Origin of the sequence: Marinobacter alexandrii, assembly GCF_005871205.1 — a bacterium.
In the GTDB taxonomy this organism is placed as follows: domain Bacteria; phylum Pseudomonadota; class Gammaproteobacteria; order Pseudomonadales; family Oleiphilaceae; genus Marinobacter; species Marinobacter alexandrii.
In genome coordinates, this window is sequence record NZ_SWKM01000011.1 from 57092 (window position 1) to 114762 (window position 57671).

At 60.4% G+C, this 57671-nt stretch carries 49 protein-coding genes (2 of these 49 running past the window's edge); 20 read left to right on the forward strand and 29 right to left on the reverse strand.

The genetic code is table 11. The annotated features are described in order from the left end of the window. Nucleotides 1-408 carry the 3' portion of a 23S rRNA (uridine(2552)-2'-O)-methyltransferase RlmE gene (gene rlmE / locus FCS96_RS00500; RefSeq protein ID WP_138438296.1) on the forward strand. 213 nt of this gene lie to the left of the window's left edge, so only the last 408 of its 621 coding nucleotides appear in the window; the start codon falls outside the window, past its left edge; its stop codon occupies nt 406-408. 167 nt (nt 409-575) lie between these two features. Here the strand turns inward: rlmE and FCS96_RS00505 are convergent, their stop codons facing one another. The 3 genes from FCS96_RS00505 to FCS96_RS00515 form a co-directional block, all read right to left on the reverse strand. Then, nucleotides 576-1733 (reverse strand): iron-containing alcohol dehydrogenase, encoded by a 1158-nt coding sequence (locus FCS96_RS00505; RefSeq protein WP_138438297.1) that lies wholly within the window; start codon nt 1731-1733, stop codon nt 576-578. Nucleotides 1734-1803: 70 nt separating this feature from the next. Beyond that, nucleotides 1804-2838, reverse strand: a complete 1035-nt coding sequence (locus tag FCS96_RS00510; protein WP_138438298.1) for a histone deacetylase family protein — start codon at nt 2836-2838, stop codon at nt 1804-1806. 73 nt (nt 2839-2911) lie between these two features. Beyond that, nucleotides 2912-3781, reverse strand: a complete 870-nt coding sequence (locus FCS96_RS00515) for a carbohydrate kinase family protein (RefSeq protein ID WP_138438299.1) — start codon at nt 3779-3781, stop codon at nt 2912-2914. A 255-nt stretch (nt 3782-4036) separates the two neighbouring features. Here FCS96_RS00515 and FCS96_RS00520 point away from each other — a divergent pair, with 255 nt between their 5' ends. The 5 genes from FCS96_RS00520 (at nt 4037) to FCS96_RS00540 (ending at nt 10787) form a co-directional block, all read left to right on the forward strand. Then, nucleotides 4037-5953 carry a CocE/NonD family hydrolase gene (locus FCS96_RS00520; protein ID WP_138438300.1) on the forward strand — a complete coding sequence of 639 codons (1917 nt, stop codon included), beginning with the start codon at nt 4037-4039 and terminating at the stop codon, nt 5951-5953. Nucleotides 5954-6076: 123 nt separating this feature from the next. After that, nucleotides 6077-7603: a flavin-containing monooxygenase gene (locus FCS96_RS00525; RefSeq protein WP_138438301.1), complete on the forward strand. Its 1527-nt coding sequence runs from the start codon at nt 6077-6079 to the stop codon at nt 7601-7603. An 80-nt stretch (nt 7604-7683) separates the two neighbouring features. Continuing rightward, nucleotides 7684-8139: a DUF302 domain-containing protein gene (locus tag FCS96_RS00530; protein WP_138438302.1), complete on the forward strand. Its 456-nt coding sequence runs from the start codon at nt 7684-7686 to the stop codon at nt 8137-8139. A 112-nt stretch (nt 8140-8251) separates the two neighbouring features. Then, a complete protein-coding gene (locus FCS96_RS00535) occupies nt 8252-9172 on the forward strand; it encodes a lysophospholipid acyltransferase family protein (RefSeq protein WP_138438303.1) in 921 nt (306 codons plus the stop codon). A gap of 292 nt (nt 9173-9464) precedes the next feature. Next, on the forward strand, nt 9465-10787 hold the full coding sequence (locus FCS96_RS00540; protein ID WP_138438304.1) for a DEAD/DEAH box helicase: 1323 nt from the start codon (nt 9465-9467) through the stop codon (nt 10785-10787). Nucleotides 10788-10872: 85 nt separating this feature from the next. Here FCS96_RS00540 and FCS96_RS00545 read toward each other — a convergent pair whose 3' ends face one another. Beyond that, on the reverse strand, nt 10873-11619 hold the full coding sequence (locus tag FCS96_RS00545; RefSeq protein WP_138438305.1) for an OmpW/AlkL family protein: 747 nt from the start codon (nt 11617-11619) through the stop codon (nt 10873-10875). Between the two features lie 155 nt (nt 11620-11774). Further along, nucleotides 11775-12257 carry a winged helix-turn-helix transcriptional regulator gene (locus FCS96_RS00550; protein WP_138438306.1) on the reverse strand — a complete coding sequence of 161 codons (483 nt, stop codon included), beginning with the start codon at nt 12255-12257 and terminating at the stop codon, nt 11775-11777. Between the two features lie 138 nt (nt 12258-12395). On the opposite strand from FCS96_RS00550, the gene FCS96_RS00555 reads away from it, so the two are divergent. Beyond that, complete coding sequence (locus tag FCS96_RS00555; RefSeq protein ID WP_138438307.1) at nt 12396-13508, forward strand: NADH:flavin oxidoreductase; 1113 nt, start codon at nt 12396-12398, stop codon at nt 13506-13508. Between the two features lie 149 nt (nt 13509-13657). Next, nucleotides 13658-13966 (forward strand): outer membrane protein assembly factor BamE domain-containing protein, encoded by a 309-nt coding sequence (bamE, locus tag FCS96_RS00560; RefSeq protein ID WP_138438308.1) that lies wholly within the window; start codon nt 13658-13660, stop codon nt 13964-13966. 51 nt (nt 13967-14017) lie between these two features. Here bamE and pntB read toward each other — a convergent pair whose 3' ends face one another. Then, nucleotides 14018-15412, reverse strand: coding sequence for a Re/Si-specific NAD(P)(+) transhydrogenase subunit beta (gene pntB / locus FCS96_RS00565; protein WP_138438309.1), 1395 nt, complete (start codon nt 15410-15412; stop codon nt 14018-14020). Between the two features lie 12 nt (nt 15413-15424). Further along, entirely contained in the window at nt 15425-17002 is a 1578-nt protein-coding gene (locus FCS96_RS00570; protein ID WP_138438310.1) for a Re/Si-specific NAD(P)(+) transhydrogenase subunit alpha, read from the reverse strand. Nucleotides 17003-17346: 344 nt separating this feature from the next. Between FCS96_RS00570 and FCS96_RS00575 the strand changes: the two genes are divergently transcribed. Beyond that, nucleotides 17347-18924: a flavin-containing monooxygenase gene (locus FCS96_RS00575; protein WP_138438311.1), complete on the forward strand. Its 1578-nt coding sequence runs from the start codon at nt 17347-17349 to the stop codon at nt 18922-18924. 44 nt (nt 18925-18968) lie between these two features. On the opposite strand, the gene FCS96_RS00580 is transcribed toward FCS96_RS00575, so the two are convergent. The 5 genes from FCS96_RS00580 to FCS96_RS00600 form a co-directional block, all read right to left on the reverse strand. Next, complete coding sequence (locus FCS96_RS00580; RefSeq protein WP_138438312.1) at nt 18969-19742, reverse strand: SDR family oxidoreductase; 774 nt, start codon at nt 19740-19742, stop codon at nt 18969-18971. Nucleotides 19743-19782: 40 nt separating this feature from the next. Continuing rightward, nucleotides 19783-20931 (reverse strand): acyl-CoA dehydrogenase family protein, encoded by a 1149-nt coding sequence (locus FCS96_RS00585; protein WP_138438313.1) that lies wholly within the window; start codon nt 20929-20931, stop codon nt 19783-19785. A gap of 28 nt (nt 20932-20959) precedes the next feature. After that, a complete protein-coding gene (locus tag FCS96_RS00590) occupies nt 20960-22147 on the reverse strand; it encodes an acyl-CoA dehydrogenase family protein (protein WP_138438314.1) in 1188 nt (395 codons plus the stop codon). Nucleotides 22148-22471: 324 nt separating this feature from the next. Next, the gene (locus tag FCS96_RS00595) at nt 22472-23653 is read right to left on the reverse strand and encodes an acetyl-CoA C-acyltransferase (protein ID WP_138438315.1); all 1182 of its coding nucleotides are present in this window, start codon (nt 23651-23653) and stop codon (nt 22472-22474) included. Between the two features lie 73 nt (nt 23654-23726). Next, on the reverse strand, nt 23727-25823 hold the full coding sequence (locus FCS96_RS00600; RefSeq protein ID WP_138438316.1) for a 3-hydroxyacyl-CoA dehydrogenase NAD-binding domain-containing protein: 2097 nt from the start codon (nt 25821-25823) through the stop codon (nt 23727-23729). Nucleotides 25824-26055: 232 nt separating this feature from the next. On the opposite strand from FCS96_RS00600, the gene FCS96_RS00605 reads away from it, so the two are divergent. The 4 genes from FCS96_RS00605 (at nt 26056) to FCS96_RS00620 (ending at nt 28866) form a co-directional block, all read left to right on the forward strand. Beyond that, entirely contained in the window at nt 26056-26676 is a 621-nt protein-coding gene (locus tag FCS96_RS00605) for a TetR/AcrR family transcriptional regulator (protein ID WP_138438317.1), read from the forward strand. After that, complete coding sequence (locus FCS96_RS00610) at nt 26666-27505, forward strand: hypothetical protein (RefSeq protein WP_228263991.1); 840 nt, start codon at nt 26666-26668, stop codon at nt 27503-27505. The genes FCS96_RS00605 and FCS96_RS00610 overlap by 11 nt, the downstream gene beginning before the upstream one ends. Nucleotides 27506-27623: 118 nt before the next feature. Continuing rightward, nucleotides 27624-28247, forward strand: coding sequence for a MarC family protein (locus FCS96_RS00615; RefSeq protein ID WP_138438318.1), 624 nt, complete (start codon nt 27624-27626; stop codon nt 28245-28247). 40 nt (nt 28248-28287) lie between these two features. Beyond that, entirely contained in the window at nt 28288-28866 is a 579-nt protein-coding gene (locus FCS96_RS00620) for a gamma-glutamylcyclotransferase (RefSeq protein WP_138438319.1), read from the forward strand. A gap of 40 nt (nt 28867-28906) precedes the next feature. Here FCS96_RS00620 and FCS96_RS00625 read toward each other — a convergent pair whose 3' ends face one another. Beyond that, entirely contained in the window at nt 28907-29809 is a 903-nt protein-coding gene (locus FCS96_RS00625; RefSeq protein WP_138438320.1) for a DMT family transporter, read from the reverse strand. Between the two features lie 228 nt (nt 29810-30037). On the opposite strand from FCS96_RS00625, the gene FCS96_RS00630 reads away from it, so the two are divergent. Together FCS96_RS00630 and FCS96_RS00635 are read left to right on the forward strand one after the other, a co-directional pair. Further along, nucleotides 30038-30985, forward strand: coding sequence for a LysR substrate-binding domain-containing protein (locus FCS96_RS00630; protein ID WP_138438321.1), 948 nt, complete (start codon nt 30038-30040; stop codon nt 30983-30985). Nucleotides 30986-31088: 103 nt separating this feature from the next. Further along, nucleotides 31089-31394, forward strand: a complete 306-nt coding sequence (locus FCS96_RS00635; RefSeq protein WP_138438322.1) for a hypothetical protein — start codon at nt 31089-31091, stop codon at nt 31392-31394. Between the two features lie 48 nt (nt 31395-31442). Here FCS96_RS00635 and FCS96_RS00640 read toward each other — a convergent pair whose 3' ends face one another. Next, complete coding sequence (locus FCS96_RS00640) at nt 31443-33944, reverse strand: acyl-CoA dehydrogenase (protein WP_138438323.1); 2502 nt, start codon at nt 33942-33944, stop codon at nt 31443-31445. A gap of 220 nt (nt 33945-34164) precedes the next feature. Between FCS96_RS00640 and FCS96_RS00645 the strand changes: the two genes are divergently transcribed. After that, entirely contained in the window at nt 34165-35808 is a 1644-nt protein-coding gene (locus FCS96_RS00645; protein WP_138438324.1) for a methyl-accepting chemotaxis protein, read from the forward strand. Nucleotides 35809-35822: 14 nt separating this feature from the next. On the opposite strand, the gene FCS96_RS00650 is transcribed toward FCS96_RS00645, so the two are convergent. Then, on the reverse strand, nt 35823-36710 hold the full coding sequence (locus FCS96_RS00650; RefSeq protein ID WP_138438325.1) for an AEC family transporter: 888 nt from the start codon (nt 36708-36710) through the stop codon (nt 35823-35825). A gap of 265 nt (nt 36711-36975) precedes the next feature. Between FCS96_RS00650 and FCS96_RS00655 the strand changes: the two genes are divergently transcribed. After that, nucleotides 36976-38172 (forward strand): MalY/PatB family protein, encoded by a 1197-nt coding sequence (locus FCS96_RS00655; RefSeq protein ID WP_138438326.1) that lies wholly within the window; start codon nt 36976-36978, stop codon nt 38170-38172. A 1-nt stretch (nt 38173) separates the two neighbouring features. On the opposite strand, the gene FCS96_RS00660 is transcribed toward FCS96_RS00655, so the two are convergent. From FCS96_RS00660 to FCS96_RS00690, 7 genes are all read right to left on the reverse strand, one after another. Next, nucleotides 38174-38692, reverse strand: a complete 519-nt coding sequence (locus FCS96_RS00660) for a carbohydrate-binding protein (RefSeq protein WP_138438327.1) — start codon at nt 38690-38692, stop codon at nt 38174-38176. Between the two features lie 15 nt (nt 38693-38707). Further along, nucleotides 38708-39649: a DMT family transporter gene (locus FCS96_RS00665; protein ID WP_138438328.1), complete on the reverse strand. Its 942-nt coding sequence runs from the start codon at nt 39647-39649 to the stop codon at nt 38708-38710. A 46-nt stretch (nt 39650-39695) separates the two neighbouring features. Continuing rightward, nucleotides 39696-41141: a succinylglutamate desuccinylase/aspartoacylase family protein gene (locus FCS96_RS00670; RefSeq protein ID WP_138438329.1), complete on the reverse strand. Its 1446-nt coding sequence runs from the start codon at nt 41139-41141 to the stop codon at nt 39696-39698. A 274-nt stretch (nt 41142-41415) separates the two neighbouring features. Beyond that, nucleotides 41416-43722 carry a xanthine dehydrogenase family protein molybdopterin-binding subunit gene (locus tag FCS96_RS00675; RefSeq protein ID WP_138438330.1) on the reverse strand — a complete coding sequence of 769 codons (2307 nt, stop codon included), beginning with the start codon at nt 43720-43722 and terminating at the stop codon, nt 41416-41418. Then, nucleotides 43715-44233 carry a (2Fe-2S)-binding protein gene (locus FCS96_RS00680; protein ID WP_138438331.1) on the reverse strand — a complete coding sequence of 173 codons (519 nt, stop codon included), beginning with the start codon at nt 44231-44233 and terminating at the stop codon, nt 43715-43717. Before FCS96_RS00680 ends, FCS96_RS00675 begins: the two co-directional genes overlap by 8 nt. 30 nt (nt 44234-44263) lie before the next feature. Then, the gene (locus tag FCS96_RS00685) at nt 44264-45535 is read right to left on the reverse strand and encodes a cytochrome c (RefSeq protein ID WP_138438332.1); all 1272 of its coding nucleotides are present in this window, start codon (nt 45533-45535) and stop codon (nt 44264-44266) included. Between the two features lie 79 nt (nt 45536-45614). After that, the gene (locus tag FCS96_RS00690) at nt 45615-47246 is read right to left on the reverse strand and encodes an MBL fold metallo-hydrolase (protein ID WP_138438333.1); all 1632 of its coding nucleotides are present in this window, start codon (nt 47244-47246) and stop codon (nt 45615-45617) included. Between the two features lie 283 nt (nt 47247-47529). Between FCS96_RS00690 and FCS96_RS00695 the strand changes: the two genes are divergently transcribed. Continuing rightward, entirely contained in the window at nt 47530-47955 is a 426-nt protein-coding gene (locus FCS96_RS00695) for a thioesterase family protein (RefSeq protein ID WP_138438334.1), read from the forward strand. Here the strand turns inward: FCS96_RS00695 and FCS96_RS00700 are convergent. The 4 genes from FCS96_RS00700 to FCS96_RS00715 form a co-directional block, all read right to left on the reverse strand. Further along, on the reverse strand, nt 47941-49230 hold the full coding sequence (locus FCS96_RS00700) for an MATE family efflux transporter (protein ID WP_138439587.1): 1290 nt from the start codon (nt 49228-49230) through the stop codon (nt 47941-47943). The genes FCS96_RS00695 and FCS96_RS00700 overlap by 15 nt on opposite strands. A 268-nt stretch (nt 49231-49498) precedes the next feature. Then, nucleotides 49499-49996 carry a thiol peroxidase gene (gene tpx / locus FCS96_RS00705; RefSeq protein ID WP_138438335.1) on the reverse strand — a complete coding sequence of 166 codons (498 nt, stop codon included), beginning with the start codon at nt 49994-49996 and terminating at the stop codon, nt 49499-49501. 94 nt (nt 49997-50090) lie between these two features. Then, on the reverse strand, nt 50091-51311 hold the full coding sequence (locus FCS96_RS00710; RefSeq protein ID WP_138438336.1) for a multidrug effflux MFS transporter: 1221 nt from the start codon (nt 51309-51311) through the stop codon (nt 50091-50093). A 219-nt stretch (nt 51312-51530) separates the two neighbouring features. Further along, nucleotides 51531-52442 carry a LysR family transcriptional regulator gene (locus tag FCS96_RS00715; RefSeq protein WP_138438337.1) on the reverse strand — a complete coding sequence of 304 codons (912 nt, stop codon included), beginning with the start codon at nt 52440-52442 and terminating at the stop codon, nt 51531-51533. Between the two features lie 116 nt (nt 52443-52558). Between FCS96_RS00715 and FCS96_RS00720 the strand changes: the two genes are divergently transcribed. Then, a complete protein-coding gene (locus FCS96_RS00720) occupies nt 52559-53230 on the forward strand; it encodes a haloacid dehalogenase type II (RefSeq protein ID WP_138438338.1) in 672 nt (223 codons plus the stop codon). 153 nt (nt 53231-53383) lie between these two features. On the opposite strand, the gene FCS96_RS00725 is transcribed toward FCS96_RS00720, so the two are convergent. Then, complete coding sequence (locus FCS96_RS00725; protein WP_138438339.1) at nt 53384-54535, reverse strand: alpha/beta fold hydrolase; 1152 nt, start codon at nt 54533-54535, stop codon at nt 53384-53386. Between the two features lie 196 nt (nt 54536-54731). Between FCS96_RS00725 and FCS96_RS00730 the strand changes: the two genes are divergently transcribed. Beyond that, entirely contained in the window at nt 54732-55622 is an 891-nt protein-coding gene (locus FCS96_RS00730) for an acyltransferase (RefSeq protein WP_138439589.1), read from the forward strand. Nucleotides 55623-55640: 18 nt separating this feature from the next. Here the strand turns inward: FCS96_RS00730 and FCS96_RS00735 are convergent, their stop codons facing one another. Both FCS96_RS00735 and FCS96_RS00740 read right to left on the reverse strand, forming a co-directional pair. Beyond that, the gene (locus tag FCS96_RS00735) at nt 55641-55847 is read right to left on the reverse strand and encodes a hypothetical protein (RefSeq protein ID WP_138438340.1); all 207 of its coding nucleotides are present in this window, start codon (nt 55845-55847) and stop codon (nt 55641-55643) included. Nucleotides 55848-55917: 70 nt separating this feature from the next. Beyond that, a protein-coding gene (locus tag FCS96_RS00740; protein ID WP_138438341.1) for a ribonuclease R family protein crosses the window boundary here: on the reverse strand, nt 55918-57671 show its 3' portion. Its footprint extends 235 nt past the window's final position; 1754 of the gene's 1989 nt are visible here — the last part of the coding sequence; its start codon lies beyond the right edge, outside the window; it ends in the stop codon at nt 55918-55920.

The window sequence follows — 57671 nt, forward strand, 5'->3', positions numbered from 1 at the left end:
CACAAGGGCCGGGTCATTGCCTCGGATATCCTGGACATGGACGCCATTGCCGGGGTCGAGTTCATCCAGGGGGATTTCACCGAGAACGATGTGTTTGAATCCATCATGACCACCCTTGGCGATGCCCCAGTGGATGTGGTGATTTCTGACATGGCCCCGAACATCAGTGGTGTGACTGTGGCCGACCAGGCGTCCTCCATGTATCTGGTGGAACTGGCGCTCGACATGGCCTGTCAGGTGCTCAAGCCGAAAGGCAACTTCCTGACCAAGGTGTTCCAGGGCGAAGGCTATGACGACTACCTGAAATCGGTACGGGCGGTGTTCGATAAGGTGGTGGTGCGCAAGCCGGATTCATCCCGGGCCCGCTCCCGTGAGGTCTATATCCTGGGCAAGGGCTTCAAGGGCTAAGCCGGGCCTGACCGAAAAACAGGCATAAAACAGGCGCAAAAAAAGGGCACCTGAAAACCAGAGCCCCAAAAAGGAAGACGTTGCACGTGTCGCTCGTGCTGGCGGGCGGATGCGGGCGGGTGAAGGAACACTCATCCGCCGCCGAATTATCTGCTAATCCTCAGCGGTTACAGGCTGGCCTGTAGGACGCGGCGGCACACCTCAGGCGTGACATCGCCGTGCTCACCCAGTTTCACCATGCCGTGGCTTTCCAGACTCGCGATCAGCGGTTCAATGTGCTGCTCGCCAAGGTCGTAGTCGCTCAGACGGGTTTTCACCCCCAGTGATTCGAAGAAGGCCTCGGTCTTGGCGATGGCAGCCTCGGCTTTGTCCTCGGCACTGCCGTCGCGAATGTTCCACACCCGCTCACCGTACTGAACCAACTTGTCGAGCTTGGCGGCCTTGCGCTCGCGCAGCATGGCCGGCAGCACGATAGCCAGGGTCTGGGCGTGATCCAGGTTATGCAGGGCAGTCAGCTCGTGGCCGAGCATGTGGGTGGCCCAATCCTGGGGTACACCACTGCCAATCAGGCCGTTCAGGGCCAGGGTAGCGGTCCACATCATGCTTGCTCGAACCTGATAGTTTTCCGGCTCGGCCAGAGTCTGGGGACCAATTTCGACCAGGGTCTGCAACAGGCCTTCGGCAAAGCGGTCCTGTACCGGGGCCTGGGCCGGGTAGGTCAGGTACTGCTCAACCACGTGCACGAACGCGTCGACCACGCCGTTGCCAACCTGGCGCAGGGGCAGGGTGTAGGTCTTGGTCGGGTCCAGTATCGAGAAGGCCGGGAACACGTGATTGCTGTGGAACGGCAGCTTGGCTTTCAGGGATTTGCGGGTAACCACGGCACCCTTGTTCATTTCCGAGCCGGTTGCCGGCAGGGTCAGCACAGAGCCGAACGGCAGCGCCCGTTCAATGTTGCGGCCACCCTGGGTCAGAATCTCCCATTCATCGCCTTCGAGCACAGAGGCGGCGGCGACAAACTTGGTGCCGTCGATGACGGAGCCACCGCCAACGGCCAGCAGGTAATCCACGCGCTGTTCACGCACCTGCGTCACGGCTTCCATCAGGGTCTCGAAACTCGGGTTTGGCTCGATGCCGCCAAACAGCGTGACCTGTCGCTCGCCCAGGGCTGTCGTTACTTCATCCAGGGTGCCGGTCCGACGCGCGCTTTCACCGCCAAACAACACCAGTACCCGCGCTTCCGCCGGTACCAGTTTGTCCAGATCGGCGATCTTGCCTTCACCGAAAGCGATGTGCGTCGGGTTGTAGAAATCGAAACTGTTCATCGGCTTGCTGCCCCTGTGTTGTTACAAAGTGGACAGCATCCTAATTACAATTAGACCGGTCGTCTAGTAGTCATTCCTGCTTATGCTCAAAGCCTTGCAAGACATTGACCGCGTTGACGCCAATGGCTTCGACATCGTAACCGCCCTCCATGGTAAACACCGTGGGCAGGCCCAGTTGGGCGATGCGCTGACCGAGGGTGAGGTAATCGGAGGATTTCAGCTTGAAGAAGGAGATAGGATCGTCCTCAAAGGTATCCACACCCAGGGCGACCACCAGCGCGTCCGGTTGGTACTCGGTTATCCGCCGGCATGCGGTTTCCAGGCCCTGACTCCAGACGCTGTAGGGAGTGCCCGGTGGGTAGACGATATTGAGGTTGTGATCCTCACCTTCACCTTCCCCGGTTTCATCCTCAAAGCCGAGAAAGTGCGGGAAGACCAAATCCGGATCGCCATGCAGGCTCAGGGTCAGCACGTCCCGGCGTTGGTAGAAGATGGCCTGGGTGCCATTGCCGTGATGAAAATCGACATCGAGAATGGCCACTCGCTCGGCGCCCTGATCCCGGAATGCCTGCGCCACGATAGCGGCGTTGTTGAAGAAGCAGTAACCGCCAAACAGATCGGCGTGGGCATGATGTCCGGGTGGCCGGCACAGGGCAAATGCGGCCCGCTCGCCACCGGCGACCAGCTTCTGTGCGGTCAGCGCGACGTTGGCCGAGGTGCAGGCGGCCTCCCAGGTGCCATCGGAGATCGAGGTTTCGGCAGCAAAACTGTAGTACCCGAGTCGACCGTCGATGTCTTTTGGTACTCGGGCCCGCATTCCGCGTCCGCACCAGACCGCCGGGATAGCCTCGCCTGGCTTGCCGGCGGCCAGCCAGTCTTGCCAGCAGCGTGCCAGGAACTCGACGTAATCGGCGCTATGCACCCGTTTCACGGGCTCGAGGCCAAACTCGTCCGGTTCCAGAACGTCGCCGAGCCCCTGGGCCTTTACCCTTGCCAGGATGGTGTTGGCGCGGGATGGCTTTTCATGGGGCTCGATGAGCAGGCCACCGTCCAGCTCGGTTTTGACCGAGCGGCGGCTATGGAGGGGGGAGAAAACGGTTTTCATGGGCCTCGGATTCCACGGTGAATGACCCCCGAGACTTTGGCACAGGGTCGGATCACGCTCAAATCCGGCGCCGCTAGACCAGCTGCTCCGGCTGCAGGTCACTGCTGACCAGGGACTGGCTGGCAACGCACAGGGCACCACAGACGGCAGCCGCCTGTAGGCAGTCCTGCAGCGCTGCGCCCTCTATATAGCGGTATAGGAAACCACTGAAGAAGGCATCGCCGGCGCCGTTGGTGTCGAGCACTTGGCTGGCGGGAACCGCCACTTGCTCCAGCCACTCACCGGCCGCTGTTAGCAGGGTGGCGCCTTCGGCACCGTGGGTACAGACCACTAACTCTTTGCCCTGGTTAACCAGCTGCACCATGGTCTGGCGGTAGTCCGGCAGGTTGTCGCTGGACAGGAAAATAATACTGGCGGCATCTATGAATGGTTGGTGATAGGGGTTGGTGCCGTCGTAATCGTGTAGATCGGTCCAGATGGGCAGGTTGATTGTCTGCAGCCAGGGAAGGGCCGAGCGGGTGTAACTGAGGATGTTCACCACGGCCAACTGACAGCCTTCCGCGAGTTGTTGCAACGGCGCCCAGTCGAGGCCGCTGGGCTCAGCCGGGGGCTGCACGAACAGGGAGATGCGCTTGCCATCGGCTGACATCAGGTTAACGTGCTGCTCGGTCGGCGTAGTGGTCTCGGTGACCAGCAGTTGCAGTTCGGGATGGGCCAGGGCGTCCCGCACCTGCCGGCCTTCGGCATCCTGGCCGAGCAAGGTGTGGAAAATGACCTGATGGCCCAGTGCCGCCAGGTTCAGACTCTTGCCGGCCCCGGTACTGCCCAGGGTTCGATAGCTGGCGTCTGGCCAGATGGTTTGAGGTTCCGGGGCGGGCAGCGTCGGCAAGTGGATGATGGTGTCCCACGACGCGCCGCCGATGACAATAATGGGTTTGGACATGTCGGTTCTCCTGACCGGGGCGATTCACAAAGTCTAACGTTCCCGATGCCAGGGCGGCTCCTCCCTGCAACTACGCCCTCCGGCTGTTTTTCAGGATGAATTAAGTGCTGATTTTCACCAAACATCAGCTTGGCTTTTCGGGCCACGCTGGCTGCCTCAGGGAACTGACGTCGTGGGTTTCCCGTGGAACGATAACAACAATAACCGTCGTTACCCGGAGAAATCTCGTTCATAACGGCGCCCAGGAGAATAATAATGCGTGGTTACCCCTTTCTGTTGTCATTGCTGTTGCTGTTTACATTGAGCGGTTGCATAGGTGGTGGTTCCGGCGGCTCGGACGATGACGCCGCGGCTGAGCAGGATGATCAGAACGACGATTCCGATCGCATCCTGGGGGATTGTGAGATCCCGTTGCCGCCGGAGGTGCGTCAGTACACGTTGGATAGCCCGTTGCCCAACAGTTTCGATCGGGATCGCACAGACGATACCACCGAGGCCGATGTTACCCGGTTCCATGTGGCGGTATTGCTGCCTGAGCGGTGTGCCGAAGATCGCTTCCCGGTTGTTATCGAGAGTCACGGTTACAGTGGCAATCTGGATTCCGAGATTGACGAAGATGGCTCAGTGGCTTCTGACACGCCCCATTTCCCGGCCATTGATGAACTCTTCGCCACGCTGCCACGCCACGGCTATGTCGGGGTCTCGTTCGATGAGCGGGGTCACGGTAATTCGATTCCTGAAAACGGGGGCGGCTATGCCCGCATCATCGCTCCCCGGGCCGAAACCCAGGATGCCCGTTATTTGCTTGACTGGCTCTACGAGCAGGCTCCGAGTCTGCATATCGAGCGGCAAGAGGATAGCGGTGTAGCACGGGATATTAACGCGGGGCTGATCGGCTACAGTTACGGCGGCGGTTACCAGTTTGGCTTGTCGCAGCTTGATGACCGGATCGACACCATCGTACCGAACGGCACCTGGCATAGCCTGATGTACAGTTTGCTACCGGGTGATGCCGTTAAACGTTCGTTCACTGGCCTGCTCTGTTTGCTGGCCGAAACCGGGAACACTGTTAACACCCCGGCGGTGGCTCGGATGTGCGAACTGATGGGCCCGGCCAGTCCTCAAGCCAACCTGATTAGGACCCGGGCTGATCTGATCGGCGCCATGGAAGCCGACGGCTACACCGAAGCGGAGGTGGTCGAACTGTTTGACCGTCATACCCGCCACCTGCAGCGCTCGGCCGAGCAAGGTCAGTCCTGGTGTCAGCCGGGTGAACTTGGTTGTTCGTCCAACGGTGACGCCTTCGTGCCGCGCTCGGTGCCCACCTTGTTGTTGCAGGGCAACCGGGACGTGCTGTTTAACCTGACCGACGCCTATTGGAACTGGGCCTACTTCAAGCAGGCTGCGGATGAGGGTGTACCGGTGTCGATTCTGTCCACCGAGGGCGGACACATGAACCCGCTGGCCAACCAGACCGAGGGCAGTGCCAACTGTGGCGGCCTGATAGGTACTGACCTGATCCTGAGCTGGTTTGATTTCCACCTCAAGGGCGAAGAGTCCAGCGCCTATCAGAGCATTCCATCGGTGTGTATTTCCGTGGCCGACACTCAGAACGCGGATAGCGCTGAACCGGCCGGCCTGGTGCTCCAAGATTTCCCGGTAGGGTCGCAGCCGGGCGCGACCGGCGGCATTCCGGCTCGGCTTGAAACGAGCGAAGTGAGCCGACCCGCACCCGATTCACCACCCACCTTTGTGTCCGTGCATACGGTGACTGGTGAGAACGAGATTCTGGCCGGCATACCGAGAATCGATGAGGTAACGGTGGCCAATACCGCGCTGCCCGGCACCGTCACGCCGGTGGCTTACCTTGGGATCGGGATTCAGCGTGGCAGTGAGCTGATTCTGGTGGATGATCAGGTAACATCGCTGCTGGAAGGAACACACACGTCCAACCCCAATATCGGCGAACAGGGCGTGCTGCTGGCCGGCGTTGGTGAGCAGCTTCAGTTCGGGGATGAGGTTGGCCTGCTGGTCTATTCCAGCCATGTCCAATACTCGGCGGTCAGCAATCCGGGGGCAGTCGACGGTAATAACCGGTTTGATCTGACCATCAATGGCCTGGAGTTGCCTATACTGGATCTGTCCAGCCATCCAACTGCGCGTCTGCAGTAACGGCGTTCGGTGCCCACAACGGCCCGGTAAGACCAGTCGCGCTCATTCCCCAGGCTGATTGCGTGGGGTATCTTGGTTCCATACCTGTCATCACAATAACAAGATGGAATCGAGAGACCGGTCATGAGTGCACACCATTTTGATGTTCTGATCGTTGGCGCCGGGGTATCCGGCATTGGCATGGCCTGTCACATCGGCCAGCAATGCCCGGGCAAATCTTTTGCCATTCTGGAGCGGCGCCAGTCGCTGGGCGGAACCTGGGATCTGTTCCGTTATCCGGGTATCCGGTCCGATTCCGACATGTTCACCTTTGGCTACAACTTCCGGCCATGGGTCGGCGGTAAGGTGCTGGCCGATGGTGCATCCATTAAGAACTACCTACGCGAGACGGCACAGGCGTTCGATGTTGAACGTCACATTCGCTATGGCCTGGCGGTAAAAACCGCGGACTGGTCAAGTGTGAACAAGTGCTGGACCCTGACCGTCGACAACGAAGCGACGGGCGAAACTGAAACCTACACCGCCGGCTTCCTGGTCGGCTGCACCGGCTATTACAACTATGACCACGGTTACCAGCCGGATTTTCCGGGCGAAAGCGACTTTCAGGGCCAGATAGTGCATCCGCAACAGTGGCCCGAGGAGCTGGACTACGCAGGCAAGAACATTGTGGTGATCGGTAGTGGCGCCACTGCCATCACCCTGGTGCCGACCCTGGCGGAACAGGCTGCCCACGTCACCATGCTGCAGCGTTCGCCAAGCTACCTGATGCCGCTGCCGTCCACCGACAAACTCGCCCTTCTCGTGCAACGATTATTACCTGAAAAACTGGCCTACAAGCTGATCCGTGCCCGCAACATTGCCATTTCCCGTTTCCTTTACGTGCGCTCCCGCAAGAGCCCCAAGCTGATGCGCCGTCTGTTTCTGCGCATCATCCGGCGCCGGCTCGGAGACAACGCCGACATGCGTCATTTCACACCGGATTACGCCCCCTGGGATCAGCGCTTGTGTGTGGTCAAGGATGGCGATCTGTTCACCGTCCTGAAAGCGGGCAGGGCGTCCATGGCCACCGATCACATAGAGCGCTTCACCGCTGATGGTATTCGCCTGAAGTCGGGTAAAACCCTGGCAGCGGATATCATCATTCCGGCGACCGGACTGGACATCCAGATGCTCGGCGGCATCCGGCCCCGGGTCGATGGCCAGGATGTGATGTTGAAGGACAAGGTTATCTACAAGAACGTGATGGTGGAGGGGCTGCCCAATGCCGGTATGATTTTCGGCTACACCAATAGCTCCTGGACCCTGAAAGTGGATATTGCTGCGGAGTACCTGTGCCGGCTCATGAATCTGATGGACCAGCGCGGGTATCAAACGGTGGTGGCCCGGGATACCGAGGATAGCCGGAGCGATACCACGGTGCTGGGTTCGCTGGATGCCGGCTACGTCAGACGGGCAGCGGACCGGTTGCCCCGCCAGGGTACCCATGGGCCCTGGAAAGCATCCCAGAATTACCTCGAAGACGTGAAAATCCTGCGCTTCGACCCGATCGAGGACGGCTATTTGGAGTTCGACGGCGTCCGCACCCGCGCCAATGCGGGAGGGGGCCGGGGCTTCCTGCGGCCACTGCGCTCCGGCCTGTTCGGATCCTGATATTAGCCGATCGCTGATCGCCGTCATCCCGGCTTGTGGTCTAGTATGGGGGCTGCACTCGACTGATAAGGATGCTGGTTATGAACTATTTCAGAACGCTCGCCGTGGCCCTAGTGATTCTAGGTCTTGCTGGCGTGGCGCAGGCTGCGGATGGACTCATTGTGGCCAAGAGCAACCACAGCGTGGCAGCAACCGCGGATAAACTGGAGTCGGTGCTGGGCGAAAAGGGTATGACGGTGTTTAACCGCATCGATCATGCAGCCGGAGCTGCATCGGTGGGCGAACAGCTGCGCCCCACCGAACTGGTGATCTTCGGCAACCCGAAAGTCGGCACCCCGCTGATGCACTGCGGCCAGAGTGTCGCGGCCGATCTGCCCCAGAAAGCGCTGATCTGGGAGGATGAAAACGGACAGGTCTGGCTTGGCTACAACGATCCGGCCTACCTGAAGGCCCGTCATGGCCTGGATGGCTGCGATAAGGTACTGACCAAGGTCAACAAGGCGCTGGCGAATTTCGCCGAGGCGGCAACACGCTGACCCCCGGGTGCCTCAAGTTCCTGCGGCAAAAACAGTTACCTTAAACACATATTAAAGGGGCAGCCGGTGTGTCAGGCTGCCTGCCTGTTGTTTTGTTAACGGTAACTGTTGTATGGCTTCTCGCAGAAAGAAAGCAAATCGCCCCCTCTGGCACCCGTCGTTGTGGGGCTCCTGGTCTCTGGTGTTCGTGCTCTGGTTGCTGTCGTTTCTGCCGATGGCCGCCAAGCAACGCTTTGGCAGGTGGCTGGGGCGGTTATTGGCCGGCAAACTGAAATCACGGGCCAAGGTGGTCGACGCCAACCTGATAGCCTGCATGCCGGGGCTGAGCAAAGACGCCCGCGCTGAACTCTTGCAAGATACCTTTGTGGCGTCGGCGCGTGGATTTCTGGAAAGCACCCATGCCTGGTGGCGCGATATGGCACCTTACTGCGCGACGGCGTCGGTATCCGGCACGGAGCATCTGGAGGAAGCCAAGGCGCGCGGCCAAGGTGTGTTACTGATCGGTGGCCACTACAGTATTTTCGATTTCGCCTTGCCCCTGATCGCCTGTCATCTGGACCAACCCGGCTACATGTACCGTCCCAATAACAACCCGGTCATTGACCGGATGATTGAACGAGGTCGCCGCCGCCACTTCAATATCCGGCCGTTCACCAAACGTGAGCTGAGGCCGATGCTTTCGTACCTGAAAGAGGGTGGTCAGGTCTGGTTCGCCTGTGATCAGGATTTTGGCAAGAAATCCGAGCTGTTTGCGCCGTTTTTCGGGGTCAATGCCGGCTGCATCACCTCGCCCAGCTACATTGCCCGGGAGTCTGGCGCGGCGGTTATCTGTGTCAGTCACTTGCGGATGCCGGATGGCCGTTACCGAGTGGTGTTTTCACCGATCCGGCAAGGCTTTGGCGAGGATCCGCAACAGGATGCCGAAACCTGGAATCGCTTTATCGAAACCACCATTCGCGAGCAGCCAGACCAGTACCTGTGGTTGCACAAGCGCTTCAAGACCCGCCCCGAGGGCGCTGTCAGCATCTACTAAATCCGTTGAATCCAGAGGCTACGGGCGTCTGCTCTGGCGCCGGCCTCTGTTGGAAACACTTATGGCTAATTGCCCGGGGCTCTGTTAATGTGCCCGCATCCTGCCTCTAGGGATTCCGCAATTTCCGGCGTAACGCCGCCATGCGAACCATCCATACGACCTGTCAGAGGACGTCACCCCGTTAACGGCGCGTGACCGTAGTCGTCTTTTTCTCCATGCATGTTCATGGTACCTGCCCGCATTCGCCGACAACGGTGTTCGTGGAGGCAGAACAATCAAGAGTTGATCCAATATGAGTTTTTCTTCACTCGGTCTGTCCGAGCAGCTGGTCCGTGCCACGTCCGATCAGGGTTACGATACTCCTTCCCCTATTCAGGCCCAGGCCATTCCAGCAGTACTGTCCGGTAAGGACGTGATGGCTGCTGCCCAGACCGGCACCGGCAAAACGGCCGGCTTTACCCTGCCATTACTGCAGCGGCTGGCAGAAAAGCCCCGCACCGGTAAGGGCCCGCGGGCACTGATCCTGGCCCCGACCCGGGAGCTGGCGGCGCAGGTGCACGACAGCGTGAACCTCTACAGCAAATACATCCCGACCAAGGCCGCCGTGGTCTTCGGTGGTGTGAAAATCAATCCTCAGATGATGAAGCTGCGCAAGGGTCTGGACGTTCTGGTGGCCACCCCTGGTCGCCTGATGGACCTGTACCAGCAGAACGCTGTGCGTTTCGACGAAGTCGAGATTCTGGTGCTGGACGAAGCCGACCGCATGCTCGACATGGGCTTCATCCGCGACATCCGAAAGATCCTGGCGCTGCTGCCAGCCAAGCGTCAGAACCTGCTGTTCTCCGCGACCTTCTCAAACGAGATCCGCACCCTGGCCCAGGGCCTGCTGAACAACCCGGTACAGGTGGAAGTGGCGGCTCGCAACACCACCGCCGAGAAGGTCAAGCAGTCGGTATACCCGGTTGATCAGAGCCAGAAAACGGCGCTTCTGAGCAAGCTGGTTCGGGACAACAGCTGGGAGCAGGTGTTGGTCTTTACCCGCACCAAGCACGGCGCCAACCGCCTGACCCAGAAGCTGGAGCGTGACGGCATCACCGCTGCGGCCATCCATGGCAACAAATCCCAGGGTGCCCGTACCCGCGCCTTGAGTGAGTTCAAGCAGGGCGACATCCGGGTATTGGTAGCCACCGATATCGCGGCCCGTGGCCTGGACATCAAACAGTTGCCGCAGGTAGTGAACTTCGAGCTGCCGAACGTGCCGGAAGACTACGTGCACCGGATCGGCCGGACCGGCCGTGCCGGCGAGAGTGGTCATGCGTTGTCGCTGGTCAGTGCCGACGAAGGCAAGTTGCTGGCGGGCATCGAGAAGCTGATCAAGAAGCAGCTACCACGCAAGCAGGTGGATGGCTTCGAGCCGACCAACAACCTGCCGCTGAAGCCGAAGGCCAAGGCCGACCCGAGCAAGGCTCGTGGCCGCAATGGCAACGGTGGCGGTAATGGCAAGCCGGGCGGCAAGCCGCGCAGTTTCGGCGCGAAGCCGGGTGGCCGTAGTGGCGGTCGCAGCCAGAATGGCGATGGCGGTCAGCGCAGCCGCGGAGCACGTCAGGACGCCTGACAACAGGCGGGGCCCTTGGGCCCCGCCTTCGCTTTCTGGTCGCCGGCAGCCGACAGACCCTTGAGGTTGCCGACGAGCAGGAAGGTTAGAACCGGTAGGAAACACCTACCATGTAAACCCAGGGGTCAATTTCCACATCAAGTTTCCCGGTGGTAATTCTGCTGCCATCCGCAGCGTAGATCCCGATGTCGGCATCGGTGTCGATATCCAACCACCACACGGCCGCGTTCAGGCCGACATTGTCCGTTAACATGTAATCCAGACCCACTTCTGCTGCCACGCCAAAACTGTCGTCTAATGTCAGGTCGGTACGATCCACGGTGCCCGCGGGTGTTCCAAGGGTGGCTTGGGCGACGCCGTCAATGGTGCTCGTTAGCGTCTGAGTGGTCTTCTCCTCGAAGAAATTGGTGTAGTTCACTCCGGCCCCGATGTAGGGCTGGAATTTGCTGCCGCTTGGCATTGGGAAATACTGGAGGGTTAGGGTAGGTGGCAGGTGCTTGGTTTCACCAAGTTTTCCGGCACCATTGAGAATGCCGTCGCCCTTGATGTCATGTTTGAACGGGGTCGCTCCGAGAAGGCCCACAGCAAGGTTGTCGGTGACCATGTAGGTGAATGTCAGTCCCAGTTGGGTATCGGATTCGACTTTGACCCTGGCGCCAGGAACAACCTCAAGGCCGGTCAAACCGGTTCTAAGACTGCTGCTGGATGAATCCGGATCGACCGTTGCGGCACCGGCACGGCCGATGAAATCGCCGGCCTCATACGCATTGGCGAGAGGAACAGTTGCCAGCATCGAGGCAGCCAGAACAGAGAACTTAAAAGGACGGTACATCTCAATCTCCTTAACCTGAAAAGAATGGGCTCAGGTTAATGATCGAGAGAGTCGGAGAATTGATTTGGCTCAAGTATCACCAGCGAGCCGGCCCTGGTCAGACAACGCTTTGATGTAACTCAAAAAGCGCTCAGGTATGAGGTTTGTGCTTATGGTCAGGCAGAGTTCTTTTGCTTCGGCTTTTTGCTGGTGGGCAATGACTCATCGGGCACGAACACATCCCGAACCGTCAGTCCCTTTCCGTCAGCGTCCTTTACTTCCACCGGCTGGATGGGCTGCCCGGTGGCGCGATCCCGAAGATCCAGCGGAACTTCGTCGGGGGCAGGGTTCCATTTGTCACCCCACTGGCGCAGAGCAATAACGACCGGGAACAGATCTCGTCCCTTCTCCGTCAGGCGGTACTCAAACCGCGACCCGTGCTCACCCACATCGACTTTGCTCAATACCTGGTTGTCCACCAGCCGGGCCAGGCGATCACAGAGGATGTTCTTGGCAATGCCAAGCTCTTGTTGGAAATCGACAAAGCGGCGGGTGCCGTACATGGCGTGCAGCACGATTAACAGCGACCACCAGTCACCCACTTCATTGAGGGCGCGGGCGACGGAGCAATTGGAATCATCAAAACGTTTTCTAGCCATGTCCAGGAGTGTACCGAATAGGGTTGCATTTTAAAACCAGATTGAATAGGGTTGCTTTACGAAACCAAATTAATGAGGTCGCGACCGATTTCGTCGCGGCTTCAAACACGTGCGCCCCAGTGCGAGGAGTGTTATCCGATGTCCATGAATCTTGGCCCTCTGTTTCAGCCGTTTGAGCTTCACAATCTGAAGCTGCGCAACCGTGTGGCCATGGCGCCCATGACCCGTAATTTCTCACCGGGCAATGTCCCGAACGAGGATGTGGTCAGTTATTACCGTCGTCGTGCGGAAAACGGCGTGGGTCTGCTGATCACTGAAGGCACTACCGTCAATCACGCCGGAGCCAATGGTTATCCGAACGTGCCGGCCTTTCACGGCGATGCTGCCCTGTCAGGCTGGAAAGATGTTGTTGATGCGGTGCACGAGGCTGGCGGCGCTATCTTCCCGCAACTTTGGCACGTGGGTGCCGTGCGCCAGGAAGGCGTCGAGCCGGTTCCGTCCGTGCCGGGTTTCAGTCCGTCCGGTCTGTTTGCCCCGGGCAAGCCCAATGGCAAGGCCATGACCAAGGACGACATTGACGACGTCATCACCGCCTTTGCCGATGCTGCCCAGGATGCCAAGGCGCTGGGTTTTGACGGAGTTGAGATCCACGGTGCCCATGGTTACCTGCTGGACCAATTCCTGTGGGAAGGTACCAATCAGCGTGACGACGAATACGGCGGCAGCATGGAAAACCGGCTGCGCTTCGTGGTCGAGATTGTTGAAGCGGTGCGTCACCGGGTCGGCCCTGAATACCCGATCATGCTGCGTTTCTCCCAGTGGAAGCAGCAGGATTACGAGGCGCGCCTGGTGAACAGCCCGGAAGAGCTGGATGCCTTCCTGCAGCCGCTGGTTGAAGCCGGTGTGGATATCTTCCACGCCTCCACCCGCCGATTCTGGGAGCCCGAATTCGAGGGTTCTGACCTGAACCTGGCCGGTTGGACCCAGAAGCTGACTGGCAAGCCGACCATGTCCGTGGGCAGCGTTGGCCTGACCGAAGATTTCATCAGCGGCACCTTTGCCAGCAAGAAGGAAGCGGTAGAGCAGTCCGGTATCGACGAACTGGTTGAGCGCATGAACAACAACGAGTTCGACCTGATCGCCGTTGGCCGTGCCCTGCTGCAGGATCCGGAATGGCTGGTGAAAGTGCGGGAAGGCCGGATTGGTGAGGTGGAACCCTTCGCCAAGAAGTCCCTGGCCAAGCTTTACTAAGCGTTGAGGCCCTGAAAGCCCCGGTTGTCCGGGGCTTTTTTGTGTCAGCCTGATAGTAACCTGTCCGATTCGTAATCGCGCTTAGTGATAGATCTTCTATGATGGGAGCGTATCACTCATCGTAAATATTGATAAAAGGGGAATCGAGGATGTTCAGTTCAGCAGTATTGAAGATCACTGCCCTGGTGGCGGTGCTGACTCTGGCCGGTTGTGCCACGGTAGGCCGGGACTTCGCTACCCACAATGTTGAAGACATCACCGTCGGTGAGACCACCCGGTCCGACATCCAGGAATTGTTTGGCGAGCCCTGGCGTACCGGTGTTGAGGACGGCAAGCGCACCTGGACCTACGGTAAATACCGTTGGTCGGCTTTTGGCGACGCAGAAACTACGGATCTGGTGGTGCGTTTCAACGCCGATGGCACCGTGTCCTCGTACGTGTTTAACACCACCGAATAACCCGGTGGTGATCGGGTGCCCGGCCAGCCCAGGCACCCGGATACCTGCCTGCTAACCGCGCAGGCTACTCACCAGCTTGTCGATACTCTCCTTGGCGTCGCCAAACAGCATATTGGTGTTGTCCTTGAAGAATAGCGGGTTTTCCACGCCGGAGTAACCGGTGGCCATGCCCCGTTTCAGCACCACCACCCGGTGCGCTTTCCACACCTCCAGTACCGGCATTCCTGCAATCGGGCTACCAGGGTCTTCCGCCGCTGCCGGATTTACTGTGTCGTTGGCGCCGATCACCAGTACCACATCGGTGTCCGGGAAATCGTCGTTGATCTCGTCCATCTCCAGCACGATGTCATAGGGCACATGGGCCTCGGCCAGCAGGACATTCATGTGGCCGGGCAGGCGTCCGGCCACCGGGTGAATGCCAAACCGCACGTCCACTCCACGCTCGCGCAGCAGTTTGGTCATGTCACTGACCCCGCTCTGGGCCTGGGCCACCGCCATGCCATAACCGGGCACGATGATCACAGAGTCGGCGTTGCGCAGCTCCTCACAGACCTCATCGATCGTTGTTTCATGCACCGCCTGGTCCGGATCGGCGGCGGCCGAGCTGCTGCTGGTCTGGCCAAAGCCGCCGAGAATGACGCTGATGAAGGACCGGTTCATGGCCTTGCACATGATGTAACTCAGGATGGCACCGCTGCTGCCGACCAGGGCCCCGGTCACGATCAGCAGGTCGTTACCGAGCATGAAGCCGATGGAGGCCGCGGCCCAGCCGGAGTAGCTGTTGAGCATCGACACCACCACCGGCATATCGGCGCCGCCAATGGCCATGATCAGGTGAATGCCCAGCACCGAGGCGATGAGGGTCATTAGCACCAGGGCGATCAGGCCCAGGGCCAGGCTGTCGGTGCCCAGGAACCAGGCGCCGAGAAACACCGAGACGATCACCGCTACCAGGTTCATGGCGTGACGGCCGGGCAGGGTCAGGGCCTTGCTGTCGATGCGGCCATCCAGCTTGCCGCAGGCTACGAGGGAGCCGGTGAAGGTAATCGCCCCGATGAAGACGCCGACGAACACCTCCACCAGTTTGATGGTGTGTTCGGTGCCCACGGTTACCTTGAGCGGTTCGACATAGCCGGCGAAGCCGACAAACACTGCGGCAAGACCCACGAAGCTGTGCAGCAACGCCACCAGTTGTGGCATCTGGGTCATTTCCACTTTGTTGGCAATGGCAATGCCGACACTGGCGCCGAGCAGCACCGCGATCACGATGGTGATCAGGCTGCCTTCACTGACACTGGCCATGGTGGCGATCAGCGCAATGATGATACCGGCAACCCCGTAAAGGTTGCCGCGCCGGGCCGATTCCTGATGGCTCAGACCACCGAGGCTGAGGATGAACAACACGCTGGCGACCACGTAGGCCACGCTGACGAGTCCTGTGCCCATGGGGTGCGTCTCCTATTTGCGGAACATTTTGAGCATGCGATGGGTAACCCGAAAGCCACCACCCACGTTGATGCTGGCAATCAGCACCGCGACGAACGCTATGATGCCCACGGCAACGTTTTCAGCCTGGGCCAGATGCAGAATGGCCCCGATCACAATAATGCCGCTGATCGCGTTGGTGACACTCATCAGGGGGGTGTGCAGTGAAGGCGTGACATTCCAGATCACCTGCCAACCAATAAAGCAGGCCAGCACGAAAACCGTGAAGTGGCGCAGAAAACTCTCTGGGGCATGGGCGCCGACGCCGTACAGGGCCGCCACGGTCACTAGCAGTAGCACGCTCTTGCCAATCAGGCTGCGCCGGGCCGAGTCCTTGCGCGCCGCCTCCTTCTGGGCTGCCGAAGGCTCCTCGGTACCAGGAGGCGGCTGGGGGCTGACGGGTGCCTGCGGCTGTGGAGGCGGCCAGGTAACGTCGTTTCCGTGCACCACGGTGAGGCCGCGGATGACGTCGTCGTCCATGTTCACCTGCGGCGTGCCGTCTTTTTCCGGGGTGAGTTCGGTCAGCAGGTGGAATAGGTTGGTGGCGTACAGGTCGCTGGCGACCTTGGCCATTCGGCTGGGCAGGTCGGTGTAACCGATCAGGGTGACGCCGTGTTTCTCCACAATCTGGCCTGGCTCGGTCAGCTCACAGTTGCCGCCGCGCTCGGAGGCCAGGTCGACAATGACACTGCCCGGTTTCATGGATTTGACCATATCGGCAGTAATCAAACGGGGCGCAGGCTTGCCGGGAATCAGGGCAGTGGTGATGATGATGTCCACTTCCTTGGCCTGTTCCGCGAACAGCGCCATTTCCGCCTTGATGAACTCGTCGCTCATCTGCTTGGCATAGCCGCCAGTGCCGCTGCCTTCTTCCTCGCCGAAGTCCAGCTGCAGGAACTCTGCGCCCATACTTTCGATCTGTTCCTTCACCTCCAGCCGGGTATCAAAGGCCCGCACTACTGCGCCAAGACTATTGGCGGCGCCCACGGCGGCCAGACCGGCGACCCCGGCACCAATCACCATCACCTTGGCGGGCGGCACCTTGCCGGCGGCGGTCACCTGGCCGGTAAAGAATCGGCCGAAATTGTTGGCTGCCTCAATGACTGCCCGATAGCCGGCAATGTTGGCCATGGCGCTGAGGGCATCCATCTTCTGGGCACGACTGATTCGGGGAAGACTGTCGATGGCAAATGCGGTGATGTTTCGGGCTGCCAGTTTCTGTAGCAGCTCCGGATTCTGAGCCGGCCAGATGTAACTGACCAGAAAACTGCCTTCCCGCATCAGGTCCACCTCATGAGCCCCCAATGTTGGGTTCTCCATGGGTGCCCGTACCTTCAGGATGAAGTCGGACTCCTGCCACAGGGATTTGGTATCGACGGCAATGCTGGCGCCCACCGCCTCATAGGCTTCGTCCTGGTAGTGGGCCGCTTCACCGGCCCCCGCTTCCACGATGACTTCGTAGCCCAGGTCGATCAGCTTATGCGCCGAGGGTGGAGTGACGGCCACCCGCCGCTCGTCAGTGAAAATTTCTTTGGGTATGCCCAGTTTCATAAAGCTCGCGTCCTCTGGTTGAACCGATGAAGCAAGTGTCTGATATACAGACTAGTTCAAGCTGGAAAACCTGCCTGATTAGATAACGGCAGCGTGAGGAGGCTTATTTTTTGTCGACGGTAAGTGCTTCCAGTGCCGGACGGGACAGGTGCTCGACCATGGCACCCCTGAACTTGGGCAATGGGGACAGTCCTCTGTCGTTCCAGGCCAATACCCCTCAAAACGGTTCCGACCACGTATACGGCTGTCTACGTCTTTGGGTATACCTATGTCTACCCGTCGAAATTCGACGCTAGCGACAATAACAGCCAAGGCTAAAGAGGCCGCAGAGAGACGAGGTTGCCATGAGCCACAACACCAAGATTGCCATCATCGGTACCGGCTTTTCCGGCCTGGGTATGGGCATCAAACTCAAGGAAGCGGGCTACCACGATTTCGTCATCCTGGAGCAGAGCGATGATATCGGCGGCACCTGGCACGAGAACCACTATCCGGGCTGCGCCTGTGATGTGCAGTCGGCCCTGTATTCGTTTTCGTTTGAGCAGAATCCGAACTGGAGTCGGCGCTTTGCCCAGCAGCCGGAGATCAAAGCTTACCTGCGCCACTGTGCAGAGAAGTACGGTCTGACGAAGCACATTCGCCTGAATACCCATGTGGCCGGCGCCCGATACGATGAAGCGCGCGCCAGTTGGACCGTGGAAACCTGTGATAGCCCCCAACTCTGGGCTTACATGCAGGATAGGGGGCTGAAACCCGGGGACGGGCTGAATCGCAGCGACAAGGCGTTGCCCGCGTTACAGAGCTTCAGGGCGGATATCGTGGTTTCCGGCATGGGAGGTCTGAGTACACCTGCCTATCCCGATATCAAGGGGCTGGCGTCCTTCACCGGCAAGAGCTTTCACTCCCAGGGCTGGGACCACAGCTACGATCTGCGTGGCAAACGGGTAGCGGTGATTGGCACAGGTGCCTCCGCCATCCAGTTTGTTCCGGAAGTGGCCAAAGAAGCTGCGCAGCTGGATCTGTACCAGCGCACGCCGCCTTGGATCATGCCTAAACCGGATCGGACCATCCGGTCTCTGGAAAAGCAGCTGTACCGCCGCTTCCCCGAGACCCTGAATGCCTACCGCCAGAGTCTGTATTGGATGTTGGAAGGTCGAGTACTGGGCTTTGTCGGCAACCCGCGTATCCTGAAACTGGGCGAGCTACAGGCCCGGCGCCACATCCGCAGCCAGATCAAGGACAAGGCGCTGCGTAAGAAAGTCACCCCGGACTTTCACTTCGGCTGCAAACGCGTGCTCATCTCGAATAACTATTACCCGGCGCTGGTCCAGGACAACGTTTCGGTCCTGACCGATGGCATTCGCGAAGTACGCGGCCATGTGATTGTGGATAACCAGGGCAGGGAGCGGGAGGTGGACTGCCTCATCTACGGCACCGGCTTTAAGGCCCAGGATCCGATTCCGGCCGGCATGGTTCGGGGTCGAGGCGGCCAGGATCTGCTGGACGCCTGGAAGGACGGCGCGGAAGCCTATAAGGGCAGCGCTATCGCCGGTTTCCCCAATTTTTTCATGCTGATGGGGCCGAACACGGGTCTGGGCCACAGCTCCATGGTGTACATGATCGAAAGCCAGATCCAGTACGTGATGGATGCCCTGAAGAAGATGGATCGGCGCGGTTGGCGCAGTGTGGAAGTGAAACCGGAGGCCCAGAGTCGGTATAACGCCTCGGTGCATGCCAAGCTGGGCGACTCGGTCTGGCACACGGGCTGTAAGAGCTGGTACGTCAATGAAAACGGCAAGAACACCACGCTCTGGCCGGGCTTCACCTGGCAGTTCCGTCAGCAGACCCTGAGGTTTGATTCAGCCCAGTACTGGTGTGAACCGCAAGCCGCGACCGTGGGGGAGGCCGCGGTCGCAGTCTGAGCCAGCGCTAACGCCGCTGATGCCAGGTTGGTCACTTAGGCCATTCAGGCCACAAGGGTCCCGCCGTCCACCGCCAGGCATTGCCCGGTGATGTGGCGACCAGCTTCCGAGGCCATCAGCACCGCCGCGCCCTTGAGGTCTTCATCGCCACCGAAGCGGTTCAGCGGGATGCGTTGCAGCATGCTATCGCCCTGGGCCTCAAGCAGGCCCTGGGACATCTTCGACGGGAAGAAACCGGGGCAAAGGGCGTTAACGTTGATGTTGTAGCGGCCCCATTCCGAGGCCAGGGCGCGGGTGAAATTCACCATGGCACCTTTGCTGGTGTTGTAGGCGATGGTCTGCATGCCTTCCGGGTTGCCGGACAGGCCGGCGATGGAGGCAATGTTGATGATCTTGCCGGTCTTGCGTGGAATCATGCAGCGCTTACCCACGGTCTGGGTCAGGAAAAAACTGGCATTCACGTTCAGGTTCATCACCTTCATCCAGCCTTCGGCCGGGTAGTCCTCGGCCGGTGCGCCCCAGGTAGCGCCGGCGTTGTTGACCAGGATGTCGATGTCACCCAACTGGTCGACTACCTGATCGACCACCCCAGGGATGCCCTCCAGATTGCCCAGATCGGCGGCGATGGTGACCACCTTCACGCCCAGGCCTTCCAGGTGCTCCCTGGCGGCATCGAGTTCGTGCTGCTTGCGGGCACTGATGGCGACGCTGGCGCCCAGTTCGCCCAGGGCTTCGGCCATCTGCAGGCCCAGGCCGCGGGAGCCTCCGGTAATAAAGGCGACCTTGCCGGTCAGGTCCAGTAGCTGTTTTACGCTCATCTTCAGTTCCTTTTCTATCCGTTAAACGATGCTGCCGGAATCAGGCGCTGGCGGCCAGCAGGCCGTCGCTGACCTGGGCCAGATGGTGGTCGGCGTCGCCGAACAGCAGGTTGATCAGGGTCAGGCGCTTGAACAGGTGCGCGGCAAACATCTCGTCGGTCACGCCCATACCGCCGTGCAGCTGCACGCCTTCCTGCCCTACATAGCGAGCGGCCTGGCCGACCAGGGTCTTGGCCATGGACAGGGCTTCGCGGCGTTGCGCGCGCTGGTCCGAGTCGGCTTCGGTGGCGGCCAGGATGGCCATGGATCTGGCCTGTTCGGTCTGGATAAACATATCCGCCATGCGGTGCTGTAGCACCTGGAATTTGCCGATGGCCACGCCGAACTGCTTGCGGGTCTTGATGTAGTCCAGGGTGGTGGCGTTCATGGCTTCCATGGCCCCAACGGCTTCGGCGCACAGGGCGGCAATGCCCAGGTCCACGGCTTTCTCGATGGCCGGGAAGGCGTTATCGAGACGGCCAACCAGCTGGCTGGCGGCAACCGCGACGTTGCTGAACTGGATCTCGGCCGTGCGCTGGCCGTCGTGGGTGGCGAAGTCGTTGATGGTTACGCCTACGGCTGCGGTATCGACCAGGAACAGGGATAGACCTTGCTCGTCGCCACTGGCACCGCTGGTGCGAGCAGAGACAATCAGCTGCTGGGCCTGACCACCGCTGAGGACCGCGGTTTTGGCGCCGCTGATTCGGTATTGGTCGCCGTCCGCCTCGGCCTTGGTGTTGACCTGGCTCAGGTTATAGCGGGCACCGGGTTCGCTGTGGGCGAATGCCAGCAGCCGTTCACCACTGGCGATGGCGGGCAGAATCTCGGCTTTCTGGGCCTCGCTGCCCTGGTCGCGGATCAGGCCGCCGGCCAGCACCACGGTGGCCAGGTAGGGCTCGACCACCAGGCCGCGGCCGAAGTTTTCCATCACCACCATGGTGTCCACGGCGTTGCCGCCGAGGCCGTCGTAGTCCTCGGGAAAGGTAAACCCGAGCAGCCCCATTTCGGCCAGCGCGGCCCAGGTGGCGGGATCGGTGCCTTTGCCCGATGCGATCACTTCAGCGCGTCGTTCGAACCCCAGTTCGTTGCTGACAAAGCGGCGCAGGGAATCGTTCAGCATTTGCTGTTCTTCGGTCAGGTCAAAATTCATAACGTTTCTCTCCAAGCTGCCGTATGGGTCACAGCCCCAGCACGAGCTGGGCGATGATGTTGCGCTGGATCTCGTTGGAGCCGCCAAAGATCGAGAGTTTGCGCATGTTGAAGTAGTCGCCGGCGGGGGGGGTGGCGTCACCGGAGCCGACCCGGGGCCCGGTGTAGTCCAGCTCCAGGGCATCCGGAATATGGGCGATGGCATCCTGTCCGGTGGCTTCCATCAGCATTTCGAACAGGCGCTGGCCAATCTCGGAGCCGCGGATTTTCAGGATCGAGGCCTGTGGTCCCGGCCCGCGTTTGTCGGTCAGCACCCGCAGCACGGTCAGTTCCAGGGCCCGGAGTTCGGTATCCAGCTGGGCCAGGCGGTCGCGGAAGCGGGTGTTTTCGATCAATGGCCGCTGGCCGTCCTGTTCTTCCCGGGCCACTTGTTTCAGGCGCTTCATCAGCGCTTTCCACTGGCCGACGTTGGCCAGGCCGGTGCGCTCGTGCCCGAGCAGGAACTTGGCGTAGGTCCAGCCCTGGTTTTCCTCGCCGATCAGGTTTTCAGCCGGCACTTTGACGTTGTCGAAGTAGACTTCGTTAATCTCGTGCTCACCATCGAGCATGATGATCGGGCGCACTTCGATACCGGGGTTGTTCATGTCGATCAGCAGGAAGGAGATGCCCTGTTGCGGCTTGCCCTCGGTGCTGGTGCGTACCAGGCAGAAAATCCAGTCGGCGTGTTGGCCCAGGGTGGTCCAGGTTTTCTGGCCGTTGACCACGTAATGGTCGCCTTCGAGCTTGGCGCTGGTTCGCAGTGAGGCCAGGTCTGAGCCGGAACCCGGCTCGGAATAGCCCTGGCACCACCAGTCTTCACCACTGAGAATGCCGGGCAGGAAGCGTTCTTTTTGCTCGTCGTTGCCAAAGGTCATGATGACTGGAGCGACCATGCGCAGGCCAAAGTCGAGCTGGCGGGGTGCGCCGGCAAGGGCACATTCTTCTTCGAAGATCAGCTGTTCGATCGGGCTCCAGCCCGGGCCGCCGAATTCTTCCGGCCAGGTGGACGCACCCCAGCCTTTGTCGAACAGGATTTTCTGCCAGCGCTCGGTCATGGCCTTGTCGGGGCGCAGGCTTTTCTGAACCCGCTCGCGGATGTCGTCGGGTAGGTTGTCTTCGAGAAACTGGCGAACATCGGCGCGGAAGGCCTCTTGTTCGGGGGTGTAATTCAGATCCATGTTGCACCTTTCGTCTGGTGTTCAACCTTTTGGGAGGCGTCGGACGGTCACTGCCTTTCAAAACACGCTATAAACACGTCCGTGTGCGCTTGGGCTCCGCCATCCATGGCTCCGCACAGTTTTGAAAGGCAGTGACCGTCCGACGCTTCGACTGTTTTCGTGCCTGCCATTGCACACAACTTTGGGCGGCTGGCAGGTAGGGGTGTCCAAAACCGTGCGGAGCCATGGATGGCGGAGCTCGAGCGTCACATGGACGTGCCGAAGGAGCGAGTTTTGGACACCCCTACCTGACAGGCGCTCGCACCGTACGATTTAGGCTAACAATCAGGCCACCTCAAACAGGCCAGCAGCACCCATACCAGTGCCCACGCACATGGTTACGACAACGTATTTCACACCGCGACGCTTGCCTTCGATCAGGGCGTGGCCAACAAGGCGCGAACCGGTGGTGCCGTAGGGGTGGCCAACCGCAATGGCACCGCCGTTAACGTTCAGGCGGTCCATCGGGATGCCGAGCTTGCGCTGGCAGTAGAGCACCTGCACGGCGAAGGCTTCGTTCAGCTCCCACAGGCCGATGTCGTCGACGGTCAGGCCGGCGCGCTTCAGTAGCTTGGGCACCGCGAACACCGGGCCTATGCCCATTTCGTCCGGCTCACAGCCGGCCACGGCAAAGCCGCGGAAGATGCCCAATGGGGTGGCGCCGCGTTGCTCGGCCACTTTGCTGTCCATCAGCACGCAGGCCGAGGCGCCGTCGGAGAACTGGCTGGCGTTGCCGGCGGTAACTACGCCGCCTTCCATGGCCGAGCGAATCTTGCTCACGCCATCCAGGTTGGTGCCCGGGCGGATGCCTTCGTCCTGGCTGATAGTGACTTCTTGGCTGCTGAGTTGGCCGCTGGCCTTGTCGGCAACGCCCATGGTGGTGGTGATGGGTACGATTTCGTCGTCGAACTTGCCGTCCTGGCGAGCCTGATCGGCCAGGTTCTGACTGCGTACGCCGTACTCGTCCATGTCTTCTTTCTTGATACCGTAACGCTTGGCCACCGTCTCAGCGGTGTCCAGCATGGACCAGTACAGCTCTGGCTTGTGCTTCGCCAGCCAGGGTTCCATGAAGTAGTTCTGGTTCACGTTGGCCTGAACGGTGGAGATGGATTCCACGCCGCCAGCGACCATGACTGGGACTTTATCCACCGCAATGTGGTGCGCGGCCATGGCGATGGCCTGAAGGCCAGATGAACAGAAGCGGTTGATGGTGGCGCCGCCAACGGTCACGGGGAGACCGGCACGGATTGCGCCCATGCGGGCGACATCGTTACCGGTGGAGCCTTCGGGCAGGGCACAGCCCATCAGCACGTCTTCGATTTCGTTCGGGTCGACCTTGGAACGCTCAACCGCGTGCTGGATGGCGTGGCCAGCCAAAGTTGCACCGTGGGTCATGTTCAGGCCGCCGCGCCAGGATTTGGCCAGGGGCGTACGGGCGGTGGATACGATGACAACATCATTGGACATAATAATTCTCCTCAGCTCGGAGCGGCGGCCTTTCGATAAGGGATGCGCCGCCCCGGATCAATTCGTGGACCGGTTACTTGGCGTCAAAACCCTTGCCTTCCTCGGCGCGCTTGGCCAGCAGGGCCGCCGGCTCCCAGAAACCAGGCTGGGTGTGACGGTCTTCGGTGAAGGCCTGCATGGCGCGAACCACGTTCGGCAGTCCCACTTCCTCGGCGTAGTGCATGGGGCCGCCGCGGAAGACCGGGAAGCCGTAACCGGTCAGGTAGACCATGTCGATGTCGGAGGCGCGTTGGGCGATGCCTTCGTCCAGGATCTGGGCGCCTTCGTTGACCAGGGCGTAGACGCAGCGCTCGACGATTTCCTGATTGCTGATCTTGCGCGGGGTAATGCCCAGTTCGGCGCGAACTTCGTCCACCACCTTGTCCACTTCCGGATCGGGCAGGGCGTTGCGGTTGCCCGGTTCGTAACGGTAGAAGCCAGCACCGGTCTTCTGGCCGTAGCGGCCCATTTCACACAGGCGGTCGGCCACGACCATCTTCGCCATGTCCGGGTTTTCCTCATACTGGCGCTTACGGATGGCCCAGCCGATGTCGCCGCCGGCCAGGTCAGCCATTCGCAGCGGGCCCATGGCAAAGCCGAATTTCTCGATGGCCTTGTCGATTTGCTGCACGCTGGCGCCTTCCTCCAGCATCAACAGGGCTTCACGCTGGTACTGGTTGATCATGCGGTTGCCGATGAAACCGTCGCACACGCCGGAGACCACGGCGGTTTTCTTGATGGTCTTTGCCAGTTTCATGGCGGTGGCCAGAACGTCCTTGGCGGTTTTCTCGCCACGCACCACTTCCAGCAGCTTCATGATGTTGGCCGGGCTAAAGAAGTGCAGGCCGATGACGTCTTCCGGGCGTTTGGTGAAGCCGGCGATCTTGTCGAGATCCAGAGTGGAGGTGTTGGAGGCCAGAATGGCGCCTTGCTTGCAGACCTCGTCCAGCTTCTCGAACACGGACTGTTTCACGCCCATTTCCTCGAATACCGCTTCGATCACCAGGTCCACGTTGCTCAGGTCGTCATAGGTCAGCGATGGGGTCAGCAGCGACATCTTGGCCTTAGCGTCGTCTTCGCTCATGCGGCCTTTCTTGACCCGGCCTTCGTAGACTTTCTGAATCGCGGCCACGCCCCGATCCAGGCCTTCCTGTTTCATCTCCACCAGGGTGACCGGGATACCGGCGTTCAGGAAGTTGATGCTGATGCCGGTGCCCATGGTGCCGCCACCGATGACACCCACTGATTTGATGTCACGGATCGGGGTGTCTGATGGCACGTCGGCGATCTTGCTGGTCAGGCGCTCGGAGAAGAACGCGTGACGCAGGGCACGGGATTCCGGCGTCTGCATCAGGTTCAGGAAGGCTTCGCGCTCAACTTGCATGCCCTTGTCGAAGGGCATGGTGATCGCGGCTTTAACCGCATCAACGCACTTCAGCGGAGCCGGGTAGTTCTTGGCCATGGCACCCACGGTGTTGCGGGTGAACATGAAGAAGCCTTCCGGGTTGGGATGCTTGGCTTTCAGATCGCGCACTTTTTTCAGTGGCAGGTTTTCGCTCACCACCTTGGTGGCGTAGGCGACCGCGGCGTCGAACAGTTCGCTGTCGACGATCTCGTCAAACAGCGGGCTGCCTTTGAATTGTTTGGCCGGAACCACACTGCCGGAGACGATCATATTCACGGCGTGCTCGGCGCCGATCAGGCGCGGCAGGCGTTGGGTGCCACCGGCGCCCGGCAACAGGCCGAGCTTCACTTCCGGCAGGGCAATCTGGGCGTCCGGCTTGGCAATGCGGTAGTGACAACCCAGCGTCAGTTCCAGACCACCGCCCATGCAGGCGCCGCTGATGGCGGCGATGACCGGCTTGCGGCTGCTTTCCACATAATTGATGACGGTGTTGAGGTTGGGCTCTGCCGTGGCCTTGTCGGAGCCAAACTCACTGATGTCGGCACCACCGGAGAAGGCGCGGTCGGAACCGATCAACACTACAGCTTTCACGGCGTCGTCGGATTCCGCCTGACGGATGCCGTTCACAATGCCTTGGCGCAGTGCCAGGCCCAGACCGTTTACCGGCGGATTATCGAGTCGGATTACGGCGACATTGCCGTGCACATCATAATGGGCGGTACTCATGTGGCAGCTCCCTGGTACAGACATCGTTGTGATTAAAGGCGATCGAACGTAACTGACGGTGATCGGTGGTGTAGGAAGTGATGTCTTGAAAACTCCATACACTGGTGTATTGTTTTTCCGTACACTAATGTATGTTTTAACATTGGTCAACGGTTTCAGAGCTGACGCTTCCGTTGATGTAGAATGCAGGCGCAGCCCCAATCCGACCGACAGAGCAGGATCCGATTCCGCAATGAGTGAAGCCAGTACCCCCAAACGCCGCAGCCGAAGCGCGTCGGAAAAAAAACAGCTGACTCGCGACAATTGGCTCGACGCGGCGGCCGGAGAAATTGCCGCCGGCGGTTTTGGTCAGCTGCGGGTGCTGACCCTTGCCAAGAAGCTCGGGGTTACCCGGGGCAGCTTCTACTGGCATTTCCGTGACCATGAAGATCTGGTGGTCAGTTTTCTGGACCGTTGGCGCGACCGTCGGTTGCATGAGCTGCAATACTGGGAGCCTAAAGGCGGTGATGTTGAAACCGAGCTCCGGCAGATTCTGGAGCTGTTGCTTACCGATGCTTCTCGAAACATTCGTCGTCTGCAGGTGGAGCTTGCGGTACGGGACTTTGCCCGCCGCAACGAGTATGCCGCCGAGCTGGTAACCCAGGTGGATGCCGCCCGGATCAATCAAAACTGCACTTTGTTCCAACGCCTGAGTAGCGATCCCCAGCACGTCAAGGATCTGTCGCTGCTACTGTACGTCGCTACCATCGGCTCCCAGGTGGTACTGACCGGCAAGAAAGGGGATGAAGCGACCATTCAGCGCATCGAGGACCTGATGGCCCGGGTGGTGTTGGGGCAGCGCGATGAACCCTAAACGAGGGGCGTCGCTGGCGGCACTGATGTTCGCGTTGGCGAGTGGCGTTGCCGTGGCGCAAGAGGCGTGCTCGGCCTCAGCCACCACCGATCTGGAGCGTTTGTATTGCGAAGTGGTGGCCGAGGGCGGCGGTCAGGGGTTGCCCTCCCAAGCGGATTTCCGGCGCAACCAGCCCCAGGTGCAGGCGCTGTTGTTGCGTCGGCCGGCGAAGCGGCTGGGTTTGTCGGTGCCAACGGTGACCGCTGAGCCGGCCCAGTCAAAACCGCCTTCTACGCCCCAGGCTGCGGCTAAGCCACCAAAACCTGAACCTGAGCAGGTGCAAACAGAAACACAGCCCGCGCGGTTCGGTCGTTTGGCGGACTGTGCCCTCAAGGGTGAGCGCATTGTTTGCCCGGACCGTCAGTTTAAGTTGGCGTTGAACCAGCCCAACCGTGCTCTGGCACCGGGAGTGCTGGAGGACCAGAACCGCCTGGGCTTGCGCCCGTTCCAGGGGGGTCGGAGCGATGAACAACAGGTACGGGCTTATCTCTCCAACGCCTACGACCGCTATATCCCGAAGATGCTCGCCATTGGCCTCGGGGCCAACACCATGAGTTTTACCGCCTTTCACAACGCCTTCCACACCCTGGAGGATGGCGGCGTCGATTTCGCCGAGCGCATGGAGCGCACCTATCAGCTCTTGAAAAAGGACAAGCTGAACCTGGCGGTGCAGGCCCGTTATCATGACCGGCTGCCGGAGAAGCTAGCCCTGTGTGAGGCGATCAATTTCGAGATCATCGTGTGTGATAACGTGGCGACTAACTGGGTCTTTGTCAGTCGCAGCCGATGAGGGGCTTTTAACTTTTCGGGTGGCTGTTTTCAGGGCCGGATACGTTCACTTCCTTACGGCAAAAAATACCGAGAGTCTCTAGACTTAGCGCCTTTCATCAACCGTCGGAATGCCCGGAATGCTTGAAACTTTTTTCTCCACCTATATCAGCAGCACGATTCGCTTTTTGTTTCTGCTGGCGCCGTTTTTCGTGGTCACCATGTTTCTTGCCCTTACCCGTGGCCTGCCGGCGACGGAGAAGGCGTCGATCATCCGGCGCGCCTGTATTTCGGCCTTTGTGCTGGGTCTGGTGTTGTTCTTTGCCGGCCCACTGCTGTTCAGCGCCGTCGGCATCACCCTGAACTCGTTCCGGATCGGTGCCGGCAGCCTGCTGTTCCTGACGGCGATCAGCCTGGTCACCAGTGGTACCCGCAACCACGCCACCGGCCTGCCGGAAGAAGACCGCGACGACATCGCGGTGGTGCCGTTAGCGATTCCGGTCATGATCGGCCCGGCCACCATCGGTGCCATCCTGGTTTACGGTGCCGAACTCAAGACCGCGCCGGAAGTGATTGGCGGTTTGCTGGGGCTGGTGTCGAGCCTGTTCATTCTGGGTGTGCTGTTGCGCCTGTCGGGTTATCTGGAAAAAGGCTTGGGGAAAACCGGCCTGAATATCCTGTCCAAGATCAGCGGTCTGATCCTGTCGGCCATGGCGGCAGAAATTGTGCTGACCGGTATTGCCGGTTTCATGGCCTCCACTTAGGATAACCGGGCACTGTCTGCCTCAGGCCCGAGTGAGTTGTATGTCGTTTAACACCATTGAACACAACCGGACACGCCAGAACTTCGACGGCGTGTCGTCCATCTGGCTCTTCGGCTACGGTTCGTTGATCTATAAGGTGGATTTCCCGTTTCTGGAGAAGCGTCCCGCTAGCATCCGTGACTGGGAGCGCCGGTTCTGGCAGGGCTCCCACGATCATCGGGGTACGCCGGGAGCGCCCGGGCGGGTGGTTACCCTGATCGAGAGCCCGGGTGCCCGGTGCAAGGGCATGGCTTACCGGGTCTCGCCCAAGGTATTTGAGCATCTGGATGTGCGCGAGAAGAATGGCTACCTGCGCTTTGCCACCACCATGACCTTTGATGATGGCAGCCATGGTGAGGGCCTGGTGTACATTGCCACCGAAGACAACGACGCCTTTCTGGGCCACGCCCCGGATGCTGACATCGCCCGGCAGATTGCCGGCGCCACTGGCCCCAGCGGCGCTAACTCCGAGTACCTGCTGCGCCTGGCCGACTCCCTGCGCAAACTGGGCGCGGAGTGCCCACACACCTTTGCCATCGAAGACCATCTGCGCTCTGCCACCGAGAATCCTTCCCGATAAGCCCCTGGCGCCGCATTGCCCGCGCCAGGGGTTGTCGTGATTACTGGTTACCTTCAGTTGCCCACTGGACCTTGCCGCCGTTGAAGCCCCGCGGGGGCTCCCGGCGACGGTGCCGCAAGCCGATCAATAGCAGTGGCACCACGATCATTAGGCTGCCGGCCAGGAACCACAGGTCCGGAACCTCACCAAAGCCGACCCAACCAATGCCTATGGCCCAGATCAGGCCGGTGTACTCGGCACTGGTAACCTGGTTGGCGTCCACCTGGCTGTAGGCCAGCAATACCGCAATGTTGTAACCGAGGATGAACAGTGCAGAGCCCATGGCGCTGACCAGGATGCTTGGGTCCCAGGTGGCGCCTTCCCACCAGGCCAAGGCACCGGCCGCCGGCAGGATCAGCAGGTAGTTCAGGAACAGCTTGTGCACAGTGGACTGGGCCTTTGGCAGCTGGCGCACCATGACGGCGTTGATTGCCAGCGCAAATGCGGAGGCCAGGGCGGCGATGACGGCCCAGTTAAAGTCCATTGGGCGCAGGATCACGATAATGCCGGCGAAGCCGCTGAATACTGCGGTTACGCTCAGTGGGGTCAGCCGTTCCCGGAACAGGATCACCGACAGCACCATCACCAGGATAGGCGCGGCGTAGAACACGGCGTTGGCGGTGGCCAGCGGCAGGTTTACCAGGGCAATCACCATGCACATGATGCCTGCCAGGTGAATGTGAGCCCGAAACGCATGGATTTTGAAGCCGGCAAATAGGTGCTTGCGATCAAGCTGACCGGCCAGAGGCAACAGCAATACCAGCGTGATCAGGCAGCGCAGGAAGGCAAACTGGAAGACCGGGGCGCCGGGCTCCAGCAGCTTGATGAAGACATCGGAGATCAACGCCATGGCGTTGCCAAGAACCAGCAAAAGAATGGCACTGTTGACGGTTTTGCCGGACATGTTTTTTCCTCCCTTGTCTTCTGGTTGGGTGCTAAAGCCCGGAGAGGATAGGGCTCCCGAAAACCGCTGCGAGTACATCCATGTACGCTTGCTCTACGCCATCCTTGGCTACGAGCATTTTCGGCAGCCCTATCCTCTCCGCGCTTTCTGAACTGGTGATGGGAGTCTATTTGGGTTTAAATATCCGATAAAATGATGTTTATTCACTACTCATTAGAAAATTAGATAATGAAGCTGCCACCCCTAAAATCATTGCCGGTCTTTGAGGCCGTCGCCCGACTCAACAGCTTTTCGCTGGCTGCCGATGAACTGGCAGTCAGTCAGAGTGCGGTCAGTCATCAGATGAAACAGCTGGAAACCTATCTGGGGGAAAAGCTGTTCTGGCGCAGTGGCCGGACCCTGACGCTGACTGATGAGGGTCGGCAGTATCTGGAAGGCATCAGCTCGGCATTGCTGCAGATCGAGCGGGCCAGTGAGCAATTGCTGGGGCATGAGGAGTCGCGGTTGCGGCTGTCCGTATTCAGCTCCTTTGCGGTGCGCTGGCTGGCGCCACGGCTGCCGGAGTTGCAGCGCATGCATCCTCAGGTAGAGCTGTCGCTGGAAATGAGCAGCGAAAACCCGGTCCTATCTGACCGGGTGGCAGACTGCTTTATCACCATTAAACCGGATTCGCCGGCCTTCAGTTATGAGCTGCTGTACAAGGAGCGGCTGTTCCCGGTGTGCAGTCAGGATTTCTGGCAGAGGATCCGCCGGGAACTGGCTCTGGATGACGTGTTGGGTGATGTGGATTCGGTGTCGTTAACGCCGCAACAGGTGGCGATGTTTCCGTTGCTGTCTACTCACAGTATTTATGATAAGCAGGGCGGTGATTGGGAAGCCTGGTATCAGGAAGCGGGACTGACGTTGCCTGCGTCCAGTCGTTTGCTGCATTCAAGTCATATGCTGCTGTCGCTGGAGGCAGCCCGGTTCCATCAGGGTATCGCCCTGACCAACGATTACATGCTGAGTACGCGAAAGGATTCCGAGGATTTTGTCCGTCTGCCCTGCCATCCGGTGATGACCGGCGACGAGTTTTTCTTTGCCTGGAAGACCAGCCGGCGCAGCGAGCGCGGTTTGCAGTTGTTGCGCCGATGGTTGGTGGATGAGGCAATCCGGGGTGGCTTGCGGGGCGAGTAAGGGCATTCAATCCGGCACCTATGGTCATGAACCAGTGTTAACACCGATGAATTCAATACCGTGTTAGCTTACTGGAATCGCAATAGGCAAGGAGTTTTAGACCGTGAAGACCGTACTGATATTCGCACTGCTAGGGGTATTGCTCGCAGCGGGGCCGGTCATGGCCAAGTCGCCTCACGATGGCCAGTTGCCGCCGGGGCTGCAGAAAAAGGTTGAGCGAGGCGAGCCATTGCCTCCGGGTTGGCAAAAAAAACTGAATTACCGGAAAGGTGATTACTTTGATCGGGATTTGCTGCGCTACGGTGACATCCGTGACCTCGGCGGCCATCGTCAGCGTGTGGAAATAGAGGACCGGGTCTACACAATCATCAAAGACACCCGGGAAATCATCGATATTCTTAACCAGTAAGTTTGGCAGTGACCGGGCCAAGCAGGCTGACCCGGTCACCTACCCTGGTCAGTCCTGCGGTGGCCGTTCCACCACTTTGCGTTTGCCTTTGGCGCAACGGGACAGAGCCTTGAGGCCGTCGCCTTCAAAGGCATCAACCCGGATCACGTCGTACAGCGCGGTCAGTGCTTCCTGCAGCTGATCGCACTCGTCTGCTTTCACCACGCCCTCGGCACAGGCCCAGTCCACCAGCTCCTTGCGCTGGTGGCCCATCAGCAGGGCAATGCCATCCACTTCATCTTCGTTGCGATTGCGCACCGCCTGGTGCAGTCGGTGGCGCATATCCTCGGTATCGTGGGCCAGCTTGTAGGCGTTCAGCACCCGGCCCAGTGAATCCTCGGGATCCATGGTCACGAAGGCGCCGCGGCTGATGCGCTGGCGCAGCGGGGTATCCTTGACGATGCTTTCGGCAACCTGGGCCCCCAAACGGTCATCGGGGCCGTTCAGGCCGGTCGCGCCCAGCGGGAACACCAGTAGTCGCAGCGGCCAGCGCAGCAACGGTACCGGGAAGTTGATGATAGCGTCACGCATGGCGGCCTGAAGATCCCGCAGGCAGGTTTGCAGCGACCATTCCACCAGTGGCCGCTGATCTTCGGGGTAGCCTTCCTCGTGCCACTGTTTGATTACGGCAGTAGCGTAGTACAGGTGCGTCAGGCAGTCGGCCATCCGGCCGGACAGCCGTTGCCGGGCCTTGAGTCCGCCGCCAACGCTCAGCAGGGTGACGTCAGTCATCAGGGCGAAGGCCGCCGAGAAACGGGCCAGTTGTCGGTAGCCGGATTGGATTTCACCTTGCCGGGGCACGGATTGCAGCCAGCCACGGGACAACCCGAGCAGCAGGGCGCGCAGGGCATTGCGGGTGGTATGGGCCAGGTGGCGGTAGAATATGCCGTCGAACTTCCGCACCGCCTCGTCCTCGTTGTCCATGCCCGCCGCTTCGATTTCCTCAACGATATAGGGATGGCAGCGGATGGCGCCCTGACCAAAGATCATCAGGCTGCGGGTGAGGATGTTGGCGCCCTCGACCGTGATGCCAATGGGCACGGCCTGATAGGCCCGGGCCAGGAAGTTACGGGGGCCAGTGATCACGCCACGGCCTGCCACCACGTCCATGGCGTGGTTGATCACTTCGCGCATCAGGTCGGTATTGCGGTATTTCAACACGGCCGAGGGCACCGAGGGTCGCACGCCGCGGTCGAGCATGCCGGCGGTGAGCAGGCGGGCAGCGTCCATCATGTAGGTGTAGCCCGCGATGGGCTCGAGCGCTTCCTGCACGCCTTCGAACTGGCTGATGGAGCGGCCAAACTGCTCCCGGGTGTAGGCGTAGGAGCCAGTCGCCAGGCTGGCGACCTTGCCGGCACCGGTGCCGAGGGCGGGCAGGGAGATGGAGCGGCCAATGGACAGGCACTCAAGCAGCATGGTCCAGCCTTTACCGAGCATGTCCTGACCGCCGATAACCTGGTCCATGGGGATGAACACCTCAGTGCCCCAGGTCGGCCCGTTCATGAACACGGTGTTCATCGGCAGGTGCCGGGCGCCGGCGCTCACGCCTTCGGTTTCCCGGGGAATCAGTACACAGGTTACGCCGATGTCGTCACTGCCACCGAGCAGTTTGTCCGGGTCGTAGACCTTGATCGCCAGACCGATCAGCGTCGCCACCGGTGCCAGGGTGATGTAGCGCTTATTCCAGGTGACCTTCAGGCCCAGTACTTCTTCGCCATTCCACTCGCCCTTGCAGACGATGCCCTTGTCGGGGATGGCACCGGCGTCGGAGCCGGCAACCGGGGAGGTCAGGGCGAAACAGGGGATTTCTTCACCCGTGGCCAGGCGCGGCAGATAATGATGCTTCTGGTCGTCGGTGCCGTAATGCATCAGCAGCTCGCCCGGGCCCAACGAGTTGGGCACCATCACCGTCACTGCCGCTGATACGCTGCGGGTGGAGATTTTCATGACAATTTCGGAGTGGGCTGTGTTGGAGAAGCCCAGGCCGCCGTCTTCCTTGGGAATAATCAGCCCAAAAAACCCCTTTTCCCGGATGAATTTCCAGACCTTGTCCGGCAGGTCGTACTGCTCGTGGGTGATTTTCCAGTCGTCCAGCATGGCGCAGAGTTTCTCTACCGGGCCGTCGAGAAACGCCTGTTCTTCGCTGGTGAGATGAGCGGGCCGGGCATCCAATAGTTTTTTCCAGTCGGGGTCGCCGGAGAACAGCTCGCCATCCCAGTCTACGGAGCCGGATTTGAGCGCTTCGGCCTCGGTGTCGGACAGGCTTGGCAGGCGGCTGCGGACCCAGCCCAGCAGAGGGCGGCTGAGTTTATCGAGGCGCAAGTCACCGGGCAGGACCAGAATCAGGGCCAGTGCCAGTAATCCGCCCCCACAAATAATACTTAACAGATGCCAGTGATCCTGAAATAAACCGATGACGGTGGCGATCGTCAGTACTGTAGCCGCAGTAGTTCCGCCGATACCCAGATAAATCAGGACCAGCGCGCTCAGAAGCAGGAGCAGAACGCTCATGGGTGGATCTCCCTATCATTAATAAAATCAACCGGATCAGTGCCTAACAATCGACCAAACTTCGATGACTTGCAAGCAGCTGCAATCCCGCCCTGTAAATTTTCATGTCAGCAATGCCAAGAAATGTAAAAACCCAACATTGTTTGGGTATTTGATTGATCTGAACTCCCGCTTTTCAAGAATCAATAGGTTCTGTAAATAATAACTGCCCGGAGATCTTATGGTTGGCCCACTTACCGTTGCGAAACGACTTGCCCTTGGTTTTGGATTGCTTCTGTTCCTGATGATTGCCGTCAGCCTGATCGGTAACCAACGGGTCGGGTTTATCGACCGTACCCTGACCTCCGTTGAGGACGGTGCAGCGGTCAAACAGCGCCACGCCATCAACTTCCGTGGCAGTGTCCATGATCGGGCGATTGCCATCCGGGATGCGGTTCTGGTGGATTCCGACCGGGTGCTCCAGCGCCATCTGGATGACATCGATCAACTCAAGGCCTTCTACCGGGATAATGCCCAGGCCATGGATCGTTTGTTCGCAGACGGCGAGCCCTCCAAGACCGAACGTCAGCTGCTGATGGCCATCAAGGACATCGAACGCCGCACCCTGGCGCTGACCGACGACCTTCTTGAGCAGCGTCAGGCAGGTAATATTCCGGGTGCCCAGCGTTTCCTGCTGGATCAAGTGGCGGGCGCCTACACCGACTGGCTGGCCCGGGTGAATGCTTTTATCGATTACCAGGAAGACGTCATTGCCGAAGACGTTGAGGCTGTGCGGGCTACGGCAAGTGAATTCAACATCTTGAATCTGCTGGTTACCGGGGCGTCGGTTCTGCTCGGCGCGTTCATCGCCTGGATTATCATTCGAAGCCTGCGGCGTACTCTGGGCGCGGAGCCTGAAGAAGTGTCCGAGGCCATTCGCCAACTGTCGGAAGGGGTGCTCGACCAGAATATTCAGACCCGCTACCCGGACAGTGTCATGGGAGCCCTACAGGATACCGTGGAGCAATTGGCCGGGATCATTCGGGAAGTGCGCTCGGCGTCCGAGGAACTCTCCACCGCATCCACAGAGCTGGAATCCACTTCGGACAGCAACAGCCAGCAGATCCGGATGCAGGCCAGCGAGGCCGAGCAGATGGCGACCGCGGTTAACCAGATGGCGGCTACGGTCAATGAGGTGTCGGGTTTTGCGGCCAGCGCTGCCACGGCGACTCAGAAGGCCGATCATGAGGTCGAAAGCGGCAACCGGGTGGTTCAGGAAACCGCAGCCTCAATCGGTGAGCTGGCGGAAACCCTGGAGCAGGCTGCAGAAAGCGTGCATCGGGTGTCGGCGGACAGCGCCAACATTGAGAAGATCATTGAGGTGATCAACGCCATTGCCGAGCAGACTAACCTGCTGGCGTTGAATGCCGCCATCGAGGCAGCCCGGGCCGGAACCCATGGCCGCGGCTTTGCCGTGGTGGCGGATGAAGTGCGTTCACTGGCTTCCCGAACCCAGGATTCGACCCGGGAAATCCAGGAGATGATTGGCACCCTGCAGTCCGGCGCAACCGCCGCCGCAAACGTGATGGAAAGCAGTCGCCAGTTGGCGGGCGCGACGGTGGAAAAAACCCGCGAGGCGGAAGATTCGCTGGGCCGTATCCGTCGTGAAGTCGGCGCCATCAACGACATGAACGCCCAGATTGCCAGCGCCTCCGAGGAACAGAGTTCGGTGGCGGAAGAGGTCAACCGGAACATCAGCCGCATTCACGACGGCACGGTGCAGACCTCAGCCGGTTCGGAACAGGTGGCAGGCGCCAGCCGTGACCTGGCGGTGTTGGCCAGTCAGCTGCGGTCCCGTGTCAGTGTGTTCCGCATCAAGGCTTAATCGGGGGCAGCCGGTCAGATATAACCCTGCGCAAACACCAGGCCCAGCACGATGGGTATGACCACCAGGCTGCCCAGGTTACTGAGCAACACCAGGGACGCCACTTTGTGGGGTTCCTGGCGGTACTGCTCGGCCACCATATAGTTCAGCACCGCCGGTGGCAGGGCGGCAAACACCCAGAGTGAGGCGACCTGCAGCCCGGGCAGGTCCAGCAACTCGATCATCGGCCAGGCCAGGATCAGGCCGCTGGCGGGACACGCGATGGCGCCCAGCATACCCAGTTTCCAATCACTGAAATCAACATCCAGCATGCGCACCCCCAGGGCAAACAGCATCAATGGGATACACACACCACCGAGCATGTTCAGGGTCTCCAACAGCCATTCCGGCAGGGGTACGCCACCGAGATTGACCGCCAGCCCGGCAATACTGGCAAACACGATGGGTAGCTTCAGGCGCTGGACGATGGAGGTGTGCGGGTCGAGCATGTACAGCCCGACCGAGAAGTGCAGCAGCATCTCGACAATGAACAGCACCACCGCCGCGGGCAGGGCGGCGTCGCCGAAGGCCAGCACCAACAAGGGAATACCCATGTTGCCGGAGTTGTTGAACATCATCGGCGGCAGGAAGGTCTTCAGGTTCAGTTTCAGTACCTTGGCCACCGGGTAGAGGATAATGCCGGAACCCAGCACCACCACGGTCGCGGCCAGGGCCAGTTGGGCGTACTCCTGCAGTGGCGCCTGCTGGTCCGCGAGGACGGCAAACACCAGCATGGGCACAAACAGCTCCATGTTGAGGATGTTCAGGCCCTGGATGTCCGGTGTCCGGTAGCGGCCGTAAAGGGCACCGCAGCCGGCGATGACAAACACCGGCAACATGGTGGAAAGGATTTGAGCAATCATTAATGGCTCCGACAAAAAACGGATGTGCTGTCAGGTAAACGGTTAGGTTCGCAAGTATTGAGCTGCTGAGGCAAGCACTATTAGCGAGTGTTCGACCAATAGCCGACTACCGGCCATATTCCTTACCGCACTCTCCACTGGCACTCTCCACTCGCGCTTTGCACACTCACTTTCCACCCACAGCCGGCCCCGGTTGCGGTGGCCGGGTCCTGGCTCCACAATACCGCCAATCAAAGCCCGTGTTTCCGCCAGTCAGGAGTGATTTGTGACCAGCCCATTCGACCAGCCTGTTGCCCGCGACCACACCTGTTCGGTGAAATTCGATGCCCGTAAGGCGGTGTTTGGGCGCGAAGAGGTGATCCCGGTGTGGGTCGCAGACATGGATTTCGCCGCGCCGGAGGCCGTAACCCAGGCCCTGGTGGCGCGAGCCCAGCATCCGGTCTACGGCTATACCCTGTTCCCGGACAGCCTTTTTCAGTCCATGATCGACTGGTTTCAGAACCGTCATGGCTGGGCCATTGAGCGCGACTGGATCCTGATGGCGCCCGGGGTGGTGCCGTCGCTGCATGCCGCCTGCCTGGCCTACTCCGAGCCCGGGCAGGGGGTGATCATTCAGCCCCCGGTGTACCCGCCATTTTTCAGTTCGATACGCCAATGTGATCGGACGGTTATAGAGAACCCGCTGATCCTGGGATCGGATGCTGGTGAGGGCCCCGGCCGTTACCGGATGGATCTGGAACACCTGAAACAGTGCGCCGCGCGGGCCGATGCCCGGGTACTGATGTTGTGCTCGCCCCACAACCCGGTCGGCCGGGTCTGGACGGAGGACGAGCTGCGTGAGGTGCTGGCGATTGCCCGCAAGCACAACCTGGTGGTGCTGTCCGATGAAATCCACTGTGACCTGACCTTCGACGACGGCCCGCGACATTCCATGCTGGCGACCCTGGCCGAGCCGGACCACGCTGTGGTTACTACCATCGCCCCGAGTAAGAGCTTCAACATGCCAGGCTTGGGTCTCTCGGCCGTGGTCATTCCCGATACCGAGCGTCGAAATGCCCTGAAAACCGTGTTTCAGACCATGCACATGCCCCAGTGCAATCCGTTCAGCGTGGCTGGCTTTGAGGCGGGATATAAGGATGGCGGGCCCTGGTTGGACGAGCTGCAGGTCTATTTGCAGGGCAACCGGGATTACGTGGTCGAAGCGGTAAATCGCCGGCTGAGCGGCATTCGGGTTTTCGCCCCGGAAGCCACCTACCTGATGTGGCTGGACTGCCGGGCGCTGGGGTTGAGCGACGCCGAGCTGAAGCGGTTCTTTGTGCAGGAGGCGGGCGTGGGCATGAACCCGGGTATTTCCTTTGGCGAGCCGGGATCCGGATTCATGCGCTTGAACATTGGCTGCCCCCGGTCGGTGCTGACCGAGGTTCTGGATCGGATCGAAGCCGCCCTGGTGGCCAGGTCCTGAGCTAGTTCTCCAGCTGCAGGGAGCAATGATCCTCAACCGGGCGCCAATGCGCAGGTTGCTCCATACCGGGCATATCGCCATTGGTGGGGCGAATCGCTTCCCATACCATGCCGCCATGGGTCGCCAGGCTGCCAACAATGTAGCTCTCGGCGAACCGCCACTGTTCTGGACGCTGACACAGGTTGGGGTTGGTGTTCCCGGTACCGACGCTGCCGGCAGTGCCTTTGGTCTTGGTGCGGGGTTTCTCGGCCGCCTGCTGTTTTTGGGTTTGGGCGCTGTCGCATTCCGGCGCGGCTTTCAGTTTCTTCCAGTCAAAGCTGATTCCCGGCTCCTTGCCTTCGTTGATCTGGCGGGCCTGGTACCACTGGCCGTCATGAAAAACCGCGGCTCCGGCGGTGTAGTAGCGGGTAGGCTGCCAGCCAGAGGCGTCAGGGTCGCAGGGCGCGGCCTGCGCCGCGGAGGCCCATCCAAAGCCTAGGGCCAGCAACAAAATCGGCAGTAACATTCGTTGGCTTAACATGATGATCTCCTTGTTCTAGCTCGACTTTTGGGGGGCGGCTGTTCGCCCGCCCCGGGTCGCCAGCAGCAATCCCGCAAGAATAAGCAGTCCGCCGGCAACATGGAACAGTCCCAGCGATTCGTTCAGAAAAATACTCGCCAGTATGGACGCGAAAACTGGGGTCAGGTACATGAAAATGGCGGCCCTGGAAGGCCCAATGGCCTGTACCCCATGATTCCAGAAGGCATAGGCCAGGATTCCCGGGAACACGGCAAAATAGAGCAATGGCAGTGCGGTCTTGCCGGTCAGATGGAAGCCGCCGGAGAACACCAGCAGGTCGGTCAGGTAGAAGGGCAGGATCACCAGCGCACCCAGCAGGATCTGGGTCGTCAAAAAGGTCAGCGGCGGCAGTGGCACAGCCTGGCGGCGCAGCAGCACCGAAAACAAGCCCCAGGAAAATACCGCGGCGACCATGATCAGGTCTCCGGGCTGGGCCTGCAGCCCGGTCAGAACCGACAGCTTTCCCCTGGCCACCACGGTCAGGATTCCGAATACCGCGAGGGCGATGCCGAGGGCTTGCAGCGGCCGGGTGCGGTCGCCCAGCAGCAGCCAGGACATTAGTGCGACAAAGATCGGAATGGTGGCGTTGATCAGGGCGATGTTGGTGGCGGTGGTGCTGGTGGCAGCCAGGTAAAGCAGTGAGTTAAATGCGCCGACACTGAAGGTGGCCAGTGCCAGCATTGACCCTAGCCGCTCGCGGATGATCCGCCGGTGGTGCCAGATGCCCGGCAGCCCGAAAGGCAGCAGGATCGCCAGTGCGATGATCCAGCGCCAGAACGCCATCGACAACGGCGGAATGCTTTCCACCGTGCCCCGGGCAACCACGGCGTTGCCAGCCCAGAACAGGGGCGTGAGAACCAGCCCCGCGTAGGCCAGGCCGGGCGTTTTGAACAGAGATTCGGCGCTTTCTGAAGACACTCACACACTCATACATCGGGTGGGTTCGAGAAAAGTGCCTAGGATACTACTCTCCCGGGATCTCTGCCTCTGTACCAATGTGGTAGGCGGCAAAGCCCGCCATGACCACCTGGTCCACCGCCATACCGATGACCCGGCCATTGCTACTGGAACGGATCGGGTACTGGGCGTTGGTGATCGGATCGGCCACGTAGCCAAGGATTTCACCTTCAGAGACCCGGGCGCCCAGTTCCACGTCACTGAACAGGATGCCGCCGTGTTGGGCCCTGATCCAGTCGGAATCGTAATAGACCGGCTCCGGGTCGCTCCAGACGAACATGCGGGAAATCATGCCTTGGCGCTCCATCAGGCTGGTGAGACTGTTCACGCCGGCCTCAATCTGATGCTCCTGAATCCGGTGCGACTCACCGGCTTCCATGGTTACCGTAGTGATACCGGCGTCGACGGCGGCGCTGCGTAGCATGCCGGGGGAGCCGGAACTGTGCACCACGGCCATGCGGTCAAAGCCCTGGGTCAGGGTGGCCACGTCGGGGTTGTTCATGTCCGCGCGCAGTTGCGGCAGGTTGGTGCGCTTGAGCGAGCCGGTGTGGATATCCACCAGCAGGTTGCAGCGACGGATAATGTTTTCGAACAGGGAATAGGCAATACGGTCCGCCAGACTGCCGTCGGGGCTGCCAGGGAAATGCCGGTTCAGGTCACGACGGTCTGGCAGGTAGCGACTACCTTGCTGGAAACCCGGCAGGTTCACGATGGGAACGCCGACCACGCGACCGGACAGTTTTTCCGGGTCCAGGTCGTACATGGTGCGACGGATGATCTCGATGCCGTTAAGCTCGTCACCGTGGATGGCACCGGTCAGGCACAGGGTCGGACCGGCATTGGCACCATTCACCACCAGCACCGGGGTTGGCTGGGACAGGCCGGCAATCTGGATGCCCGGTGACCAGGCGAGACGGGTGGAGGTGCCAGGTAGGATTTCGTTACCCAGCAGGGTAAAACTCTCGGCCGGCTTCGGCTCAGGCGTGGAGTCTTCGGTGCCGGCGGTTACCGTTTCTTCGCCCGGACGGACTTCGCTGTCTTCGGTCGGCGTGCTCTCGCTGACCTTGGACTCGTCGGCGGGTTCAGCCGGCTTGGTGACGGCCGCAGAGTCGGTGTTCGGGGATGGTTTCGGCGGCGGCGCCACCTCCTTTAGATCAATATTGGGGGCGACCTTGCTCGGAGTCTGCGATGCCGGCTTTGGGTTGCTGGCAACCTTCTCGGCTTGCTGCTTCTTGGCAGAGCGCGACTTGGCATCTGACTCTTTTACCCGTGGCTCCGACTGCTCGACATCCTCGACACTTTCATCCTCGGCCAGGGCCGCGACCATGGTTTCCGGGGTCTTTTCGCGCTTGTTCTCGGTGGTTTCTGCGGCAACAGATACCGGCAGGGCAAGCGCTAGCGCCCAGGGCAGAAGTCGAGTGGATGTCAGTATCGAGTGCTTGCGGAACAGCATAATTCCTCACGGGTCGTCAAAATGCGCTCAAGCATAGAGCGCTCTTCGCGGCCATGAAACAGCTGTGACAAAGGTTTAATGTCACCTTCATGAAGGGCCGGTGTAATGGGTTTGATTAACGGTTCTGGTGAAAGTTTGAACAGTTAGGCAATTTATACCCGGCCAGCACGACCAGCGATGTGGGATTATCGCGAAGTTTGGTTGTGATTTTGTTACAGGGGAGCCTGAAAAAGGCAGCCGGAACAGGGCTTCGGCTGCCAGGAAAGAGGTTCGATCAGGCCTTGAGTGCGGCCAGGATGTCTTCCGGCCGAATCGGTATGGTGCGCATACGCACACCTGCGGCAGCAAAGATGGCATTGCCAATCGCGGGCCCGACCACCGTGGTTGCTGGTTCGCCGAGACCGACCGCGGTTTCGGTGCTCTTGATGAACTCGGCTTGGATCTCGGGTACATCGCGCATACGCATGGGCGTGTAGGTGTTCAGGTTGGTGTCGCGCACCTCGCCCTGCTCAATCTCCGTACCCTCATGCAGCGCCATGCTGGCTCCCCAAAGTGCTGCACCCTCAACCTGAGCCAGGGCTCCGTCCGGATGGACGATGGTGCCGGCATCAGTCACCAGTGTCAGCTTCTGCAGGGTTACCTTGCCGCTGTCGCGATTGACGTGTACCCGGGCCACACAGGCGGTCCAGGTTGGCATGTTGCGTTCCTGGCCGTAGGTGGTGGCCACCCCAAGCCCGGTGTCGGCAGGCATGTCCTTACCCCAGTCCGAGATCTCTCGAACCCGCTTCAACACCGTGGCCTGACGGTTGGCGCCGCCGACGGAGTTGGGTGCGGAGCCGGCGTTCTTGCCCTCGGCCTTCAGCCGGCTGAGTCGGAACTCGATGGCATCCTCGCCGGTTTTCCGTGCCGCCTCGTCGATAAAGCTTTCCAGCGCCCAGTTCACCCAGCCGGAGCCGACCGAGCGCAACCAGCCGGGACGGAAGGTGTCACTGGCCAGTTCGTTGGAAATGGCGCGCAGACGGTGGGCGCCCAGGGAGTACCAGTGCGCGGCCCCGTGAATGGAGAACGGGTCGAACTTCTCGCCATTTTCGCCCTTGGGCATGAAAAATGGCGCCATCGCCTTGGTTGGCCAGCCGGCGGTGGCGTGATGCTCCATACCGAGAACCTGACCATTGCTGTCAAAGGCCATGCGCAGTTTCTGCACCGAGGGTGAGCGGATCGAATCGAAGCGAGAGTCGTCTTCGCGGGTGAGCACCAGCTTCACCGGCTTGCCTAACTGTTTTGCGGCCAGGGCCGCGGGCACGCAGTAGTCGCCGTTGAGCCGGCGACCAAAGCCGCCCCCCAGCAGGTAGGTGCGCATGACGATGTTGTCTTCTTTCTCACCCAGGGCCTTGGCCAGGGTGGGCAGAATCAGTGACTGCCACTGATTGCCGGTGTGGATCTCCCAGCGGCCGTCTTTCTGGAAGGCCAGGGCGTTCACCGGCTCCAGCTGGAAGTGCAGCACACTGTGGGTGACGTACTCCTGCTCCAGCACGGAATCGGCGGAGCTGAAGGCGTTGTCGACACCGTCCTCGTTAACCACCAGGGCGCCGGTGCTGGCGTCGTCGATCAGGCGCCGGCCTTCGTCCAAAATTTGCTGTTCGCTCACATCGGCGGTCTTGCCGGCGGCCCAGTCCACTTTGATCACCTCGGCGGCGGCGTTGGCGGCGTGCACCGAGTCGGCGATCACCACGGCCCAACCCGGTACCGTGCCGGAGGCGTCATCCAGAACCAGGGTTTGCTGATAACCGGGAATCGACTTGGCCTTGCTGTCGTCCACCGAGTTGATGCCGGTGCCGTAGCGGGTCGGTGGCACCAGCGGGCGACCGTACACCATGCCTTCAACCGTGGCATCCAGGCCGTAGAGCGCGGTACCGTCGGTTTTATCCGGAATATCCAGTGCCTTGCTTTCCTCACCGATCAGGCGACGCTCTTGCGGCGGCTTGATCGGCATGGCCTTCAGCTCTTCTTCGCTGAAACTGCGATCAATGTTGCCATCGCGGACAATATCGGCATAACTGATGGCACGGTCACCGGCAATCACCTGACTGCCCCGGGCCTGGCATTGCCCGGCTGAAACGCCCATCAACTTGGCGCCTTCCTCAATCAAGGCAGTCCGGCCAGCCGCACCGGCGCGGCTGAGCTTGTCGAAGTTTTCCCACACCGACCAGCTGCCGCCGGTGACCATCAGGCCCCATTTCGGGTCGCTGTCGACATAGTGCAGTTCGACGTCGTTCCAGTCAGCTTCCAGTTCATCGGCAACAATGCGCGCCAGCGCTGTACCGACATGCTGGCCCATTTCCGCTTCCACGATGTTGACGATGACCCGGCCGTCCGGGCGCACCTGAAACCAGATGGTGGGCTCAAAGGCGCCCTCGGAAATGCTTTTGGCGGCACTGGCAACGGGAATGCCCGAGCTGGCAAAGGCCATGGTCAGACCGGCCCCGGCGGCACCGATCAGAAAGCCCCGGCGGCTCAGTCTGGGCGTGTCCGATGCCTGCTCGGTGGCTGAGTTGGCGAGGTATTTGGCGAACTTACGCATTGCTCATCTCCTCCTGGCCGGGCTCGTAGAACTGGGGCGAACCGGCGCTGCTGCTGTCGCTGGACCCAGCGGCCAGGTGAATCGCTTTGCGAATTCGGACATAAGCCATACAGCGGCACAAGTTGCCACTCATGACCTGATTGATCTGCTCGTCGGTGGGCTTTGGGAAGTCCTGAAGTAGGGTGGCGGCCTGCATGATCTGCCCGGACTGGCAATAACCGCACTGGGGTGCCTGGGCATCCACCCAGGCTTGTTGCAGCGGGTGCTCGCCGTCCTGGTCCAGGCCTTCGATGGTGGTGATCTGCTGGCCGGAAACACTGCCCATCGTGGTGATACAGGAACGAGTCGCGCGACCGTTCAGATGCACAGTACAGGCGCCACACATGCCAATGCCGCAGCCGAATTTGGTTCCGGTCAGGCCGGCGTGATCGCGAATTGCCCAGAGCAACGGGGTATCTTCGGGCACGTCGAGGCTCATGGCCTCGCCGTTGAGTTGGAACTGGATAGTCATTGGCTATCTCCTTGAAACATGTGTTGGCCCTCAGAGCTGACGAGCATCCTGAACGTGTTGCTCCAGATTCTTCCATGGGGGCTGACCTGAGCTTTGTCTCAGGTAACGGGCCAGCGCGATCAGGTCGGCATCACTCAGGCCGGGGCCAAAGCCGGGCATGGCAAGCCCGCGCAGGCCGGTGGGCTCATCAATACCGTGCAGGGTGATGCGCAGCAGATTGACCGGATCTGGTGCCGTCACCGCACTGTTAAGGCTCAGGTCCGGACGAGCCGCCTTGAGTGAGGATGGCGCATTGTAGTGGCAGGAGGCGCAGGCGGCCGAAAAGATCTCTTCGCCAGTGCGGGTGGCGGGGTCGGCCATACCCTGGGCCTGGCTGACATGACCGGCAGCCACTTCGGCGGCCTTGGCGTTGTCCTCGGCACCGGTGAGGTCCTGGAAATACATCGCCAGCGCCCGGATATCGTCGTCCGGCGCCTCAATCAGGCCCTTGTGTACTACGCTCGCCATGGAGCCCGCAGCAATGCCGTGCCATTTGGAGCCGCCGGCGCGGAGGTACTGAAACAGCTCGTCTTCGGTCCAGGGTACGGGGGCCGCGTGGGTGGTGTTGAGTGCCGGTGCATACCAGTTATCCACAACCGCACCGTTGTAGGTTTCATCCGCGATTTCCGCGCCGAAGGCATTCCGGGGCGAATGGCAGGCGGTACAGTGGCCAAGGCCCTCGGCGATGTAGGCACCCCGGTTCCAGGCGTCACCCTTGCTGTCGTCGGCCTGAAAACGGTCGCCATCGAAGAACAGGGTTTTCCAGCCGGCCTGCAGCATGCGCAGGTTGAACGGGAAATCGAGCTGGTTTTTCGGTCCCTGGTGGTCCACCGCTTCTCGACTCATAACGTAGGCGTACAGCGCCGACAGGTCTTCGTCGGTGACCTTGGTGAAATGGGTGTACGGAAAGGCCGGATACAGGTGCGAGCCATCCCGGGAAACCCCCTCGCGCATGGCCCGGAGAAAAGCTTCCTCGGACCAGGTGCCGATGCCCTGTTCCGGGTGCGGGCTGATGTTGGTGGAGTACAGGGTGCCGAAGGGGGTGGGGAAATCCACACCGCCGGCCAGTGGTTTTGATGGATCGCTGGTATGGCACGAGGCGCAGTTGCCGAGTCCCGCCAGCACCTTGCCCTTGGCGATCTGCTCCTGATTGAAAGAGTCAGCGCTGGGTCGGTCAATTTCATCAATGGCGGGCTTCCAGACAATCAGGAAGGCGACGACGACGGCGATAACAATGAGGCCTGACAGAATTTTTTTGATCACGAGCGTATCCAGTTTGTGCGGTGAATTTCCTTCCGTGTAACGCTAGTAGGCTTTGGTCAAACCGGCAAACCGCGGGCGGTCAAATGGCACGCCAGTGTTGATCAGCCTGTTGGCGGGCCCGTCCGTCAGTCTGCAGTTTCAGCAGGTGGGCCAACGCGGATCGGGCCGCAAGCCCGTGCAGGGCTTCGGGAACATCGTCATAGGCTCTGGCAGTCAGTGCCTTCAGGGAGCGGGCCTCCTGGTCGGAGAGCGCTCGGAACACCTTGTGTTCCCTGGCCAGACGATGGGTGATCAGGTAGTCGATCACCGCTTCCGGATGCGCCATGAGAAAACCATGAGCCGGAGCGATGATACGAACGGATTCACCAAGCAGATCGTACAGCGATTCGAGATAGGCCTTCATATCGCCATCGGGTGGGTTAATCACCACGGTTGAACCCTGCATGATGTGGTCGCCGGAAAATAACATATCGGGGCCTGCCAACAAAAAGCACAGGTGATTGGAGGCGTGCCCTGGTGTCTTCAGGCATTTCAGGATGCCGGCTTCGGTCACGATCATATCGCCGTGTTCCGGCTCGTCATCGGGGGCAAAGGTCTGATCCTGGGCAGCGCCCTCGGGGGCCGAGATACCAAGTACGCGACAGCCAGTTTTCGCCTTCAGCGTTTTGGTTGCCGGTGAATGGTCCTGATGGGTGTGGGTGACAACCACCTGATCGATAATCCCGCCGGTGAGTTCCAGGATGCGCTCAATGTGGGCGTCGTTATTCGGGCCCGGATCCAGAACCGTAAAACGCTCGTGGCCGAGCAGATACGTGTTGGTGCCAGGCCCGGTCATCATGCCGGGGTTGGGCGCGGTCAGTCGCACCACTCCGGCAGCGATCTCCACCGGTTGCCCGGGAATGATCTCCGCCAGTGTGCTGCCTTCGCCCTCCGGATCAAGCTCGGCGGCCTCATCGTATGCCGGTGCCCCGGGCTCCAGTGTCACCGGTCTGCCTTTCTTCTGGGCCGGCCAGGGGTCGGTCGGGAAGGCCTCCGGCGGATTGGCGTCGGCATAGCGCATCAGCGCTTCGGTGGATTCGAACTCACTCAGCACCCGCAAGGTGCGAATGGTGGGCAGCCCCAGCATCCGCTCGCCACTGCGATGGTCTCCAAGGGCCTGGGCCGGATTGATCCACAGATGATCAATGGTCTCGACGCCATCATGACTGGCCCGCTGGCCCGCCGGCGCAGTGGTTACAAAGAATCGGGTATCAAACCGCCGCGGTGGCCCCGGCGGGGTGGTCCAGTGACTGAGGTAAGCCAGCCGATCCAGCGGAATGGTCAGCCCGTGGCGATGGCACAAATCCGCCAAGCTCAGCTCGCCCTTGAACACCGCTTCGCGGTCCCCGTGCACGGCATGATCGCCACCAATGACCTGGCCATCGTTATCCACCGCCACCAGAATGCCGGCTTCTTCAAAACATTCCCGCACCGCGGCCAGCATATAGTCCGCGCCGCCCTCGTCCAGGCTCATGGTCTGGCTGATACTGGCATCGTCCGGCCCCTGTGCATGTTTACGCGCCTTCGTCTCCTGCTGGTCCACGGCGCCACCGGGAAACACGAAATAGCCCGGAAGAAACACCGCATCCCAGGTGCGCTGGAGCAGCAGTACTTCCACACCGTTGTCGGTGTCGCGGGTGAGAACCAGAGTGGCAGCAGGGCGAATATCCATAAACTTTCCGAGGTCAGGTTAAAGAGGATGCGCGCAGCAGGTTAGCGAGGGCATTGGATTGGGCTTGCCAAAACTGTGCGTAGCCATGGATGGCGAAGCTCAAGCGCCACAGGGATGTGCTTGAGCGGGTTTTGGCAAGCCCAATCCAATGTCCAATACGCCAGAGCGAGATGCGCATGGAATAACTAGCAAGATAGCGGAAACAACCGCCAGATGAACAGCGCCGAGCAAACGCGTATCATGCCCGCTTCCCAACGAACCTCCAGCCAGACAGGTACACCCCGTGGCCCGCATCAAACTCGCTTTCCCGGACGACGTCTTCTGCTTCGAGACCAACATGCCGGTTCGCATCACCGACATCAATGGCGCAAACCACCTGGGCAATGACGCGCTGATCTCCATGCTGTCCGAGGCCCGTGCCCAGTTTTTGGTGAGCTATGGCGTCCAGGAAGCCGACCAGAATGGCGTGGGTATCATCGTCACCGACCTGGCCACCATGTACCAGTCAGAATCCTTCTTCCCGGAGATGCTGCGGTTCGAGGTGGGCCTGATGGACTTCAACAAATACGGCGGGGATTTCGTGTTTCGGGTGACCAAGGCCGAAAGCGGCCAGCCGGTAGCGCTGGCCAAGTACGGATTTGTCTTCTTCAACTACCAGCGCAAAGCGGTAGAACCGATGCCCGAGAGCTTCCGCTCACGCTTTGGCTGATGCCGGCGCAGTGCGCAGCTTGGTCATGCCGGCCCGGTAGAACGCATAGGCCATGGCGCCGGCAAACAGATTGCCCACCAAGGCGCCACTCATCAGGCCGTAGATGCCGTTGAGCTGACTGCCCAGCCAGAGCAGCGGCAAGAAACACAGAAACAGGCGAAGGGTGGCGACCAGCAGGGCACGCATGGCCAGCCCCAGCGCGTTACACACCGACACCATCAGCATACACACCCCGAGCCCGCTGTAACTCAGAGGCACCCGAACAAGATAGCCGGCCAGAACCTCCTGCACGTTGGCGTCGCTGGTGAACACATCCGACACCAAACCGGACGCGGCTAGCCAGAGCAGGCCGATGGCCAATTGCCAGACCACCACAAACCGAACCCCGATTCTGACCAGTTTGCGGATCTGCTCAATGTCACCGGCACCCAGAAGGCGGCCAATCATCGGCGGCATCGACATGGTCAGTGCCAGCACCACCACAATTGAGAAAAACTCCAGGCGCGTGCCCAGGCCCCAGGCGGCGACCGCGGCGGAACCAAAGCCGGCCACCAGGGCCGTGGCCAGCATGGCGGAGGCCGCCGGCATCAGCTGACTGACCATGGCTGGCGCCATGATGTTGTTGAGTTGTTTCAGGGCCTGGCCAAGGGCGAGCTGGCCCAGATCAAATCGGGCCCAGTGCCGCTTCAGCAGCTTGGGATAAATGACCAGGCAACCAATACCGAAGGAGGTCACCGTTGCCCAGGCTGCGCCGGGCAGCCCCCAGCCGAACACGAAGATGTACAGCGGATCCAGGGCAATGTTGAGAAGACTGGTGGCGACCATCAAATAGCCCGGCAGCTTGGTGTCGCCGTGGGAGCGGCAGACACTGTAGCCGAAATAGAGCGCCGCACCAGTCCAGGCGGCAATCAGCCACGGTAGCCAATAGCTACGGATCATCGGCAGTAGCGATTCCTCCGCGCCGAGCCAGGTCATGATCTGGCTTTGCAGCAACCACAGGCCGATACAGAGCACAAACACCAGGCTGCCGCCGACGGTAATCACCAGCCCGCCAAGCCGATACGCTCGGAGCTCGTCACCGGCACCCAGGGTGCGGGAAATAATCGCCGTGGTGGCAATGCCCAGGCCCACCTGCAGGCCAATGATCAGTTGCTGCATGGGCAGGGTAAAACCCAGCGCCGCTAGCGGGTCGCGGCCCAGTTGGCCGATAAAGGCACTGTCGGCGAGCTGGAAGGTCATCAGCGAGAGCACGCCAAACAGCATGGGCCAGGTCATGGTGAAGAGCTGGCGGGGCAGGCTGGCGGACTCGGGTGGTTTATTCACAGGTTGAGGTAAGGGTCTTGGTTGAAATAGGAGGGGGAGTCTAACAGGTTTGCCTTCGCATTTCGGTGGCTGCCCGCGAAGCGAAGCTGCCCACACAGACACGCCGTAAACCCATCCATGGGGGCTTGGCATTGCCATCCCTGGCAATGCACAGTCTGTGCGGGCAGCTTCGCTCCGCAGGCGGGCGCACTTCGTGCTGTACGCCTGTTTCTTTAAGCCTTTATAGCGCCTTCAAGGCAGCCTCGTAGTCCGGCTCGTCTTTGATTTCGTCGACCAATTGGCTGTGGATAACCTTGTCCTGCTCGTCCAGAACGACCACCGCGCGGGCACACAGACCGGCCAACGGGCCATCCTGGATGGCGACGCCGTAGTCCTGCTGGAAGCTGTAGTTGCGGAAAGTGGACAGGGTGATGACGTCTTTCAGGCCTTCGGCGCCGCAGAAGCGGGCGGCCGCGAACGGTAAGTCTGCAGAGATGACCAGGACAACGGTGTTGTCGAGGTTGCTGGCCTTTTCATTGAACTTGCGGGTGGATGCCGCACAGACACCGGTATCGATGCTGGGAATGATGTTCAGGATTTTGCGCTTGCCGGCCCAGTGATCCAGCTTTACTTCTTCCAGACCGCTGTTGGTCAGAGTGAACGGTTGCGCGTTGTCACCGACTTTCGGGAAGCTGCCGCTCAGTTCGATGGGGTTGCCGTCGAGATTAACCTTGCTCATGGGGGTTCCTTGTTAACGGGTGTATGAGAATCAACTGATTCAATTTACTCTTTTTAGTTTAGTTTGGACTATCTTGCACCCGATACGAAAGCAATTACTGGGCTGAGGCGCTTTGGGGTTCGAAGCCCGGCGCCGGATGTCGCTGCACCAGCAGCAGGTAACTGGCGAGGGCGGCACAGGCGCAGGTGGCAATAATCACCGCCATGACCACCGAGGTACCATCGTGCAAGTGGCCTACCAAGATGCCGGCCACGGCGGCCACCGCCATTTGCCCGAATCCGAATAATGCCGATGCTGAGCCGGCCATGCGCGGGAAGTTGGCCAGCGCCCCGGCCATGGTCTGGGGCAACACCATACCGGTGCCGACCATGAACAGGGTCTGCGGCAGGATCACCGCCCAAACGTTGTACACGCCGCCGAGTGCCAGGGCCGCCATCAGACCACCACCAGCAACCGCAATAATCAGCCCCCGCACCAAGATCTGGTCCGGCAGTAGCTTGCTGCCCAGGCGGATGGCAGTCAGGTTACCGGTGACATAACCCACCACCATGCAGGCGAAGAACAGACCAAAGTGTTCCGGCGCCACGCCCAGGAAGTCGATCAATACGAACGAGGAACCAGACAGGAACGCGAACAGGCCTGAGAAGATCAGCGCGTTGGTCAGGGTGTAGCCAAGAAAGCTGATGTCGGTGCCAATGCTGCGATAGTTGCGCAGCAGGCTGCACAGCCGCAACGGCTGGCGGTATTCCGGGCGCATGGGTTCGGGAATACCGAAGGCCACCACCACTGCCATAACCATGGCGTAAGCGCCCAGTGCCAGAAAGATTGCCGACCAGCCTAAACTGGCGACCAGTACACCGCCGATGGTGGGGGCGATGGCCGGCGCCAGAGCCATGATGCTAGCCAGGATGGCGAGGATCTTGGCGGCTTCGCGCGGTGTGTAGATATCCCGGATGGCGGCCCGGCCCAGTACCGGTCCTGCGGAGCCACCCAGAGCTTGAAGAACACGGCACAGAATCAGGGTTTCGATGTTGGTGGCTAGGGCGCAGCCAGCGCTGGCGATGGCGAACAGGATGAAGCCGCCAATCATGATCGGTTTGCGACCAAAGCGGTCGGCGAGCGGGCCGCAGATCAGCTGAGCGACGGCAAAGCCTGCCATGTAAAGACTCAGGGTCAGCTGAACCTGATCCGTGCCGGAGCCAAAATCGCGCCCGATCTGCGGCAGTGCCGGCAGATACATATCGGTCGCGAGCGGGCCGAGGGCTACGGCGGCCGCTAGCAAAATGGTTGTCCAGACACTGGTTAACGTGAGCATGCAAATCCTAAAGTTAGAGAAGGCGCGGCTGGGTAGAGCTTTCCGAAACTGTGCGGAGCCATGGATGGCGGAGCTCAAGCGCCACATGGACGTGCTTGAGCGGGTTTCGGAAAGCTCTACCCAGCCGCGCCGACGGACTGAGGATTGGGAGTCTAGGGGCGAGGGAGCGAAAAGATAACGGCCGCAGGCTTCATACGATATATGAACAATATCGATTGATTACGGATTGAGGCCGTTCATGGTAGCGGCGACGCTGTTCACCTGGTTTCGTAGCCAGCGGTGGGCCGGGTCGTTCTGGTTCCGGCGGTGCCACAGCATCAGCAGCGTAAAGGGTTTGAAATCAAAGGGTAGCGGAATCCAGGCGAAGTCCCGGAGCAGGTGCTTGCTCATCAGCTCCGGGGCGGTGGCCAGCATGTCGGTGCCGCGCAGGAACTCGGGCAGGCCGGAGAAGTTGGATACGGTCACCAGGGTGCGGCGGGTCAGGCCGCGGGCCGAGAGCGAGGTTTCCAGGCCAGGCTTTTCGCCCGAGGCAAACAGCAGGGCAATGTGGTCGGCCTTGAGATACTCAGGGAGATCCTTGGGTGCGGCCCGCTGCTTCGGGTCGTAGAACACCACCATGCGGTCAGCCATCAACCCGCGCTGCATGATGTCGGTGGCTTCCGGTGCGTGGGGTGAGATGATCAGGTCGCACACGTCTTTGCGCAGCATGTCGGCATTGGGAATGCCGGAGGGGATGACTTGCAGCCGGATGCCCGGAGCCTCCCGGCGCAGAGCGGCAACCAAGGGTGGTAGCAGCAGGTCGCGCTGGTAGTCGTTGGCGGCAATGGTAAAGGTGAACTCGGCTGTGGCCGGGGTAAACGGTGGACCGGAGGACAGCGAATGCAGGTCGTCCAGGATCTGGCGTATATGCGGCCCAGCCTGCAAGGCGTAGCGGGTGGGCGCAATGCCGCGCCCGGATTTGACGAACAGCGGGTCGCCCAGGGCCTGGCGCAGGCGGTCCAGGGTGTGGCTGACCGCAGACTGGCTGACGCCCAGTTTCACCGCAGCGCGGGAAACGCTGCCTTCGTCGAGGACGGCGACGAAGGTGCTGAGGGCTCGGATATCGAGATTGAATGTATCAACGGGGTTCATGAATGGCAGTTTACTCCAGTGTCATCCCGGTAATCCATGGGTTGGGGCAGGCGTACGGGTTATCTGGTAGGGTTGAATGATTGTTCAAATTCGGAGCTTTTTAAGGGGATTTCAAGATGACTATGCGACTGGCATTTGATGTATACGGCACCCTGGTCGATCCAATGGGTATGTCCGACTTGCTGCAACAGGATGCCGGCGACAGTGCCGGGGCGGTCGCTGCGCTGTGGCGGGAGAAGCAGTTGGAGTTCTCCTTTCGTAAGGGCCTGATGCGGGTGTATGAGGATTTTGGTGTCTGTACCCGGCAGGCGCTGCGATTTGCCATGGCCACCCACAAGTTGCCGTTATCGTCTGAGCGTGAGGACGAGTTGATGACGGCCTACCTGTCGCTGCCGGCGTTTGACGATTCCCTGCCGGCATTGAAAGCCCTGAAAGGCCAGTACCCGCTGTTTGCCTTTTCCAACGGCAGTTATCCGGCGCTGGAGAAGGTGTTGGGCTACAACGATTTGCTGGAGCAGTTTGAGGGACTGGTGTCGGTGGATGACCTGAAGAGTTTCAAACCCGACCCGGCGGTGTATGCCTATGCCCGCCGCAAGACCGGGGCCTGGGATGAGCCGCTGTGCCTGGTGTCCAGTAATGCCTGGGATGTGATTGGGGCCCGGGCGGCTGGGTTGTTGGCGGTTTGGGTGAAGCGGGATTCCGAGAAGGTGTTTGAGGATTGGGGGATTGAGCCTTCGGCGGTGATTGGTTCTTTGAGTGAGCTGCCGGACACCTTGGCCAATCTCTGACTTCGGAGGTGAGGTCACCAAGCGGATGTTTTCAAAACCCGCTCAAGCACATCCCTGTGGCGCTTGAGCTCCGCCATCCATGGCTCCGCACAGTTTTGAAAACATCCACTCGGCGCCCTCGCGAAGTGCCGTTATTGCCGTCCTTTCGCGCTGTTAGTTCGATCGTTCCGCCAGCCACTCCGCCAATTCCAACCAGCTCGCCTTTGGCGCCTTGCTGCCCGCCAGAATACCCATGTGGCCACCGGGTACGACGCGGAAGGTGACGTCGACTGAGCGGATGTGCTGCTGGATCTTGGCCACCGCGTCGGGCATTGCCAGGGTGTCGGTTTCCCCGGCGATGGCAAAGACGCTGGCGGTGACGTTTTCCAGTCGGGCCACATCTTGGCCAATCTGTATTTTTCCCCGTGATGGCTGGTTAGTGATTAACAGGCGCACCACCGCGTCCTGCACGATTCCCCCCGGATAGGCCACCATCCGGTCCAGGAAGGCCGAGGTGGTGGCGTGGTCTGCCACGAATTCCCGGTCGCCGAGTTTTGCCAGTAATTCCCAGTAACCCTTGAAACTGCCGATTGGGTTGGTCAGTTTGAAGCCAATGGTGTTGGCCCAGCCAGGGCTGTGAAACCAGTCTGGCTTGAGATCGTGAAGTTTGAAGCCGGTTCGGCGCTGGACAAAATCCGACGCGCCGGATACTCCCTGGTATAACAGCCCCATGAGCCCGGAGGCGTGGCTGTCGATGGGCGAGCCCACTACGACGGCGTTGCGGACGTGCTGGTCTTTACTGAGTGCCGAGTAGAACAGGGTGAACATGCCGCCCAGGCTCCAGCCGTGCAGCGTCAGTTCCTGTTCGCCGCTGTGTTGGCGTACCCGGTTCAAAGATGCCGGCAGCAGTTCCGCCACGTAGGTGTGCAGGTTGTAGTGGCTGTGAGCCCGGGTCGGCACGCCCCAGTCAATCAGGTACACCTCAAAGCCCTTGGCCCGCAGGAAGCGCACCAGGCTGCGCTGGGGGAACAGGTCGTAGATCAGCATGTTCACCGCCAGCGGCGGGATGACGACGATGGGCGTGCGGTGGCTTTGCTGCTCCACCGGGATCACGGTGTCGTCCAGCTCGATGAAGGCTTCGGCCAGTGGAGGGTAGTAACGCAGGCTGACCAAACCGTCACTGTGCAGGGTTTCGAACGGCGTCTGTCCGGCTTGCACCAGGCTGGCGGCTCGGAATACCCGATCGAAGGCGTTGCCGGCATAGAGGGCGGTTTGCCGGGTCAGCCCCGCGGCTTTGGCGGTGGCGGCTTTGAGCAGGTTTGGCATGGGTGTTTCCATCACGTGTGGTATCAGTATCAGAGTGATCCGCAGTCTGGGTTCACGATAAGGCACCGGGCCAACTGCGGCTATGGCAGATCCGTCCAACCCCGCGGGCAAGGTGGTCACTTTCGGCCACTGCCCAAGTTGTCTGCTGGTTGTTATCATTGCCAGTCATTTTGACGACAATCACAACAGGAATTGCATGCTCAGTTTCCTACCTGCTCCCGTTATCGGCGTTATCAATTCCATCCTGCTAGGAATCAACACCCTGTTCTGGTGCATCCTGCTCTACATTCCGGCGGTGCTGAAGCTGGTGGTTCCGCACAAGGGCTTCCGGGTGCACTGCACCAAGTTGATTATTGCCATTGCCGAGGCGTGGGTCGCCTGTAATGGCGCCTGGATGAAGTTGACTCATGGCACCCGCTGGGACGTCAAAGGCGCCGAAGAGCTGGAAAGGGAAAGCTGGTACCTGGTGCTCAGTAATCACCAGAGCTGGGTCGATATCCTGGCCATGCAGCGGGTATTTAACCGCCGGGCGCCGTTCCTGAAGTTCTTCCTGAAGCAGCAATTGATCTGGGTGCCAGTGATTGGCTTGGCCTGGTGGGGTCTGGATTTCCCGTTCATGAAGCGCTACACCCGGGAATACCTGATCAAGCATCCGGAAAAGCGGGGTGAGGATCTGAAAGCTACCCGCATCGCTTGCGAGAAGTTCCAGCATACTCCGGTCAGTGTGATGAACTTCGTCGAGGGCACTCGTTTTACCCAGGCCAAGCACGACAAGCAGAAATCTCCGTACCAGCACCTGCTGGTGCCGAAAGCCGGTGGAGTCGCGTTCGTACTGGATGCCATGGGGGATTCGATCGAGACCCTGGTGGATGTGACCATCGCCTATCCGGATGGCGCGCCCACGTTCTGGGATTTCATCTGTGGACGGGTGAAGGATATCCGGATGGAGATCCACACGGTCGCCATTCCGAATCACCTCAAGGGCCGGGATTATTCAGCGGACGCGGAGCATCGCAGGAACGTGAAAGACTGGCTGGCGGAACAATGGCGCGCCAAAGACGAACGGCTTGAGCGCATGCTGGGTTGATGCGGCCGGGATGACGACTCAGCTCTGGTCGTCATCCTCCTCCACTTCGTCCGGGTGTTCGCGCTTGTAGCGCTCCCATTCTTCCCAGTCATGAGGCGTTCCCGCGTGGGGCCGGCGCAGGTGCTTGGCGTGCTCCATGGCGTTGTGGCGCAAGCTGTGGTCCCGCTCCTCTTCTTCCGTGTCGAAACCGTATTTTTTCAGGAATTCATCGGGCTTGATGGGCATAACGCACCTCGCTATAGCTCACTAAAACTGCAGCTCTTTCTAGTTACGATGCGCCTGCCCCAGTGGTTTATCAACCGTTGTTGGTGTCGTTACTGCCGCTCTGGATTTCCTCGGCCTCTACCAGTGTGAAATTGATCTGACGACGCTCGTCGTCGACATTGGCAAAGGTGACCTTTACCGGCTGTTCCAACTGGAAGATGCGGCCGTTCTTGTTGTGGATCAGGCGCAGGGTGACTGGATCAAAGCCGTACTTGCCTTCCAGGTCCTTGCAGCTGACGAAACCTTCCAGGCCGTTGGCGTCGAGCCGGACGAAGAATCCGGCCGGTACGGTACGGCTGATGGTTCCGGTCATGGGCGCATCGCCCAGGGTCCGGGCAAAGTCGCTCTTGAGCCAGGCTTCCAGGCTGTTGGCGGCCTGACGCGCGTTGATCTGGGCCTGCTGCAGGGCATCCAGCTGTTCGGAGGTCAGGGCCTTGAGCGGGTGGTCCCAGAGCGCAGACTTGATCAGCCGGTGCACGTAGAAGTCAGAGAACTTGCGCAGCGGTGAGGTGAAGGTGGTATAGGCGTTCAGTCCCATGCCCTGGTGTGGCGCGGGCTGGAAGCCCAGTTCGGCGCGGGCCAGCTGGCGGGAAATAATCGCCTTGACCGGAACCTCGGCCGTCAGTTGTTCGGTTTGGGTCATCAGCTGGCGGAATCCGGCGGCGCTGGTGGCGTCTACCTCGGCCAGCTCCGGGGCGTGGCTTTGCAAGAGCGTGCGGATGTTGTCGATGCGATCGTCCCGGAGCCCGGAATGCTGGATGAACAGGCCGGACGGCTGCTGACTCAGGAAATCCGCCGCGCACCGGTTGGCGGCCACCATGCACTCTTCAACCAGGCGATGGGCTTCATTCTGAACCGACGGTTCAATCAGGCGAATGCGCCGGTTCTCGTCCAGGCGCAAGCGGAATTCCGGCCGATCGCCGCTAAGCAGGGCGTGCTCGGCACGCCATTTGCGCAGGGCAGTGGCGGCCTGGTGTAGCTGGTCCAGACTGTTGGCGACGGCATCGGGCAACGCCTTGATGTCGTCGTCCTCGCGGCCCTCGATCAGGTTGGCCACTAGTTCATAGCTCAGCTTGCGCTGGGAACGGATCACCGCCTGATGGAAGCTGTAGTCACCCAGGCTGCCGTCGTTGTTGACCTGCAGGTCACACACCAGCGCCAGGCGATTCACTTCCGGCATCAGTGAGCACAACCGGGTACTCAGACCGTCTGGCAGCATTGGCAGCGGCTCGCCCGGGAAGTAAATGGCGGTGGCGCGATTAAAGGCTTCCTGTTCGGCGGCACTACCGGGCTCGATCACCGACGTCGGATCGGCGATGGCAATCGACAGGGTCCAACCGGTCGGGTTGGGTTCGGCCAGCAGGGCATCGTCCATGTCCTGGGTGCCCGGGCTGTCGATGGTGACGTAGGGTTGTCCGGTGCGGTCTTCCCGGTCGCTTTCGCGGGCCTGGATATCCTGTTCTCCCAGGCTGTCGACCTGAGCCTGTACCGGTTCCGGCCAGGCGTCCGCCAGATCGAAGGTGGCCAGGGTCAGCGCCCGTTCAATGCCAGGATCACCGGTCTTGCCGATCACCCTCAGGATCTTGGCCTGGCCCTTGCCATCCTTGATCGGATGTTTGTGGATCTCGCAGTAGATGTAGTCATCCGGTTTCGCATTCATGCGTTCTTTCGGCGGAATGAAAATCCAGCGATTGATGCCCGGGGTTTCCGGCACCACAAAGTGACCCTTGCCTTTAATCAGGTAGCGGCCAACGAAGGTGCTCAGGCGGGTTTCCAGAAGTTCGT

What these genes read in the sequence shown, in the direction of transcription:
- FCS96_RS00505 (WP_138438297.1), bottom strand. Translation starts at nt 1,733, where the DNA reads ATGAACAGTTTCGATTTCTACAACCCGACGCACATCGCTTTCGGTGAA.
- FCS96_RS00510 (WP_138438298.1), bottom strand. Translation starts at nt 2,838, where the DNA reads ATGAAAACCGTTTTCTCCCCCCTCCATAGCCGCCGCTCGGTCAAAACC.
- FCS96_RS00515 (WP_138438299.1), bottom strand. Translation starts at nt 3,781, where the DNA reads ATGTCCAAACCCATTATTGTCATCGGCGGCGCGTCGTGGGACACCATC.
- FCS96_RS00520 (WP_138438300.1), top strand. Translation starts at nt 4,037, where the DNA reads ATGCGTGGTTACCCCTTTCTGTTGTCATTGCTGTTGCTGTTTACATTG.
- FCS96_RS00525 (WP_138438301.1), top strand. Translation starts at nt 6,077, where the DNA reads ATGAGTGCACACCATTTTGATGTTCTGATCGTTGGCGCCGGGGTATCC.
- FCS96_RS00530 (WP_138438302.1), top strand. Translation starts at nt 7,684, where the DNA reads ATGAACTATTTCAGAACGCTCGCCGTGGCCCTAGTGATTCTAGGTCTT.
- FCS96_RS00535 (WP_138438303.1), top strand. Translation starts at nt 8,252, where the DNA reads ATGGCTTCTCGCAGAAAGAAAGCAAATCGCCCCCTCTGGCACCCGTCG.
- FCS96_RS00540 (WP_138438304.1), top strand. Translation starts at nt 9,465, where the DNA reads ATGAGTTTTTCTTCACTCGGTCTGTCCGAGCAGCTGGTCCGTGCCACG.
- FCS96_RS00545 (WP_138438305.1), bottom strand. Translation starts at nt 11,619, where the DNA reads ATGTACCGTCCTTTTAAGTTCTCTGTTCTGGCTGCCTCGATGCTGGCA.
- FCS96_RS00550 (WP_138438306.1), bottom strand. Translation starts at nt 12,257, where the DNA reads ATGGCTAGAAAACGTTTTGATGATTCCAATTGCTCCGTCGCCCGCGCC.
- FCS96_RS00555 (WP_138438307.1), top strand. Translation starts at nt 12,396, where the DNA reads ATGTCCATGAATCTTGGCCCTCTGTTTCAGCCGTTTGAGCTTCACAAT.
- bamE (WP_138438308.1), top strand. Translation starts at nt 13,658, where the DNA reads ATGTTCAGTTCAGCAGTATTGAAGATCACTGCCCTGGTGGCGGTGCTG.
- pntB (WP_138438309.1), bottom strand. Translation starts at nt 15,412, where the DNA reads ATGGGCACAGGACTCGTCAGCGTGGCCTACGTGGTCGCCAGCGTGTTG.
- FCS96_RS00570 (WP_138438310.1), bottom strand. Translation starts at nt 17,002, where the DNA reads ATGAAACTGGGCATACCCAAAGAAATTTTCACTGACGAGCGGCGGGTG.
- FCS96_RS00575 (WP_138438311.1), top strand. Translation starts at nt 17,347, where the DNA reads ATGAGCCACAACACCAAGATTGCCATCATCGGTACCGGCTTTTCCGGC.
- FCS96_RS00580 (WP_138438312.1), bottom strand. Translation starts at nt 19,742, where the DNA reads ATGAGCGTAAAACAGCTACTGGACCTGACCGGCAAGGTCGCCTTTATT.
- FCS96_RS00585 (WP_138438313.1), bottom strand. Translation starts at nt 20,931, where the DNA reads ATGAATTTTGACCTGACCGAAGAACAGCAAATGCTGAACGATTCCCTG.
- FCS96_RS00590 (WP_138438314.1), bottom strand. Translation starts at nt 22,147, where the DNA reads ATGGATCTGAATTACACCCCCGAACAAGAGGCCTTCCGCGCCGATGTT.
- FCS96_RS00595 (WP_138438315.1), bottom strand. Translation starts at nt 23,653, where the DNA reads ATGTCCAATGATGTTGTCATCGTATCCACCGCCCGTACGCCCCTGGCC.
- FCS96_RS00600 (WP_138438316.1), bottom strand. Translation starts at nt 25,823, where the DNA reads ATGAGTACCGCCCATTATGATGTGCACGGCAATGTCGCCGTAATCCGA.
- FCS96_RS00605 (WP_138438317.1), top strand. Translation starts at nt 26,056, where the DNA reads ATGAGTGAAGCCAGTACCCCCAAACGCCGCAGCCGAAGCGCGTCGGAA.
- FCS96_RS00610 (WP_228263991.1), top strand. Translation starts at nt 26,666, where the DNA reads ATGAACCCTAAACGAGGGGCGTCGCTGGCGGCACTGATGTTCGCGTTG.
- FCS96_RS00615 (WP_138438318.1), top strand. Translation starts at nt 27,624, where the DNA reads ATGCTTGAAACTTTTTTCTCCACCTATATCAGCAGCACGATTCGCTTT.
- FCS96_RS00620 (WP_138438319.1), top strand. Translation starts at nt 28,288, where the DNA reads ATGTCGTTTAACACCATTGAACACAACCGGACACGCCAGAACTTCGAC.
- FCS96_RS00625 (WP_138438320.1), bottom strand. Translation starts at nt 29,809, where the DNA reads ATGTCCGGCAAAACCGTCAACAGTGCCATTCTTTTGCTGGTTCTTGGC.
- FCS96_RS00630 (WP_138438321.1), top strand. Translation starts at nt 30,038, where the DNA reads ATGAAGCTGCCACCCCTAAAATCATTGCCGGTCTTTGAGGCCGTCGCC.
- FCS96_RS00640 (WP_138438323.1), bottom strand. Translation starts at nt 33,944, where the DNA reads ATGAGCGTTCTGCTCCTGCTTCTGAGCGCGCTGGTCCTGATTTATCTG.
- FCS96_RS00645 (WP_138438324.1), top strand. Translation starts at nt 34,165, where the DNA reads ATGGTTGGCCCACTTACCGTTGCGAAACGACTTGCCCTTGGTTTTGGA.
- FCS96_RS00650 (WP_138438325.1), bottom strand. Translation starts at nt 36,710, where the DNA reads ATGATTGCTCAAATCCTTTCCACCATGTTGCCGGTGTTTGTCATCGCC.
- FCS96_RS00660 (WP_138438327.1), bottom strand. Translation starts at nt 38,692, where the DNA reads ATGTTAAGCCAACGAATGTTACTGCCGATTTTGTTGCTGGCCCTAGGC.
- FCS96_RS00670 (WP_138438329.1), bottom strand. Translation starts at nt 41,141, where the DNA reads ATGCTGTTCCGCAAGCACTCGATACTGACATCCACTCGACTTCTGCCC.
- FCS96_RS00675 (WP_138438330.1), bottom strand. Translation starts at nt 43,722, where the DNA reads ATGCGTAAGTTCGCCAAATACCTCGCCAACTCAGCCACCGAGCAGGCA.
- FCS96_RS00680 (WP_138438331.1), bottom strand. Translation starts at nt 44,233, where the DNA reads ATGACTATCCAGTTCCAACTCAACGGCGAGGCCATGAGCCTCGACGTG.
- FCS96_RS00690 (WP_138438333.1), bottom strand. Translation starts at nt 47,246, where the DNA reads ATGGATATTCGCCCTGCTGCCACTCTGGTTCTCACCCGCGACACCGAC.
- FCS96_RS00700 (WP_138439587.1), bottom strand. Translation starts at nt 49,230, where the DNA reads ATGACCTGGCCCATGCTGTTTGGCGTGCTCTCGCTGATGACCTTCCAG.
- tpx (WP_138438335.1), bottom strand. Translation starts at nt 49,996, where the DNA reads ATGAGCAAGGTTAATCTCGACGGCAACCCCATCGAACTGAGCGGCAGC.
- FCS96_RS00710 (WP_138438336.1), bottom strand. Translation starts at nt 51,311, where the DNA reads ATGCTCACGTTAACCAGTGTCTGGACAACCATTTTGCTAGCGGCCGCC.
- FCS96_RS00715 (WP_138438337.1), bottom strand. Translation starts at nt 52,442, where the DNA reads ATGAACCCCGTTGATACATTCAATCTCGATATCCGAGCCCTCAGCACC.
- FCS96_RS00720 (WP_138438338.1), top strand. Translation starts at nt 52,559, where the DNA reads ATGACTATGCGACTGGCATTTGATGTATACGGCACCCTGGTCGATCCA.
- FCS96_RS00725 (WP_138438339.1), bottom strand. Translation starts at nt 54,535, where the DNA reads ATGCCAAACCTGCTCAAAGCCGCCACCGCCAAAGCCGCGGGGCTGACC.
- FCS96_RS00730 (WP_138439589.1), top strand. Translation starts at nt 54,732, where the DNA reads ATGCTCAGTTTCCTACCTGCTCCCGTTATCGGCGTTATCAATTCCATC.
- FCS96_RS00735 (WP_138438340.1), bottom strand. Translation starts at nt 55,847, where the DNA reads ATGCCCATCAAGCCCGATGAATTCCTGAAAAAATACGGTTTCGACACG.